The organism is Pseudomonas sp. FG98 (assembly GCF_057808595.1).
Window position 1 is genome coordinate 1 of sequence record NZ_JBMDIJ010000042.1, and the last position, 52,507, is coordinate 52,507.

The 52,507-nt window shown below is 56.5% G+C and carries 44 protein-coding genes and 2 pseudogenes; 29 read left to right on the forward strand and 17 right to left on the reverse strand.

Annotation, left to right across the window (positions count from 1 at the left end; translation table 11 throughout):
- The 3 genes from ACODSK_RS21135 to ACODSK_RS21145 all read left to right on the forward strand — a co-directional run.
- On the forward strand, positions 1-2,387 hold a 2,387-nt coding region (locus ACODSK_RS21135), incomplete at its 5' end, for a UvrD-helicase domain-containing protein (RefSeq protein WP_489018884.1).
- 139 nt (positions 2,388-2,526) lie between these two features.
- Positions 2,527-2,736: a hypothetical protein gene (locus tag ACODSK_RS21140; protein ID WP_489018885.1), complete on the forward strand. Its 210-nt coding sequence runs from the start codon at positions 2,527-2,529 to the stop codon at positions 2,734-2,736.
- A 139-nt stretch (positions 2,737-2,875) separates the two neighbouring features.
- Positions 2,876-3,568 carry an ImmA/IrrE family metallo-endopeptidase gene (locus ACODSK_RS21145; RefSeq protein ID WP_489018886.1) on the forward strand — a complete coding sequence of 231 codons (693 nt, stop codon included), beginning with the start codon at positions 2,876-2,878 and terminating at the stop codon, positions 3,566-3,568.
- A gap of 42 nt (positions 3,569-3,610) precedes the next feature.
- Here the strand turns inward: ACODSK_RS21145 and ACODSK_RS21150 are convergent, their stop codons facing one another.
- Positions 3,611-4,528, reverse strand: coding sequence for a LysR family transcriptional regulator (locus ACODSK_RS21150; protein WP_489018888.1), 918 nt, complete (start codon positions 4,526-4,528; stop codon positions 3,611-3,613).
- Positions 4,529-4,799: 271 nt separating this feature from the next.
- On the opposite strand from ACODSK_RS21150, the pseudogene ACODSK_RS21155 reads away from it, so the two are divergent.
- The 4 genes and pseudogenes from ACODSK_RS21155 to ACODSK_RS21170 all read left to right on the forward strand — a co-directional run.
- Positions 4,800-4,889: pseudogene (locus ACODSK_RS21155) on the forward strand (zinc-binding dehydrogenase); the annotation flags it as partial.
- Between the two features lie 231 nt (positions 4,890-5,120).
- Positions 5,121-5,996 (forward strand): hypothetical protein, encoded by an 876-nt coding sequence (locus tag ACODSK_RS21160; RefSeq protein ID WP_489018890.1) that lies wholly within the window; start codon positions 5,121-5,123, stop codon positions 5,994-5,996.
- A gap of 177 nt (positions 5,997-6,173) precedes the next feature.
- Positions 6,174-6,785: a toll/interleukin-1 receptor domain-containing protein gene (locus tag ACODSK_RS21165; protein WP_489018891.1), complete on the forward strand. Its 612-nt coding sequence runs from the start codon at positions 6,174-6,176 to the stop codon at positions 6,783-6,785.
- 289 nt (positions 6,786-7,074) lie between these two features.
- Entirely contained in the window at positions 7,075-7,962 is an 888-nt protein-coding gene (locus ACODSK_RS21170; RefSeq protein ID WP_489018893.1) for a LysR family transcriptional regulator, read from the forward strand.
- Positions 7,963-7,998: 36 nt separating this feature from the next.
- Here the strand turns inward: ACODSK_RS21170 and ACODSK_RS21175 are convergent, their stop codons facing one another.
- Complete coding sequence (locus ACODSK_RS21175) at positions 7,999-9,294, reverse strand: NAD(P)/FAD-dependent oxidoreductase (RefSeq protein WP_489018952.1); 1,296 nt, start codon at positions 9,292-9,294, stop codon at positions 7,999-8,001.
- Between the two features lie 476 nt (positions 9,295-9,770).
- On the opposite strand from ACODSK_RS21175, the gene ACODSK_RS21180 reads away from it, so the two are divergent.
- A complete protein-coding gene (locus ACODSK_RS21180; protein WP_489018895.1) occupies positions 9,771-10,871 on the forward strand; it encodes a hypothetical protein in 1,101 nt (366 codons plus the stop codon).
- 48 nt (positions 10,872-10,919) lie between these two features.
- Here the strand turns inward: ACODSK_RS21180 and ACODSK_RS21185 are convergent, their stop codons facing one another.
- On the reverse strand, positions 10,920-11,315 hold the full coding sequence (locus ACODSK_RS21185; RefSeq protein WP_489018897.1) for a helix-turn-helix domain-containing protein: 396 nt from the start codon (positions 11,313-11,315) through the stop codon (positions 10,920-10,922).
- A 243-nt stretch (positions 11,316-11,558) separates the two neighbouring features.
- Here ACODSK_RS21185 and ACODSK_RS21190 point away from each other — a divergent pair, with 243 nt between their 5' ends.
- Positions 11,559-11,804 carry a hypothetical protein gene (locus tag ACODSK_RS21190; RefSeq protein WP_489018898.1) on the forward strand — a complete coding sequence of 82 codons (246 nt, stop codon included), beginning with the start codon at positions 11,559-11,561 and terminating at the stop codon, positions 11,802-11,804.
- On the opposite strand, the gene ACODSK_RS21195 is transcribed toward ACODSK_RS21190, so the two are convergent.
- Positions 11,758-12,720 (reverse strand): tyrosine-type recombinase/integrase, encoded by a 963-nt coding sequence (locus ACODSK_RS21195; protein WP_489018900.1) that lies wholly within the window; start codon positions 12,718-12,720, stop codon positions 11,758-11,760. The genes ACODSK_RS21190 and ACODSK_RS21195 overlap by 47 nt on opposite strands.
- 179 nt (positions 12,721-12,899) lie before the next feature.
- Here ACODSK_RS21195 and ACODSK_RS21200 point away from each other — a divergent pair, with 179 nt between their 5' ends.
- Entirely contained in the window at positions 12,900-13,889 is a 990-nt protein-coding gene (locus ACODSK_RS21200; RefSeq protein WP_489018902.1) for a DNA-binding protein, read from the forward strand.
- Between the two features lie 54 nt (positions 13,890-13,943).
- On the opposite strand, the gene ACODSK_RS21205 is transcribed toward ACODSK_RS21200, so the two are convergent.
- From ACODSK_RS21205 to ACODSK_RS21220, 4 genes are all read right to left on the reverse strand, one after another.
- Complete coding sequence (locus ACODSK_RS21205; RefSeq protein WP_489018904.1) at positions 13,944-14,129, reverse strand: hypothetical protein; 186 nt, start codon at positions 14,127-14,129, stop codon at positions 13,944-13,946.
- A 308-nt stretch (positions 14,130-14,437) separates the two neighbouring features.
- On the reverse strand, positions 14,438-15,265 hold the full coding sequence (locus ACODSK_RS21210) for a hypothetical protein (RefSeq protein WP_489018905.1): 828 nt from the start codon (positions 15,263-15,265) through the stop codon (positions 14,438-14,440).
- A 51-nt stretch (positions 15,266-15,316) separates the two neighbouring features.
- On the reverse strand, positions 15,317-15,760 hold the full coding sequence (locus ACODSK_RS21215; RefSeq protein WP_489018907.1) for a TIR domain-containing protein: 444 nt from the start codon (positions 15,758-15,760) through the stop codon (positions 15,317-15,319).
- Between the two features lie 145 nt (positions 15,761-15,905).
- A complete protein-coding gene (locus tag ACODSK_RS21220) occupies positions 15,906-16,403 on the reverse strand; it encodes a toll/interleukin-1 receptor domain-containing protein (RefSeq protein WP_489018909.1) in 498 nt (165 codons plus the stop codon).
- A 324-nt stretch (positions 16,404-16,727) separates the two neighbouring features.
- Between ACODSK_RS21220 and ACODSK_RS21225 the strand changes: the two genes are divergently transcribed.
- From ACODSK_RS21225 to tnpC, 6 genes and pseudogenes are all read left to right on the forward strand, one after another.
- On the forward strand, positions 16,728-18,635 hold the full coding sequence (locus ACODSK_RS21225; protein ID WP_489018911.1) for an ATP-dependent nuclease: 1,908 nt from the start codon (positions 16,728-16,730) through the stop codon (positions 18,633-18,635).
- 41 nt (positions 18,636-18,676) lie between these two features.
- On the forward strand, positions 18,677-20,428 hold the full coding sequence (locus tag ACODSK_RS21230; protein WP_489018954.1) for a UvrD-helicase domain-containing protein: 1,752 nt from the start codon (positions 18,677-18,679) through the stop codon (positions 20,426-20,428).
- 144 nt (positions 20,429-20,572) lie between these two features.
- Positions 20,573-21,376, forward strand: a complete 804-nt coding sequence (locus ACODSK_RS21235; RefSeq protein WP_489018912.1) for a hypothetical protein — start codon at positions 20,573-20,575, stop codon at positions 21,374-21,376.
- 397 nt (positions 21,377-21,773) lie between these two features.
- Entirely contained in the window at positions 21,774-22,898 is a 1,125-nt protein-coding gene (locus ACODSK_RS21240) for a hypothetical protein (protein WP_489018914.1), read from the forward strand.
- A gap of 203 nt (positions 22,899-23,101) precedes the next feature.
- A complete protein-coding gene (gene tnpA, locus ACODSK_RS21245) occupies positions 23,102-23,401 on the forward strand; it encodes an IS66-like element accessory protein TnpA (protein ID WP_489018915.1) in 300 nt (99 codons plus the stop codon).
- A 63-nt stretch (positions 23,402-23,464) separates the two neighbouring features.
- Positions 23,465-25,010, forward strand: a pseudogene (tnpC, locus tag ACODSK_RS21250) (IS66 family transposase).
- Here tnpC and ACODSK_RS21255 read toward each other — a convergent pair.
- A complete protein-coding gene (locus ACODSK_RS21255) occupies positions 25,005-25,568 on the reverse strand; it encodes an isochorismatase family protein (protein ID WP_489018917.1) in 564 nt (187 codons plus the stop codon). The pseudogene tnpC and the gene ACODSK_RS21255 overlap by 6 nt on opposite strands.
- 289 nt (positions 25,569-25,857) lie before the next feature.
- Between ACODSK_RS21255 and ACODSK_RS21260 the strand changes: the two genes are divergently transcribed.
- The 5 genes from ACODSK_RS21260 (at position 25,858) to ACODSK_RS21280 (ending at position 29,368) form a co-directional block, all read left to right on the forward strand.
- On the forward strand, positions 25,858-26,664 hold the full coding sequence (locus ACODSK_RS21260; protein ID WP_489018919.1) for a metallophosphoesterase family protein: 807 nt from the start codon (positions 25,858-25,860) through the stop codon (positions 26,662-26,664).
- A gap of 218 nt (positions 26,665-26,882) precedes the next feature.
- Positions 26,883-27,155 carry a hypothetical protein gene (locus ACODSK_RS21265; RefSeq protein ID WP_489018921.1) on the forward strand — a complete coding sequence of 91 codons (273 nt, stop codon included), beginning with the start codon at positions 26,883-26,885 and terminating at the stop codon, positions 27,153-27,155.
- A 257-nt stretch (positions 27,156-27,412) separates the two neighbouring features.
- Positions 27,413-27,925 carry an HAD domain-containing protein gene (locus ACODSK_RS21270; protein ID WP_489018923.1) on the forward strand — a complete coding sequence of 171 codons (513 nt, stop codon included), beginning with the start codon at positions 27,413-27,415 and terminating at the stop codon, positions 27,923-27,925.
- Between the two features lie 295 nt (positions 27,926-28,220).
- The gene (locus ACODSK_RS21275) at positions 28,221-28,340 is read left to right on the forward strand and encodes a hypothetical protein (protein WP_489018925.1); all 120 of its coding nucleotides are present in this window, start codon (positions 28,221-28,223) and stop codon (positions 28,338-28,340) included.
- Positions 28,341-28,348: 8 nt separating this feature from the next.
- On the forward strand, positions 28,349-29,368 hold the full coding sequence (locus ACODSK_RS21280) for a hypothetical protein (RefSeq protein WP_404698209.1): 1,020 nt from the start codon (positions 28,349-28,351) through the stop codon (positions 29,366-29,368).
- A 272-nt stretch (positions 29,369-29,640) separates the two neighbouring features.
- Here ACODSK_RS21280 and ACODSK_RS21285 read toward each other — a convergent pair whose 3' ends face one another.
- Positions 29,641-30,096 carry a hypothetical protein gene (locus ACODSK_RS21285; RefSeq protein WP_489018926.1) on the reverse strand — a complete coding sequence of 152 codons (456 nt, stop codon included), beginning with the start codon at positions 30,094-30,096 and terminating at the stop codon, positions 29,641-29,643.
- Positions 30,097-30,391: 295 nt separating this feature from the next.
- Between ACODSK_RS21285 and ACODSK_RS21290 the strand changes: the two genes are divergently transcribed.
- The 4 genes from ACODSK_RS21290 (at position 30,392) to ACODSK_RS21305 (ending at position 34,865) form a co-directional block, all read left to right on the forward strand.
- Complete coding sequence (locus tag ACODSK_RS21290; RefSeq protein ID WP_489018928.1) at positions 30,392-31,423, forward strand: tetratricopeptide repeat protein; 1,032 nt, start codon at positions 30,392-30,394, stop codon at positions 31,421-31,423.
- A gap of 297 nt (positions 31,424-31,720) precedes the next feature.
- A complete protein-coding gene (locus tag ACODSK_RS21295; RefSeq protein WP_489018929.1) occupies positions 31,721-32,575 on the forward strand; it encodes a hypothetical protein in 855 nt (284 codons plus the stop codon).
- A gap of 702 nt (positions 32,576-33,277) precedes the next feature.
- A complete protein-coding gene (locus ACODSK_RS21300) occupies positions 33,278-33,514 on the forward strand; it encodes a hypothetical protein (RefSeq protein ID WP_489018931.1) in 237 nt (78 codons plus the stop codon).
- Between the two features lie 184 nt (positions 33,515-33,698).
- Entirely contained in the window at positions 33,699-34,865 is a 1,167-nt protein-coding gene (locus ACODSK_RS21305; RefSeq protein ID WP_489018933.1) for a hypothetical protein, read from the forward strand.
- Positions 34,866-34,996: 131 nt separating this feature from the next.
- Here ACODSK_RS21305 and ACODSK_RS21310 read toward each other — a convergent pair whose 3' ends face one another.
- Both ACODSK_RS21310 and ACODSK_RS21315 read right to left on the reverse strand, forming a co-directional pair.
- On the reverse strand, positions 34,997-39,322 hold the full coding sequence (locus ACODSK_RS21310) for a PIN domain-containing protein (RefSeq protein WP_489018935.1): 4,326 nt from the start codon (positions 39,320-39,322) through the stop codon (positions 34,997-34,999).
- Positions 39,323-40,351: 1,029 nt separating this feature from the next.
- The gene (locus tag ACODSK_RS21315; RefSeq protein WP_489018937.1) at positions 40,352-41,437 is read right to left on the reverse strand and encodes a hypothetical protein; all 1,086 of its coding nucleotides are present in this window, start codon (positions 41,435-41,437) and stop codon (positions 40,352-40,354) included.
- Positions 41,438-41,553: 116 nt separating this feature from the next.
- Between ACODSK_RS21315 and ACODSK_RS21320 the strand changes: the two genes are divergently transcribed.
- Both ACODSK_RS21320 and ACODSK_RS21325 read left to right on the forward strand, forming a co-directional pair.
- Complete coding sequence (locus tag ACODSK_RS21320; RefSeq protein ID WP_489018938.1) at positions 41,554-42,048, forward strand: hypothetical protein; 495 nt, start codon at positions 41,554-41,556, stop codon at positions 42,046-42,048.
- On the forward strand, positions 42,045-42,167 hold the full coding sequence (locus tag ACODSK_RS21325; RefSeq protein WP_489018939.1) for a hypothetical protein: 123 nt from the start codon (positions 42,045-42,047) through the stop codon (positions 42,165-42,167). The genes ACODSK_RS21320 and ACODSK_RS21325 overlap by 4 nt, the downstream gene beginning before the upstream one ends.
- A gap of 1,903 nt (positions 42,168-44,070) precedes the next feature.
- Here the strand turns inward: ACODSK_RS21325 and ACODSK_RS21330 are convergent.
- The gene (locus ACODSK_RS21330; RefSeq protein WP_489018940.1) at positions 44,071-44,808 is read right to left on the reverse strand and encodes a PA3715 family protein; all 738 of its coding nucleotides are present in this window, start codon (positions 44,806-44,808) and stop codon (positions 44,071-44,073) included.
- A 72-nt stretch (positions 44,809-44,880) separates the two neighbouring features.
- On the opposite strand from ACODSK_RS21330, the gene ACODSK_RS21335 reads away from it, so the two are divergent.
- Positions 44,881-45,513: a class I SAM-dependent DNA methyltransferase gene (locus ACODSK_RS21335; protein ID WP_489018942.1), complete on the forward strand. Its 633-nt coding sequence runs from the start codon at positions 44,881-44,883 to the stop codon at positions 45,511-45,513.
- A 75-nt stretch (positions 45,514-45,588) separates the two neighbouring features.
- On the opposite strand, the gene ACODSK_RS21340 is transcribed toward ACODSK_RS21335, so the two are convergent.
- Genes ACODSK_RS21340 through hflK (ACODSK_RS21355) form a run of 4 tightly spaced genes read right to left on the reverse strand, consistent with a single transcriptional unit; the run spans position 45,589 to position 51,566 of the window.
- On the reverse strand, positions 45,589-47,523 hold the full coding sequence (locus tag ACODSK_RS21340) for a heavy metal translocating P-type ATPase (RefSeq protein WP_489018943.1): 1,935 nt from the start codon (positions 47,521-47,523) through the stop codon (positions 45,589-45,591).
- 25 nt (positions 47,524-47,548) lie between these two features.
- Positions 47,549-48,595: a protease modulator HflK gene (gene hflK, locus ACODSK_RS21345; RefSeq protein ID WP_489018945.1), complete on the reverse strand. Its 1,047-nt coding sequence runs from the start codon at positions 48,593-48,595 to the stop codon at positions 47,549-47,551.
- The gene (hflC, locus tag ACODSK_RS21350) at positions 48,592-49,593 is read right to left on the reverse strand and encodes a protease modulator HflC (protein ID WP_489018946.1); all 1,002 of its coding nucleotides are present in this window, start codon (positions 49,591-49,593) and stop codon (positions 48,592-48,594) included. Before hflC ends, hflK (ACODSK_RS21345) begins: the two co-directional genes overlap by 4 nt.
- Complete coding sequence (gene hflK, locus ACODSK_RS21355) at positions 49,590-51,566, reverse strand: protease modulator HflK (protein ID WP_489018948.1); 1,977 nt, start codon at positions 51,564-51,566, stop codon at positions 49,590-49,592. Before hflK (ACODSK_RS21355) ends, hflC begins: the two co-directional genes overlap by 4 nt.
- 243 nt (positions 51,567-51,809) lie before the next feature.
- On the opposite strand from hflK (ACODSK_RS21355), the gene ACODSK_RS21360 reads away from it, so the two are divergent.
- Complete coding sequence (locus ACODSK_RS21360) at positions 51,810-52,469, forward strand: TetR/AcrR family transcriptional regulator (protein WP_489018950.1); 660 nt, start codon at positions 51,810-51,812, stop codon at positions 52,467-52,469.
- The last annotated feature ends 38 nt before the right edge of the window (positions 52,470-52,507 follow it).

Here is a 52,507-nt window from a genome sequence, read left to right on the forward strand (position 1 = left end):
GTTGTTGCCGCATAACTGGCTGCCGTTACGCAACCTGTAATGCCCGTTCGCTTACCAATGAGCTTTTTGAATCCCCGGTCATCCAAGCTGCGATGGGCGACAACAAACCACGTGTGCAAGCTCGTTTGCGTCAGTGGGGTCAAGACTGGCGCCAGCTGTGGAAGGCTCGTAACCAGGAACACATGATTCGTGAATTGGATGCTTGTTCAGATCTTCTTGCTCACGTCGAATCCCGTGAGCTGAACGATGAGCAAGCCAGGGCCGTGGTTTGCTTTGACAACAGGGTTCAACTGATTGCCTCTGCCGGTTCTGGTAAAACTTCTACGATGGTTGCCAAGGCGATTTATGCGGTTCACCGCGGCTTCGTGGCTCCGTCTGAAATCATCATGCTGGCTTTTAACAAGGATGCAGCTCAAGAGCTTGAAGAGAGGGGAGCACAATCGCTAGCACGTCTCGGCATGGTTGGCGTCACGATCAACGCCATGACGTTTCACTCGCTAGGGTTGAAAATCATCGGCGCAGCGACAGGCAAGAAACCTAGCGTACCCAAGTGGGCCACCAAAACAGAGCTTGGACTGGAAAAGCTGGGTGAAATCGTCGACGCGCTCAAAGACAGCTCGAATGAGTTTCGTACCAAGTGGGATCTGTTCCGTTTGGTCTTCGGCCGAGATCACTCGACGGCGCCTCTGAGGGATGTGGCAGAGGCTTTCGACAGAGACGGAGAGGCACGACTGGTAACACTCAATGGCGAGCACGTGGCTAGCCAAGAAGAACGACTGATTGCCAACTGGTTGTTCTACAACGGTGTCCAGTACGCTTATGAGCGGCCTTACGAGCACGATACCGCAACCGCCGATCACAGGCAGTATGTACCTGACTTCTACTACCCGCAGCTGAACCTCTACCACGAGCATTTTGCGTTCGACGCTGACGGCGAAGCACCTGCACATTTCGCCAACTATGCGGAAGGAGCTGCCTGGAAACGGAAAACCCATGCCGAGTTTGGCACTCAGTTGATCGAGTCGACTTCACATCAATTGAGAACAGGTCAGATATTCGCGCATCTTTCGCATGAGCTGACTTCGCGAGGTGTTGTGCTTGACCCTAATCCTGATCGCCCAATCCCGGATTTTGGTCTGGTACCCCTTGAGCATATTGATCTGGTGAAGGTGCTCCGATCGTTCATCTCCCACTACAAGAGCAATAGCCTCACTGCGGAAAAATTGTACGAACGTTACGACGCTCTCCCTCTGAGTGTCTTCAAATACCGATACAAAATGTTCCTGGAGCTCGCAGTCCCTGTGATTGAGGGTTGGGATGCAGCCCTGAAACAAGATCGCGGGATTGATTTCGAGGACATGATCAACCTGGCTGCAGATTGCCTTGAACGAGGTTACCAGTCGCCATACCGCTTGGTCATGGCAGATGAGTACCAGGATGCGTCTCGTGCTCGTGCGCGGCTTTGTCGGGCATTAGTGCAGAAGCCTCACAATCATCTGTTTGCGGTAGGTGATGACTGGCAGTCCATCAACCGATTCGCCGGCGCCGATGTGAGTGTCATGACAGGGTTCGTCGATTGGTATGGCCATGGGGAGGTCTTCCGACTTGAGAAAACCTACCGATGCCCTCAAGCCATCTGTGATGCCTCAAGCCAGTTTGTAGCTAAAAACCCGGCTCAATTGCAGAAAACGGTGATCTCGGTAACGGAGTCGGTCGGCCCCGTTTTTCAGGCATTTCAGCTAAGGGGTAGGGATCAGGTTCGGAATGGCATACGACAGTCTCTTGATGACCTCTACCAACGGCTTTCGACCGGAGATCTACCAGGAGCTACCGACAGATTGATCTCTGTATTCGTATTAGGACGGTACAGATCCGATGCGCAGTACGTGCCCGAGGGATGGCAGCAGCGTTACGGCAGCAGGCTGGAAATCAGGTTCAAAACCATCCATACATCCAAAGGCGACCAGGCTGATTATGTTCTGCTTCCTGGGATGATGGTTGGCGGATTCCCGAGCCTGAAGGGCGATGACCCAGTATTTGGGCTAGTCATGCCTGAAGGTGACACCTACCTCCACGGCGAAGAGAGGCGGCTTTTTTACGTTGCTATGACTCGCGCACGCAGGTCGGTCGCAATGTTCACAGTGTCAGCTAGAAACTCGCCGTTCCTGACTGAGTTGGTGAAGGATGGAGTGGTGACCGTTACGGATATCAAGGGTGAGCCGATTCAGGAGGAGCGTTGTCCGGTCTGTGACCATGGCGTAATGCTCCTGCGTACTGGCAAATTCGGCGATTTCAAATCTTGCTCAGGCTATCCTCGGTGCAAACATAAGCCGAAGATACCGAAGGCCAAGGCTTTCAAGAAAGCTGGGTTCAGTCGTAGGCCATAGTCTTTACAGCATCTGGCTGTCGAACAACGAAACGGCGTATTCGGCGAAGCTCGGATTATGGCCTAGCTTGAATCAGCGAGTCGGATCTTCCTGGTTTGCTGAGTTCGAGCCTTAAAGCGAGAAAAGTTGGAGGTTACGGATGAAGCGAGATTTCGTGAAAATCTATGAAGACAGCCTACCGCTGTCCCAACAGGCCGTTGACGCCTTACGGCGTTACCACGAGGCCATGGCTGAGGGTCTCCCCGCAGTGGAAGTTGAGGCGCTCCGAGTAGAGGCCGAACGACTTTTCCAGGCGGTCTCGGATTACCAGCTCAGGGAAATGGGGGTGCAGTCTCCCACGCTGCAGTGATGACCAGGGCAGGGGAGACCTTGATGAGATGGATCAACTGCGTCGGCTTCAATAGCGTGACACGCTGGCACCTTTTCAATTTGCAGGCACAACATATAGGGTCTAGAGTCAGAATTATACACTGCATATGGTGCCATGTATGAATCGACAGCTCATCGAACGCGAAGCAAATGATCTGCTGAGGACTATCTGGAGGGATAGGTTTCACCTCTGGCCTGATCAGGAGATTTCGGCCCTGCAGGCCAGAGATCCTCGGATGGCAGCTCTCATCTATGGCTTCGAGTATCACGAGCTGCCCAATCTTGGCGACCCCATGTTCATCCAGCGCGGGGTTGGGCCGCGGATCGCAGGCCTGATTGACCGCCAGGCAAACCGTATTGCTATCTCAAGGGAGTTTCCGGAGCACGTTCAGCTGTTCACCGGGGCTCACGAAATCGGGCATCTGATCATGCATAAGGGGGAGGTTATGCATCGCGACCGCGCTCTGGATGGCAGCCCCCTGTCCCAACCTCGAAGCGCAGAAGAGCGCGAAGCTGACCATTTTGCGGCTTGCTTTGTGATGCCGGGCAAGCTGGTAACGGAGGCCTTCAACCGGCAATTCCTCTGCTCTGGGCAATTCCAGTTTAATGACACCACTGCCTTCCATGTCGATCCAAGCCAGATGCATCACTTGATCTACGCATCTCGGGACTCACTAGATCGCGAACTTGCCCTGGCAAGATGCCAGCGGTTCAACGGCAACCGCATACTGTCTCTATCTCAGCAGTTCGGGGTTTCGGATTCAGCGATGGCGCTGCGGATCAAAGAGCTCGATCTGATCCGCTGGCCATGATGACTGGCAGCGGATAAAACTCAGCGATCATCGGCGCGGACATCAGGCTGGAGCCTGGTCTGCCTGCGCCAGGCGTTCGTAGATGTAATCCACAGCGAGCCGGGTTTTAGGGATCTGGTAGCGCGATTGCAGGTACAGCATGAAAATTCCGATTTGATCGCTGCGCGTGACGGAAATCGGCTGGTCTAGATCTACAGCGACCAACTCCTCACTCTGTAGGTAATCATGCAAGCTCCACTCAGGGAGCAGCACCATGCCCCGGTGCCGACAGGCCATGGCCAAGAGTGACGCCCCGTCATTGCTGATGAACGCCGGCGTAACCGCAGGGCTGATCCAGTCCTCACCATTGAACCCAACCCATTTGAGTAGGCTGCTCGGGCCGCGGTACAGCAGTGCGAAATGATTGGCCAAGTCTTCAAACGTGTTGGGTGTACCGTGTGCTGCCAGGTAGGCAGGGGAGGCGGCAAGGATGAAGCGATTAGGATCTAGCTGACGCGAAATCACTCGACTCTCTGGCTGAGCGCCACCGCGAATCACGATGTCAAATTGGTCGCCGCCGAGATCCTCCAGTTCGTCACTAAGATGAACGTCGAGCAAGATCCCTGGATAGCGCTCGCTGAAATCCTGGAGCACAGGCATCAGCTTCACTCGGCCATAGCCTGGCATGCAGCTGATACGAAGCGTACCGCTAGGTTTGCTCCCCTGATCCCCTATGAGCTCATCAGCGGCGGCCAGTTGCGTCAGTCCCAAACGAACCTGCGCCAGGTACGTCTTGCCTGCCTCAGTTAGGCTGACGGTGCGAGTTGTTCGGTGAAGGAGTACCGTTCCGATGGACGTTTCGAGCTCGGAGATTCGACGGGATATCGATGAGGCGGGGACGTCGTAGGCTTTGGCAGCCTCGGTGAAGCTAAGCGTATCTGCAACCTTGACGAAGTATTTCAGGGCTCTCAATTTGTCCATCGCCAGGCTCTCAGTCTCTACTGTTTTCTTTTCGACAAAACAATTTGCTGAATTATACGCATTTCACGACCTGCGATGGTTGCTTAGCCTTGAGCCTTCTATCCGCTTGAGGAGAAATGTTGATGCAAGCAAAACTGCAAGCCCAATATGCCCAGCGTGGCCCTGTCCCCGAGGACGTAATTAAAGCCGTTCCTTTTGAGCTTCCTGAGCTCATGGCAGGTGAGGTTCTTGTTGAAGTACTCGCTGCGCCGATCAACCCGAGCGATGTGCTCACGCTTACACGTTTGAGCAGGCGCGCGAAGCGTATGAGCATCTCTCGAAAGGCGCGTTTGGCAAGGTTGTCATCTCCGTAGGTCAGTAACCACGGTTGATCAAAAAAGGAAGCAGCCTCGGGCTTGCTTCCTTTTTTGGGTTGGCACCACACCCTCTGAATTTTGATCGATCAGATGGATGGCGAAGTGCCACCTAAGGGGTGAGTTTCAGTATAATCCGCAATCCCCTCCAGGGCGGGGCTAACGGCCAGAGACATAGCCATAGCGCACCATGATGCAGCGCCGCAGTTGGCGCGATGAACTCGATTAAGGACAATTCGATGTACGTAGGTTTTGAGTTAAACCAGTATTCCCACCTGTCACGACCTGATAGGGATCAGCTTAAAGCGTTCCGAGAGCAAGGGAAGGGGCGGTACAATAAGCTGTCTAACTACTTAATTGGCGTATTTGAGAACAAAGAAGTCATCGACGCACAAAAAATCGCTGAACACATTTTTCCCGATCAAGATGCCGATGTTTTCCTGTCTCACTCACATGCGGATGAGGACAAGGCGATCGAGTTGGCTGTTTCGTTAGAAGCAAGAGGGCTGCGTGTCTTTGTTGATTCTTGTGTCTGGGGGTACTTTCATGATCTCCTTCATGACCTGAGCGAAATCTACGCTGACCCCACGCGTGAGCGCGATCGCACAATTTATAACTATCGTAACGCTATAGATTTGGCCGCTGGGGTTCACATGATGTTGACTGGTGCTCTCCATAAAATGATTCACCGGTCTGAGCTGTTCGTCTTCCTTAATACGACCAAGTCAATTCCTCTTGAAGACTATCAGGAGTTTGATCGCACGTTTTCACCGTGGATTTATTCGGAACTTCAGTTTAGCTCGCACGTGGGAAACGAAACACCGAAGAGGCGTTTGACCCCCGCCTTTGAATCTTACGATAGTACTCGAAGCCTCATCAAATCAACCGCTTCAGTAAAGTCAGATGCACTGCTTGCATTTAAAGCGTTTAATCGCCATCTGCCGAAGGTCAGTGGTGAGGACATGCAAGAGTGGTACGGTATTTGGCAGAAGCGGAGTGAAACGCTTACCCGCGCCGAAGTGGCGTTGGATTCTTTGTATGAGAGCCTATCACTCGAAGACCGGTTCACAGACCTGAAACGCAGGACAGGGCGGAGCGAGGTTAGCACGTACTAACATAGCGCACCTGATTCAGGGCCTTGGGCTCAACCCTGGACTCAAACACCCAATCCATCGTCGTTTGTGATAACTGTTGAGCTCTCAGCTTCCCGAAAATGTACAATTCCAGCCTCACGCCAGCGATTGAGCATGAGGCTCTAAGAGTGCTTAGCAGGATACCGTACGGAGATCGAAATGTCGTATTTCACCCAAGCAGAAGCGCGCAAGATAGGTCGGCAAGCCATAGGGGTTAGCCGTAATGCTATTGATGCCATTAAAGGTGCAAAGAAGAATTACAAGGTCAAAGAACAATTCGACATCTTCCTCTCTCACGCCATGGTAGATGCGGAGCTTGTCCTGGGGATCAAGGTTTTGTTGGAGAAGGAAGGCAAAAAGGTCTACGTGGACTGGATCGATGACCAGGATATGGAGCGCAATCACGTTACGGCCGAAACCGCGCAAGTCCTGCGCGCTCGCATGCGGCAGTCAGAAAACCTTCTCTACCTAGCCACTGAGAACGCTCCCAAATCCAAGTGGATGCCATGGGAGCTGGGATACTTTGATGGGTACAAGAATGGCGGTGTGGCTGTTCTGCCAGTGATGGACGAGTCGGATTCCCCCTTTGAAGGCCAGGAATACCTGGGACTCTATCCGGTTGTGACAAAAGAAATGGTCATTCAGAGCAACACCAGTCCCGCCCAGGGTCGCGCATTTCGCAGGCCTTACGGTTCACCTGTAAACGTCGGATCCCCATACACCGTTGACTTGCCTGATTTCCCCATTGGAGGGCCAAGGATTTTCTTCTGACTCGTCGGTACTTATGGGCTTGCCACGCTTCTTCAGCCTGGTACCTGTGTAATCAACCTACGAGCATCCGGGGCATGCCTGACGCTATCCGTAGCCTTAGCACAACACTCCGTGGACTACTTGACTGCAGAGCTGAAAGGTGATTTTGACCACGGCGACGTTGGGGCGCTGGAGATCGTAGTTGCAGGTGCCGAAGCGGCCATGCACCATCGCTCAGCACTATTCGAGATGATCGGTACTGTGCGTTACACAGGCCCTCTGATGCATGAAGGGCGGAGTAAAGCGTTAAATGCGGCGCACTGACTTCTACAGCTTGCGACTCTTTGTAGCAGTGGCAGAAGAATCGAGCCTCACTCGGGCGGCAGAGCGAACGCATCTTTCGCTGGCCGCCGTCAGCAAGCGGATCAGTGACATGGAAAACGGATTCGGTACCGCTTTGCTGTACCGACAGCCCAAGGGCGTCACACTGACGCCCGCGGGTCAGTCTCTGCTGCATCACGCCCGCATATTGATTTCTAACGTTGAGCAGATGCACGCTGACTTGAGCGAATTCAGCAGTGGCATCAAAGGACATGTCCGCATCCAGGCGAATGCCTCTGCCACCATTGAGTATTTACCGGAAAGTCTCACACGCTTCAAAGAAGCGTTCCCTGAGGTAAAGATAGACTTGGAGGAGCGCCCCAGTGCTGAGATCGTGCGGAGCGTACGAGAAGGGGCCGCAGACATAGGTGTATACGCCGGCCATGTCGTTGCCGAGGAGCTTCAGGTGTTCAGCTACCGGCAGGATCGTTTGGTCTTGGTTACTCGCTCAGACCATCCGCTGGCTAGTCGAGCCCGTGTCAGGTTTGAGGACACGCTTGACTTTGAGCACATCTGCTTTCAGCAAGACACTGCTCTGCACGCACGCTTGCAAAACTCTGCGATCGATCTGGATCGATCCTTGCGCATCCGGGTGCAACTACGCAGCTTTGAAGCCATCTGTAGAATGATTCACGCCGGAATGGGCATCGGAATTCTTCCGCACCACGCAATCCAGCACCAGTTACCGCAGATGCAATTGAGCAAAGTCGTATTTGATGAGTCCTGGGCACGGCGCGAACTCAGGCTTTGCGTCCGTAGTCGAGATGCTTTATCAGTCATCGCGAGGCAAATGGTCGATCATCTCCTGCAGCACTGAAAAGCCCCCGATCAGGGGGCTGTGGCGTAGTCGCATTCAGTGCAAACGCAGTCGTGGCCTTGAGCGCCCTGACAGCAGATCACCCAGCATCCGGAACATCACTCGTCGCTTCCCAAGAAGAGCAGCTTGGTGCATGCGATACAGGGACATGTAGAACATACGCGCCAGCAAGCCTTCTACGAACGTTGCTCCCGAGAGGTTACCCATCAATGTGCCGACTGCACTGAATGAGGCCAGAGAAACGAGTGTGCCGTAGTCTCTGTACCTGAAGGATTCCAGAGGCTTCCCGGTAAGCTGTCGTTCCAGGTTCTGGGCCAGAAGCTTGGCTTGTTGATGTGCGGCTTGTGCTCGGGGTGGCACTCGCTTGCCTTCACTACCTTCGATAGGGCACGCCGCACAATCGCCGATGGCAAAGACACTCACATCTGAAACGGATTGTAGGGTAGGGTGCACTTCCAGTTGGTTTATGCGATTGGTAGCCAAGCCATCCAGTTGTGCCAGGAAGGCGGGCGCCTTGATGCCAGCCGCCCAGATTGTCAGGTTGACCTGCACACGCTCATTGTCGGAGAGGACGACTTCGCTCTCCGTCACTTCCTGAACAGCTGTTCTCACCAACACTTCGATGCCCAGCTTAACCAGTTCTCTGTGAACCGCCTGACTAATACGCTCAGGTAGGGTCGGCAGAATGCGCTCACTGGCTTCAACGAGGTAAATCTTCAAGGTGCCGCAAGAATTTTTTCGGACACCATAGCCTTGCAGGAGGCGTGCTGCATGCTGAAGCTCAGCGCATAACTCAACACCTGTCGCACCTGCTCCTACCACTGCGAGGCTCAACGGCGTATCGCTGTTGGTGGCGTGGGCATTTAGGTGATGGTTCAGCAGTGTCTGATGCAGTTTCTCAGCTTGGCCGCGACTGTCTAGGAACGCACAGTGCTCATAGACCCCAGGGGTGCCGAAGTCATTGCTTTGGCTACCGACGGAAAGTACCAGCGTGTCGTAAGTGATCGTACGCTCAGGGCTGATCTCCTTGCCACTGGCATCAAGCGTCCTTTCGAGAGTAATCATTTTGGCGTTGCGGTCGATGGCTGACATACGGCCATACTGGAAACTGAAATGGTTCCAACGTGCCTGCGCCACGTAGTTGAGCTCATCGAGCCCTGTATTTAGTGAGCCTGCCGCAACCTCGTGGAACAGCGGCTTCCAGATGTGGGTGAGGTTGGCATCTACGAGCGTGATTTGTGCCCGTCCTGTACGCCCCAGCTGCTTGCCGAGTCGTGTTGCCAATTCCAAGCCGCCGGCGCCGCCCCCTACGATAACAATGTGATGATTTATTTCCGCTGCCACTTAATGTTTGTGGTTAAGCATGCCCGTATAAGAAGCAGTGAGAAATTGAGCATTTAAAAAGGGAGGCTTCGCTAAATGCGAAGCTAATTTCAGCAACGCGCCAAGACCAGGGTCTACCAAGGCCGTGAGCGCGTTGGCGCTCGCATGACCTGGCTGGCTTGCCCTAGCTCGAATCCGTTGGGGAGGTGAGTGATAACATGTAGCGCGAAGTCAATGGAGGACTGAAATGCCAGAGGTTGATGACAGGCTTTTTCAAGCCATGTGTGATCTGTGGAGCATGCGCAGCTCTCAGAATGGAGTTTTTGCAGAACCTGAATTCAAGCGGCTTGAGCAGGTTTGCGCTGATCTGTACGAGGGAGGAGATCGTAATCTTGGGCGTACTTTCGCACTCAATCATGCATTGAGATCTCTTGGCGCCCCGTGCTTACAGACTCAAGGGGGGCCAGGGAACCATTGGCGATGTAGTGGTAGCTGCAAAAGCAATCGATAAAGCCTTCAGGCAGACGCACGCGGGCTACACGCACATCTGTCCGCTTGATTACGCAGAGGACTTGCCATCCCTTGAATTCGGCCCGATCAAGCTTGAGCGATTCAGTGAAGCGGATCTCGAAGCGCTTTTCGATCTGCCCAGGCTCGCCAGGCACTATCCAGACCGCTCGCTCGATGCTGCGCGGCTGTCGCAATTTCACTGGCTTGTGGTCAAGGAAAGTCGGGCTGTCGCGGAAAGCGCCGGGAGGCGAGCATTACCAGATTTTTTCGGGCTCATGGATAGGGACAAGGGCGCTATTGACCCCCACGAAGGCCGCTTTCCCCAAGCGGTTGAGACAGCTTTGTTTTTCCTACTGCTAGCTCCCTGGGAGCGATGGTCAACTATGAACGAGGTAGATTGGCGTGGCTTCCGAGTACCTTGGATTTACACCCGGAACGATGACTTGTTCGTCCCTCCAGCGCCGCCTCCTGGCGCACATACCCTTGCATGGCAGCCGCATATCTACACTAATGAATATGGTGAGTGTGTGGAAACAGAGCGCCCTATCGAGTTCCCACTGACAGCTGCTGCGGAGCGCGAGGTGTCTCAGTTTTGTCAGGCGCGATGGAACAGCTTCCAAACCGCCCTCAGATCCGATCTATTGAAACCACCGATCATGCATTTTTTGGTGAGAGCATTCCTATCCGACGGCATTGATGAGTTCATGGCTCATATGGCGACGATTGAAGCTGCTCTGGGGCTTCATGCTGATCACGATCGTAAAGCCCGGAGTCTTCACCATCCAGGATGGTGGGCGACCAGGCGAGTGGGTGCACGAGTGGCATCGATTCTGGATGATGCTTCAGCTGCCGGCCTGTATACCGAGCTGTTCGATTTGCGGAGCGCCTTCATCCATGGACGCGAGAGTATGGAAAAAATCTCAACGCTCAAGCGTGTTGAAGCACGACGCTTGGCGGCTGCAGTAGCGGCGGCGGTCATTCACTTCGCGAGCCAGGCTAAACAACACAGAGAAAGCTATCTACGGGAGCTGTTGGATAACGGGGTAGACCTGATCACTCAGAATCAGCCAAGCTGATCTGTGTGAGCGTCAACAAAAGTGGCCTGGTATCTTCAAGGTATTAGCCTAGAAGGGAAGCTCTGTTTGCCAGGCAGTCGGCCTGGAAAGTCGGTGCTGCATCCTGGTTGGCGATTTGGTTACCTCGGCAGCGGGTATCAATGCCTTAAGGCCAGGCACGCCTCCATCACGGGCCAGCTCGCGCAGCTCGACCCCTAATTTGTCGAGTAAAGCTGCCGCTGGCTCACCGGTCTCCTCACTAATCGTCAAAGCGAGCAAAGCCAGTGGGGAGAGATCAAGCCGTTCGCTCAGTTGCTCAAGCTTGTCCAGGGTGATGCTGGATTTTCCGCTCTCTAGCTTCGACAGATATGTCCTGCTCGTTGTATCTGCGAATTCACGTTGGGTGATATTCCGCTTGCTGCGCAGCGCACGCAGCACGACAGCAAATGACGACTTCAGCGCCATGAGACGTTCCTCGCATCGAGATGATCATCACGCATGATTCTGGATCTTCCTTGTTGCCCGGATTCCAGCATTTGATGCCTGCGCCCCCTTAACAGCCACTCCAGCGGAGTCGATTTTCACCAATACCAGCACGGTCGATCAAACACGCTCAGTGGTGTGCGAGCACTGTTGAAATATACAGTGCTCGCCTTTATTCTTCCAGGAGAACATTTGTACTCCTATCACATTTAGGAGTCATAGCGCATGCACAACCAAGGCAGCGACACACCGATCGAACCATTTTTCAGCCGCGAAGAGCTTCTTGAGCAACGTTGCGACCTGGTCGAAAGCGAGCTTGCGGAACTAGGGGATGAGCTGCAGGCAAGCCGTGAAAAGATATCGACCCTAGTGGTGATGTGGTCTGGCGTCACAGCTGAGCTACGAGCAGCGGAGGCAAAGCTCATTAAGATGAGCTCTCCGAATCATCATGATCGATCCGGCCTGGGCTAAACGCAGCTAAGCCACCGAAGGAGTTGCTAGCATCGACATACCTCAGCGCAGATTTCATATCTTTCCAGCCGACATAGCTCATGAGGCCCTTGATATCCCAGCCGTTCGCGGACGCCCATGTCGCAAATCCTCGCCGCATCGAATGACTACTGTAGGACTGAGCAGGTATGCCAGCCTCTTCTAAAATACGCCTTAGCAACGGAATGAGACTGGTTGATTTAAACCCTGTCTCGGAAAGGTTGCCCCACCGATCTAGCTTTCGAAAGACGGGGCCTCTGGTCATTCCGGCTACGGTTATCCAGTTGATATACGCCTCCACTGGACACAGCTTTTTCAGAGCAGGGGTATGAAAAGTACTGCCTTGATGATCGCGATCAGCCTTGGTGTAGGGCAGATAGAAGGTGATGCCTATGCCGGCCTCTGCTTGAGTATCTTCGACCTGAAGGCGAGCCAGTTCATCGCTTCGAAAGCCGCGCCAAAAACCGATGAGTAGCAAGGCTGCGTCGCGCCGGTATCTCATAAGTGCACGATAATCCCCCGACTCTATTGCGTCTGCTGCTTTGCTATTCAGCCAGTTGACCGCCTTCTCAAGATGGCGAAGCTGAAGAGGGGCAGCCTGCTTCTGCCTGGTGGGGTGCACAACGCGGATGCCCTTGAGCATCTGGCGAACGTGGGGTGCTTTTGTTGGATCTGGAAAACCTTGGCTTACATGCCACTGAGCTAGCGCAGCCAAACGCTGACGCAGCGTACTGAGCGACAGCGTCTCAGCATACTCCGCAAGGTAGCGGACGATTCCCTCGGCAGTCGCCGGAAGGTATCCACCCCAAGTCACTTCGAAATGCTCAACCGCAGCCCGGTAGCTCTTGCGCGTGTTTTCGCGCGTGCCTGCCGTGAGATACCGCTCGGCCTTGTCCATCACCGTTTTCCTGCCGTCTGTAGGTGCTTTGAGCACAATTCTGAAACATTTTCAGCCATAAGAACACATAACTCTCCATTATTTACTCTTGCTTCTTGTATTTTTTTTGATCATAAAATGAGCTAAGATGTCATGTATGAACGTGTTATGTAACACATTACGAAATAGTGGGAGAGAACATGGCTCGCGGGGGCATTAACAAGGCTTTGGTGCAGAAGGCACGCGCTGCGCTGCTTGCCCGCGGCGTCAATCCCAGCATCGATGCGGTGCGCGTCGAGCTCGGAAATACGGGGTCAAAAACCACCATTTCGCGGTACATGCAGGAGCTGGAGTCCGCAGATGTGCGCCCCCAGGCTCATCCAGATCGCCTAAGTGACGAGCTAACCGCGATGGTCGGTCAGCTACTTAAACGTGTGCTGGAGGAGGGCAACGTAGCCCTGATGCAGGAGAGACTGGCGCATCAGCAAAGCATCGCTGCCAAAGATCAGCGCGTAAGCGAATTGGAAGCTGAGCTCAAGAAAAGCAAGCAGGTCGTAGCTAGTCGAGACGTTGCATTGACGGCCCAGGCTGAAGAGTTGAGAACGTCCCAGTCTTCAGTCCAGGCGGAGATCACACGAAACGCTCGCATCAGCCAAAGCTGCGCCGACCTGGAGCTGCGGATACAAGAGAAAGATGAGCAGGTACAGTCACTGGAGGAAAAGCACGCACATGCCCGTGATGCCATGGAGCATTACCGGTCTGCGATCAAGGAGCAGCGTGAACAGGATCAGCGCCGTCATGAAACACAGCTGCAGCAGATGCAGCAGGAGACCCTGCAACTCCAGCAGGCCCTGATGGTTCGCCAAGACGAGCTCACTCGGCTCAATCGTGACAATGAGCGTCTTCTTGGCGAGGCGCGCCAGCAGAGCAAGCTGGCGCTGCAAAGCCAGGATGCGATCAAGCAGCTAGAAGGGGATCTGGGGCTGGCGAATATGGCTACAGCCAGGGCTGAGGGTGCAAAGGAAATGCTCCAAGAGCAGTTCACGGTCGTGAGAAGCAGCAACGAAATGCTGTCGACCGAGCTCACCGAGCTACGAGCCAAAGCCGCGGCACTTGGCGAGGAATTGTCTGCTGCAAATAAGGCCCTGGAGATTTGCCGCAGTCAGCGACCAGACACGCCTAGCGAATAACGATCACGGGAATGGTGCCGAAGAATTTGTCGTAGCCACCCGCCGCGATCAACCTCAAGATGATTCAGGCGCGGAGGGTGAAGCCTTGACTTGATCCTGCTGGCGCTTCAATTGCTCGGCGACCACGAACACCTTGTCTGCTGGATCCGGACGCTCGCTTTCATAGCCGTTGCGCGCCAAGACCGCGAATGCGTCCTCCACGGCTTTTTCCTTAGGGTTTCGATCTATGAATGACTTCATGGTTGGCAGATCCATCGGGGCAGGTGCGGATAGCTGAATACATTTCGGCCAGCTACGAAAGACAGATTCCCCCTTGGTTAATCACCAAAACCGCCGGGGAGGTGAACCAGGATAGACTTCATGAGGAGCAGAGGCTTGCGATCTGATCCGCTAACCGCCTTCGCAGTCAAGCGACAGCAATTCTCTAGTTCAGGCAGGCATTATGGCTGCGCTTTGGAGTAGCGGGGCAATGAAGCTCGACCCACCAGCACAGGCATCAGCCCCACGTGCGAGTAGGTCGATCAGTGGACAACGACTCCCCCCAGTTGCTACATCTGCAGTGATTCACGCTTACGGTAATAGTGTCGAGGCACATTGAAGCGACTGTAGAGGTTGTCCAGTGTCACGCTTCCTGGGGTACCTGTCGGTTGGTTGACAAGCCAATCACGTAGCAGATCGCCGGCAATTTGAGGGAGGTGATCGTTGAACGCTCTGAAAGCAGTGATATGCTGCACGCTCTCTAGCCCGTAGCTTTCGAAGCCTTTCGTACTGTCCAGTAATACGCCGCTATCCCGCTCCAAAATCCGCTTGGGTGTGACATGCTCTACCTGGAAGCTGAACTGCAGCTCTGAGTAAAGCCAAGGTGAAAATGTTCTCGCTTTGTCATTGAAGACCAAGGGGATGGACTTTTCCGACCGCACAAATATAAAGGTTTCTGCTCGTGCGATCGTACGATGAAGGGCGCCTGCCAGCATCATGTGGACATCGGCATGAATCCGGTGAATGTGGCCATCTCTCGATTCGCCTACCATTGGCCGGGTCTGGGCGATGATCTTGGAGACCAGGTCGCCAAAGAACCCCCACACCGTGGAGTCGACAAAGACCTTCAAGCCGCGTTTACCTAACGCCAATGCCAAATCAATAGCGTTGCGCTGATCAGCATGAGAGTGGGAGAGGAATACGTCGTAATCCCCCACCGGAAAGATCTTCTCCGACAACGCTTCAGCATCAAGGACGACGCGTTCGTTGTATGAGCCGATCATGAACTGCGCGAGATTGTCGATGCGATTTTTGGCTTCATCTATGTAGCTGTCGATACGGTACTCAAAGAAATGATTGGTGGGCTGGTAACGTTCTATTTCGAAACCTAGGTACATCAGAGAATCCCTATTCTGAAAACAGAGGCGCCATTCGGCGCCTCGCCGGTGTTACACCTTGCCAGCCGCTTTCGCAGCTTCCTCAACCCACTTGCCTAGATTTGTCCGGCCATCATGGTTGTTCCACTGGTAGTGCGGAGCTCCCGGAACGCGAAGCCCACAGCATGCTGTCGTGTTGCCCTTGAGGTCGGCGATCTTGCTGATGTCGATGGTCAGGATGCCATTGCCACGCGCAATGCTCTGATCGATCTCGTACTTCACATACTTGCTCTCGTTTGTGGTTGCCCCAACGAGAACGACAGTAACGCTCGTGCCGTGAAGCTGATCGTCAATCCATTTCTTGACGGCGGCCTCGCCCTTTTGTTCGACCTCCTCGAAATCAGCCTTGTCGATGAAGCCAGCCTTCTGATCTGAGGCAATGACGTTGCTGTTACGCACATTCATCGCACGGTGCACATCCTCGTACTGGAAGCTGAAAAATACCTTTCTTGCCATGGTTTATCGTCCTTAGATGAGAGGCAGCAGGCTCGGGGTGACATCGCGCCCAGCTCCTGCAGCAGGGGTGATTTTCTTACCGTGTTCGTACTTCGTCTCGGAATTGACCACTTTCACCTTTCCTCTTGCGCCTTCGAACATTGAGCTAGAGGTTCCGTACCCACGTGCCATTACCCTTGGTGTCAAAGAGGGCGAGGCCAGAGCCGTATTTGTCGAAGTCAATTTTGTTGTAAAGGCTCAGATATTCGTTGCCATGAAAGTGGCCCTGGTTGTCCGAGGTAGGAATGATGGCGATGCGTTCATGAGCTTTTTTCCCGTCAGCGAAACCGATTTCCCAAGGGCACCATCTCGACGCCATGGAGTTCTGAGTCGCGAGGAAGAGAAACCAGTCAGCCTGAACGATTGCAACCTTGATGTTGAACGCAGTTTCACCGTCCGGGATCGCAGGCATCGTGTTGTCCTGCCAATCGATGTAAACGTCCCATCCCGCCTTCTTGAGCATTTCCTGTAGTCCCAAGGCAAGCTGTGCGTCCTGATGGCTGTGACTCAGGAAGGCAGTAGGTTGCCCAGGACGACGGATGGAGTAGGCCTGGGCAGAGCGACTAAAGCTTGTGTTGCGCAAATCTGACTGGCGAATCGGCATAAGGCTTTCCTTGCAGTTGATGGGCAAAATGCCATCTTTCTGAGGTTGCCTCAAGCATGTGCAGTGGGTGGGTCAACCCTTGGGTAGGTTGTGATTTGTAAATGCGCGTAAAGGAAAGCCACGCGCTTAGCGGCCTGGCGCCCAGACAATCATTAGCGGTGATAATCGGCCTGCGACCAAAGTATTAGAGCCTTGCTAGCGGTTGGCATGGCGGGTCTCTGATGCATTCCCCGAAGAGGCGAACTTAGGCTAGATTGCCTCCCGTATATCTGTGTCAATTCAGCAATCTACCACCATACGACCTCCCACTTTGAAAGGACTCACATGTACCTCCGTAGGCTAGACGTCAGCGGTTTTAAATGTTTCGGTGAGGCGTTCACCATCGAGTTCAACGACGGGTTGAACGTCCTCGTCGGTGAAAACGGCGCAGGGAAGACAGGTGTGATCAGCGCTGTGCGGCAGCTGTTCAACGACTCCGAGTCTGGCAAGCGAATGATCAGCGAGCGTGACTTTCATCGCGGCTTTGACGCCGGCGCCGTTGGAGCGGAGCAGATCCACATCCAGGCCACTTTTGGCGATCTGGACGCGAATGATGCGGTAGCGTTCGAGGATTGGTGTGGACACCACGATGAGGCAAAGCTGACGTTCGAGGCTCGGAATCAGGAGTCCAGGGGGCGATTTAAGCATTACTCGTACGGTGGCCACGAGTACACCAACCCATTGCAGGCCGAGACGCTCGACCTCATACACTGCATCTACCTGCCGCCGCTGCGTGACGCCGAAACCAAACTGAGAGAGGGGCGACAGTCCCGGCTAGCTCGCCTGCTCAAAGCCCTGTGTCGCAGGGATTTGGAGGCAGCCCGCAAATCACATGAACCTCACCCCTTGGAAAAAAGAGTAGGGGAGTTCAACCGCGAGCTCGCGGAGAGCGACGAATTTGCCATCAAACTTGCTAACCAGCGCATCGGGGAAAGCCTGAAGGCTGCCCTTGGCCTGCACCTCTCCCAAGGCACGGTAATACAGTTCTCGGAGGTGAGCTTCTCGCGGATCGTGGAAGGCTTGCGGCTGCTCTACTTTCCGGATCTCAATCAGGTGGATCCTGCACAGTTCCGCTCGCTTGAGGAAAACAGCCTCGGCTACAACAACCTCCTGTACATCGCGTCGATTCTGGCAGAGCTGATCCTCGAAGAGGACGAGGGGCAGGGCGAAAAAACCTTCCTGCGGCTGCTATTGATCGAGGAGCCAGAGGCACATTTGCATCCGCAGCTCCAACTTCGTCTGCTTCGACATCTCAAAACAGTCGCAGAGAGACGGGGTATCCAGGTCATCATCACCACCCATTCGACCGTGCTTTCGGCTGCCGTCTCCGTCAATCACATACTCCACATTTCCAACGAAGGCAGACCTCGGGCAGTGTCGCTGCAGGGCTGTGGCCTGCCCGATCCCAGTCGGCGCTTTGTCGATCGGTGGCTGGATGCAACCAAGTCGAATCTGCTGTTCTCCAAAGGCGCGATTCTGGTTGAGGGCATTGCCGAGGCGATTGTCGTGCCAGAGCTCGCACGCTTCGTTCTGCGCCAATATGGCGAGGGCAGGGACTCGCTGGATGATTACGGTGTCTCCGTGATCAACCTCGGCGGCATCTATTTCAAGCATTTCATGCAGCTCTTCTGTGACGTCACCGGTGAGCAGCCTGGCGAAAACGTGCCCATCAGATGCGCCGGTCTGACAGACAATGATCCGCCCAAATCCATTCTGTCCATTGATGATGGCAAAGGCGGGAAGAAGGATGTGCCCTACCAGCCTCATGCCGATGACTACCAGCTCGGTGAGAATCCTGCGCTAGGGCTCCAAACCGTCATCAACGAGTCCGAATTCGCTCGTCTGTTTGCCGGCAAATACAAAACGTTTGAGTACGACATTGCCCTGGAGGGTAACAACCTCCAATCGATGCTGCCCGTTGCAGCCAACCTATGGCCGGCAGAGCACGGCCCATTGGTCAAGAAGCTCAACAGGGACGCCGAGCTTGATTTCGAATCGATGAAGCCAGAAGCGAAGGCGTCGTATGCGCACGCTCTACTGGAGCGGATTGACACTGATCAAATCGGCAAGGGTGTTTACGCGCAAGCTTTTGCCGACAAGCTTGAAACCCTCGAAGGCGAGTTCGTAGTGCCGGATTACATTCGCCAGGCTGTCCTCTGGGCTTGCGGCCTGCAGGAAAGGGCAGAGCAATGACTGTGATCGATGATGGGGGAAAGTCCGCGGCTGCTGATGAGTTGGATTTTACGCGCGAGCAACTGAATTACCTTGACGCCCCTCTAGATCGACACGTGTACCTGAAAGCGTGCCCTGGTAGCGGCAAGACAGAGGTGGTTGCTGCCATGGTGTCAAAAGTCGTGGGCGAATGGTCTCTCTTCCCCGCAGGCATCGCAGTGCTGACCTTTTCGAACAGTGCAACGGATGAACTCAAGGGCAGGGTACACAAGCACCTACGCGAGCCCATTGGCTACCCGCATAGCATTTCTACTTTTGACAGCTTTGTGTTCACTCGGCTCGTGGGGAAGATCGCACACGACCTGACGGGCTACAAAGGGAAGGATGGGGATTACCGGATCCGTATTCTTGAAAAGTCAGCGAAGATTATCCCTACGCGCAACCCCATATGCGGTCGACGAATCCCAGCGTGTCGGTATAACTACGACCTGGATTCAGCTCAGTTTGTCTTCTCAACCGGTGAGCGGTCGCTGGATCAGCAGCTCAACGGCTCCATCATCGACAAGGCCACCCGGCAAGACCTCATTGATACCAAGAGAAAGCTTTGGGAGGCAGGCTTCGCAACCTACGGTGATATCGACATGCTCGCCCTCATGGCACTGAGGGAGGCGAAGTACGACGCCTACTTCACCCGGCTGGCCCGCCGATTCCCGTTGGTGATAGTGGATGAATGCCAGGATCTCTCAGAAGAGCAGCTCAGGATCGTCGAAAAGCTCCACGATCGAGGGGTCAAATTTCATTTTGTCGGGGATCTCAACCAGTCGATTTATGGCTTTCGAAGGTCAAACCCGGAAAGGGTCGAGAAGCTGATGGACAGGCTCGATTTCAAATCGTACGAATTGACGGCGAATTGGCGAAGCGGGCAGGCGATCGTTGACTTGTGCAGCAACCTACTTGGGATCGGTCAAATCAAAGGCAACCCCAAGATAGCCTCAGTAGTCCCGCAAATTCTCGAATACCAGCAATGCCCGTCGGAGCTGCTGCCCATCATTCGCGATCTGACCCGGCAGTACCAGAGGGTCGTGCTGGTTGCCCGGGGACATACCACCCTCCAGCGTTTACGCAGTGGTGATGCATTCGAAGGTATAGAGGTACTCGCAGTCGCGTTCATTAGCGCCAGCACCGGCTCACTCAAGGACATTAAGGAGAGCCTTCGGTCGTTCGCCAAATGGCTTACTGGCAAACTGGAGATGCAGGTAAGCCGTGCAGGGCCTTATTGCCCGGTCGCAATGGAGTCCAAGCTGGCGTGGCGGCAGTTCATCTACGAAAGCCTCAAGTTCATGGCCGCCAATGGAGCTGCAGACCCGAACATGACGTGGTCTGCCTGGGCACGGAATGCCAAGCTTGCGCTGCGCCAGCTACCTGATCAGGCATTCGTACCCGCAGAGATTCGTGAGGATCTGGAAGGCCTACGTGAGCTGAATATAAGTGCCCGGGCCGGAGAGGGACAAAACCAGGTCTCAGTTCGCCTTCTGAGTCACGACCGCCAGGAGTACCGGCCGGATAGCCTACGTTACGAGACCATCCACCAGGTGAAAGGCGAAACTCACGATGTCACGGTTCTCGTTTCATCGCAGCAGCCAGGCGTTCATCTCTCGCATTGGCGTGACTGGTTGCGCGATCGCAGTACGGAGGCCGCGCGGTTCGCCTACGTTGCCAGTTCACGGCCACAGCACAGATTGTTCTGGGCTGTGAAAAAACTAAAACCCAAGGAGCGAGCAGTACTGACACAGCTAGGATTTGATCTCACGTAGCCTAATCTGCTGCCGCTCATGAGGAAGACAATTCGCTGGGGCGGCCATATTTCGAAAGGAGTACAAATGTACTCTAGTGCAACGCAGCAAAGGGCTCACGCCGATGGGCAAGACCCTTTCAGAAACTAACACGGAGAGAAGACCATGGCGGACGGTGAGCAGCAGCGCGAGGTCGTTTGGGACGAGGAGAAAGAGCTTGGGGAAGCCCAAGGCGCCTTATCAGCCGCCATCGAGAAAAATACCTCCAGTGCGCTGGCGATCAAGGCAGCCATTGGAGTGCTGGAGAAGCAGATCGCCGCAGAGCTTGAGGAGTCAGTGCAGGCAGTCAGCGACCTCAAAGAGCTCTCATCGAGTATCAGGTTCGACCTATCCACCATGGATCAACGAGTCGCTGATAAAGCCAAGCTCAGCGACGAACTGAAACGGCTAGGGACTTTACTGCTCGAAGAGCAATCAGGATACACGGCAGAAAGCTTTGAAGAGGCTGTGACACCGTTGGTGGCAGAAATTCAGTCTATCTTGGAGCGCTGGGGTTTCCCTGGCTACCTCCCGGTCGATTTCGATTTCAAGGCTAGAGACATCACTATCGGTGGCAGCGCTCGTGGTAATTTCGGGAAGGGCTATCGTGCCGTCGCCTTCTCCGCATTCGTGCTGGGTTTGATGAACCTGCTAAAGCTTTCAGGACGCCATCCTGGTTTCGTCGTGGTGGACTCGCCGCTGACTACCTACAAGGAAGGGGACGACCAGCCTGAGGATGAGGCCGATGCCATCACCGGCGACTTGATTTATGGATTCTATCGAGACATTGCAGATAGCTTTAGGGACTCTCAGATCATCATCTTCGAGAATAAAGAGCCGGATCCGTCTGTGATCCCGATGCTCAATTACCAGCATTTCACGAAAAATCGGAACAACGGTCGATATGGTTTCTTCCCATTGAGGGATTAAGCACCTTACTCCCGTAGTGATTGATCACCACGATGCGACGTGGTGGTTGTTCCAGGGGCCGAGCAGGCAGACGTGAAGCGGCCCCACCTCTCCCATCTTCGTGAAAAGCACAGTCATGTAGGGGGAATGCCTGGACGCTCAGTCAACAGCGTCCTTCCCCAACCTACTGCTGCGCGAATCCTTGAACTGCGCAGGTGACGTCATAGCGTGCGTGGTAGCCGTGAGAGCGCACTTTACTGAAGGTTTCGGAGAAGGGCGTGAAGTAGTACACCAGCTCCTGATGATGTGCTTGGTGATTACCGATCCGATAGCCGACATAGGAGCCAGGTACGAATGTACCTTGGTGCGAGTCAAGCTTAGAAATTCTCCTTCTCGTCAGGTCGCTCAAGGAGACCGCATGTATAAGAACGTGAGTTTTACGGCTTGCGAGCTATTCGATCGAGCCTGGTCTACACCGGTTCTGAGGTTGGCGCGGGAGATTGGTGTTTCAGATGTCGCGCTGAGTAAGGCATGCAGGAAGGCTGGCATTTCACTGCCGGCTCGTGGACATTGGGCCAAGCCCGCCGAGAACCGCCCCAGCAAGCCCGCTCCGCCGAACTCTACCGAGCTGATTACGTTTCGCGTATTGGACAGGACGATGCTACCTCCAGCGCCCAAACCGCCCAAACCGCCCAGCACTCCCAAGCTAGAGAAACTCAGTGTGCCGGACAAGTTAATAGACCCCCACCCGCTGGTGCGTAAATGGCTCCAGGCTGTCAGGGCTGCGAAGGATGTTGAAGGACGGGTGGAGCTACGGCGCGAGCGGGTGTTGTATACCCGTATTTCGCGTGACATGGTCGATCGCGCTGCATTGCTTCTGGACGCCTTGATAAAAGACAGCTCAATACGCGGATGCAGTTGGGCGGTGGATGATCACAACCGAACCACGGTAACGTTCGACGGGGAGATGGTTTACGTGACCCTGCGAGAGCGTATTGCAAAAGCAGTGAGACCTCCGCCACCCCCAGAGCCCCGGCCCAGGCGGCGCCGGATGCGTGAGCCGGTGATGTGGTTGGGGCAACGGGAAATCTACGCCTATAGCTCGACTGGCGAATTGACGCTGATTGCTCAAGAAAAGCCAGACGTAGGATCACAGAGGAGCTGGGCAGACAGTAAGACGGGCCACCTGGAAGACAAACTTCATCAGTTCTGCACAGGTCTCGCCAAAGTAATAGAGCGGATGAGAGCGTATCGGGCGAGCATGGAGGAGTGGCGCCGTCAGCGTGAGAGTGAAGAAGCCATTCGACGCCAAGCAATCATGAAAGCAGAGCACCAGCGAGCGCTGCAGCTGCGTTTAGTGGAGAACATGGAGAAGTGGGAGCAAGCGGTACGCCTGAGAAGGTTCATTGATGCCGTAGCAGCTGGCATTGGCGAGGTCAGCGAGGAGGAGGGGCGTCATGTGAAGGCGTGGGTAGAGTGGGCGAGGGAGCACGTCGATGTACTCGACCCATTAGGCAAAAACGCCACCACCTCACTTGACTGAGCGAAACCCAGGGCGCCGCTGTACTCTTCTAAAAAGAGCGCCCATATGGGATGCCCTCAGGCGACCGACCATGCCCCGCGCTTGGTTAGGATAGTTGCCGGAGGTAAGCGTCCGGCGAACTCACCTTCCTAACTCCAGCTTTAAGGGCGATGGTGTCCGCGTATTTTTAAGCGGACGCGATCACCCTTATCGCCAGGATTTTCATGCGCCAACGAAGCTCTTATCCCAAACCGTTCAAGGCCCAGGTCGTTCAGGAATGCCTGCAACCTGGCGCAACCGTGTCCAGTGTCGCCATCAGCCACGGCATCAATGCCAACGTCATTCGCAAATGGCTGCCGCTCTACCGAGACCAGTCCGCAGCAACCTCACTACCGGCGTTTGTTCCTCTAAAAGCCGCACCTAAATGGCCAGTCGAAGCGTCAGTGATCATCGAGCTGCCCATGGCCGGGCAAGTGATCACGGTGAAATGGCCAACCTCGGATCCTGAGGGCTGCATGCTGTAAACGCCGGCCATTTGGCCGGTCTACTTGTCGTCGCGTTGTGCCTGCTCTGTCACAATCGGCGGTATGACTTCCTCGCCCAACCTCGACCAGATGACCCCGGAACAGCTTCGTGCCTTGGCGGCTCAGGTGTTGCAGTTGCAGTCCCAGGTCGAGGCGATGAGCAGGAAGATCCAGAACGATGAAACCATCATCGAACAGCTCACTTATGAAATCGCCCTGCTCAAACGCCACAAGTTTGCCAAGCGCAGCGAGCAAATCACCCCGGCGCAAAGCAGCTTGCTGGATGACCTGCTCGACACAGACCTTGAGTCTATCGAGGACGAGCTAAAACAGCTCCTCCCAGCTGCGCCACAGGCCGAACCACGGCAATCCCCGAAACGTGCGCCCTTTCCGCCGCAGTTTCCACGCACGGTGATTCGTCACGAACCCGAAAACACCCAGTGCGCCTGTGGCTGCCAACTTCAACGCATCGGCGAAGACGTCAGCGAGAAGCTGGATTACACGCCGGGAGTGTTTACCGTTGAACAACATGTACGTGGCAAATGGGCCTGCCGTCAGTGCGAAATACTGATCCAGGCGCCGGTGCCAGCGCAGGTTATCGACAAAGGTATCCCGACCGCTGGCCTGCTGGCTCACGTGATGGTGGCGAAGTTTGCCGACCACTTGCCGCTGTACCGACAGGAGAAGATCTTTGGCCGCGCCGGGCTGGCAATCGCCCGTTCGACCTTGGCCCAGTGGGTTGGGCAAACCGGCGTGCGGCTCCAGCCTCTGGTCGATGCACTGCGTGAAGCGGTGCATCGACCAGGGAGTGATTCACGCTGATGAAACGCCTGTGCAAATGCTTGCGCCTGGCGATAAGAAAACCCACCGAGCCTACGTCTGGGCCTACAGCACTACGCCGTTTTCGGCGCTCAACGCGGTGGTTTATGACTTCAGCCCAAGCCGTGCTGGCGAACATGCACGCAACTTCCTGGGCGACTGGAACGGCAAGCTGGTTTGCGATGACTTCGCTGGCTACAAAACTGGTTTTGAGCAAGGCGTCACTGAAATCGGCTGCATGGCCCACGCCCGTCGCAAGTTTTTCGATCTGCACGTGGCGAACAAAAGTCAGCTGGCTGAACAGGCCCTGCACTCGATCAGCGGTTTGTACGAGGTCGAACGCCAAGCGCGGGACATGAGTGATGAAGATCGCTGGCGAATACGTCAGGAAATGGCGTTGCCAATCCTCAAAACACTGCATGACTGGATGTTGGCCCAGCGCGACTTGGTGCCCAACGGGTCAGCTACGGCCAAAGCCCTCGATTACAGCCTGAAACGCTGGGTAGCGCTGACGCGCTACCTGGACGATGGGGCTGTGCCCATCGACAACAACCAGGTGGAGAACCAGATCCGGCCTTGGGCGCTGGGCCGCTCGAACTGGTTGTTTGCCGGATCGCTGCGCAGCGGTAAGCGGGCGGCTGCAATCATGAGCCTGATCCAGTCAGCGCGCATGAATGGGCACGATCCGTACGCCTATCTCAAGGACGTTCTGATGCGACTGCCGGCCCAGCGGGCCAGTGAAATCGGACTCTTGCTACCGCATCAGTGGAGGACTGCCGCTGCTTCATAGGCAGAGCTGTGCGACCACATCATCTGATGACATGACTTGAGCATATTCGGAGCCCAGTATGGCCAAGGTCAGCTCATAAACGGTTGATGCGTCCCAACACGTTCCTTGCGGCCCGATTACGGGTACAGCAGTCGTGGCATCCGCAGGAAGAATAATTTCGTACCCAAGCGCTTTCCCGGCTCGAATAGTGGCATCCATGCTGTTATGAACCACAACGCCGGTCAAAACAATGCGTTTTACTTGCATGCTTTTGAGAATGGCATCCAATCGGGTTCCTATGAATGCGCAGTTCTCATGCTTGATGATGACAATCTCGCCCTCTACCGGAGTCACTTCTTTCTTGATCCCATTCCAGGGGCCATGAACGTGATAGCTGGAGGTGGGATTCTCTTCATCATGCTTCACATGAAGAACAGGCCAGCCATTCGATCGCCAGTGCCGCAGAAGGCGTTGGATTGCCGACAAATAGCCAGGGTGGCTTTTACCGTTCCAAACAGGCTGATCGATAGCATCCTGAACATCGAGGATAATCAGGGGGATGCTAGGCGTATCCTTCATGTGGGATCGTCTCCTTACGATGGACGCTTAGTGTGCTGTAACGTCTTCCAGTCAACAAGCAGCGCAGTCTCGCTAGGGTGCCGGTGCTGACAAAGAGGCTACTAAAGACGGGCTGCTACCCCGTCATTGGATTCCGGCCCGGCTCACGCAAGGTGAATTGGGCGGACGCTTACTGCCGGAGTGCCAAATCAGATTGACTGTAAACCACTTGGGAGACTATCCCGTGTACCCTGAGCAAGAGTCAGACAGAAACGGTGAAGCATCAGGGAGGCCGGACAAGTTATGAGTCATGCAGACGAAATCACTCGGGATGAGCCTCAGCCTACATCTGAGCGCCAGGAAGGGGCAGCTAGTGCGGCTTCACTGTGCCATTGCGGCATCATCATTGGCTACCATGGCATGGGGGAAACGGGTGATTTGGTTTTTGGGTGATGTTCATGGGCGCTTTGATCATGTGATCAGGCTGGTGAAGCTTCACCGTCCCGAAGCAGTGGTCTTCCTGGGTGACCTAGAATGCAGTTTGCCCTTGAACATGATCCTGCGCCCGATCCTAGAGCAGACAGAGATCTGGTTCATTCACGGCAACCATGACAGCGATCGTCCGGCCTACTGGCATAACCTCCATGGCTGCGGCCTTGCTGATCGCAGCCTGCATGGCAGGGTAGTTGAGATTGCTGGCCATCGTATAGCGGGACTGGGTGGCACATTTGAGTTGCAGGTTTGGCTACCAGGCAGCCGTGATACCGGCATCCAAAATTACGGGGACTTCCTCAAGCACCTGGCGCTGAGGCCACAGCACGCAGACATTCTCGCGACGAAAAGACAGCATGCGCAGTCAGCAATCTACCCGGATGACTACTTCGCACTCGCCATGGAGAAGGCGGATATTCTGGTCTGTCACGAAGCTCCCAGCTGCCACCCATACGGGTACCCAGAGATTGATGAATTAGCTCTGGCAATCGGGGCCAGGACGGTCGTGCACGGTCACCATCATGACTCGCTTGATTACCGACAGGCATGGCCGAAACTGGGATTTGAGGCACACGGGGTAGCATTTAGATCCATCATGGCCATCGATGGCTCGATCATCACCTGATAGGTTGATAACGGCGCTGGCGCCATATAACCAGATTTCATGTGCTCCGACCCACGTACTCCATGAGCGTTTAATGCCCCAGCCTGAGTTTCCTCCCCGCCCGGCAAACCCGAGCCACGTCGAGTGAGCACTGTAGATCTCGGACGCAAACCTGAGTTAGCGGAAGGGCCATTTGCTGATCTCTTACGATTGCTGGCGCTATCATCAGAGCATTGACAGTGCACGGATATCCATCACCTGACCGACCTGCAAAGGTAAAGCCGCGGCTGCCGCAGCAAGCCGTACTGCATCATGAAACCTATACGATCGCCGGCGAGGAGCGCGTCCTCTCGGAATACGATGCGCGCCTGGGTGCGTTCTATCAGCGTGAAGGCATGAAGGCATCGGGTTGGTCGGAGCAAGTGGTGAGCAGACTGCGGAATGTTTCGAGTCTGCATGGACGTGAGGAGCTTCTGGGTGAGCTGGCGCGGATGGGCTTTGGGCTTCGCTGATGCGCTAGTCTGCCCGCGCATGCTCAGCCTTGCTTCAACTGACCGTGAAGGGGAATGCCTAAAATGGCCATGCTCCGCTTGCGACGAAGGTGTTATACATGAGCGGAGCCGCTCAAGTAGTGCGCTCAACTAATGCCTGACATAGCCAACAGGAGCGTGGATGCGCACCGCTAGACGAAGACTTGAATGCATTGATAGACAACAGCCCAGTAAACACAGCCAGGGTAGCTGAGACGATGGTGGATCCCAGGCCTCGCATGCTGAGACCTAACGACTTGGCGCTCTTTTTGGATTACGACGGCGTGCTGCACCAAGACGCTGTGTACCGCACAAAGCACGGCCTGGAGCTGCGCGCACCGGGCGAGCTGATGATGCACGCCCACATCCTCACTAGCCTGCTGCAGGACTTTCCAGAGGTTCGGATAGTGCTGTCCACGAGCTGGGCCAGGCTCCTGGGCTACAGCCGAGCGAAGGCAGCGCTGCCGGCCGAGCTGCAAGCACGCGTGGTGTCGGCTACTTGGCACTCTCGAATGACTCGATCCCCTATAGAGGGATACGACAGTTTGTCGAGGCATGAGCAAATACGTGCCGCTGTTACACGCGCCGGCATCACCCGTTGGCTGGCAATTGATGACGATCCTGATCGCAGTTGGCCAGCTCGCGACCACCGCCTAATACGTTGCGAACCCACGATGGGACTAGGCAGCGAGGCTACTCAAGTGGAACTGCGTACCAAGTTGCAGGCGCTGGTAGACACCGCTGCTGGCTAGTACTGATGACCACCAGTGCGCAGGAGGAGATAACCCGATTGATCCGGGATAACAAGCGGTTTCCGAAAATCGCCAACAGGCCAAAAAGGCCTCGCACCATCGCGAGGCCCTCGAACGTCTGCAGGGTGATCAGGGCATTGAGTGTGCGTACATTGGTGGCATTCGTAACGACATCGAAGTCGTTGCCAAAGCGCTGGCGCTGCCGCCCCAGGTATATCCTGTATTCGGTCTGTGCGTCGGCTACCAATCTCCTGACCGACCAGCGAAGGTAAAGCCGCGGCTGCCCCAGCAGACAGTGCTGCACCACGAAACCTACTCGGCCGCCGCCGTTGAGCGGGTTCTCGCGGACTACGATGAGCGCCTGGGTGCGTTCTATCAGCGCGAAGGGATGCACTTCCAGTTCACATTTCAATAGAGGCCGACATGTCCTTCACTCATGCGCACCAGACAGCAATGGCCGAGCAGCGCAACAGGGGGCGGTGCCTCCACTACGAAAATGGGGCCCGCTGCGACGCCATCATCTCCGCGCACTCAATTCAGAAGGGTGGCCAGCTCAACCTGATCGTAGAACAAGGTCATGTCTACCAGCTGTCCGCCGATCTCACCACGTTGAAATCCACCGGGGGTAAGCCTCAACTGAAGAAAGTGGGCATCAACAAGGTGTCCACCTTCCGTGGCATGTGCAAGCACCACGACAATAGGTTGTTCGCACCAATCGATGACAGACCACTGGCATTCGATAACGAACAGATAGCTCTCTATGCCTACCGCAGCATTTGTCGTGAGTACTTCGTCAAAGAAAACGCCGCACGCTCTCTAGCAGCGATGATCGATCACCCTGACGTACCTCAGGCAAACCGCCAATTGCTGGTGGACTCAGCCCAAGGGCAGGCGTTTGGTTTTCAACACCTCCATCGACACAAGCTCATCTACGATGCGTCGATCTCACAAGGTAATTTCGCGGAGTTTCGATTCATCATTTTTGGGTCGAGCTCCCCTTGCTCGGTACAGGCCTCAGGGCTGCTTTTTCCTGATTATGACTTTCTTGGTCGCAAGCTTCAGGATCTCGGGCCGGAGGCCGTGGCGCTCGACTTACTGACATTCTTTACCGCCCCCACGAAGGACGGTTGGGCGTATGTGCTCGCCTGGCATGAGTCGAGCGACCAATCCTGTCAGTGGGTGCGCGAGTCCATGCAGGAAGGTTTTAACAGGGGGGCAAAGCTAGAGGATATGCTGATGCGGCTTTCGCTGGCCTGTGAGAATCATGCTGTTCGAATCTCCTGGTGGGACGGGTTACACCCATCGGCCCAGAGTGCGGGACTTGCCGCACTCTCAGTGGGGACTGACCCACGAGTGGCAACACCACCAGACTATCTAGCGCATGGCTGTGAAGGACTTGCTGACTGGACGTTTGAGTATGTCCAGGACGGAGCGGAGATCTAGATCACCAAAGTGTCTAGGTAGGTTCAGGCAGGGGATGCAATGCCGGACTGAAAATCAGACACCTGATCCCATCCTGTCCTCTTCTCACGGGGGCACCTCGCAGCCAGATACTCCCAGCTCACTGGCTGACAGAGATTTCATGGACATGATGCGTGGCAGGGCAATGGATCTAAGAGCAGCTGGCGCTGAGTCGTGCAGCTCTGAACGCTGTCAACCCGAAGCAGGCCAGCATTAATAGTCAATTAGCACTCCCAGGTAGGGCCCGGATGGCTTTAGGACTGACGGGGTGGATGTGAATCTGACACCGACACCCTGCGGTGACGACCGCGGGCGAAGAGTGCAAGTGCCAAAATCAATACTGGCATTGCAATCACCCACTGATGAATAGTGTGTACTCCGAAACCTGCTGTTGTAGCGGCAAGGCAGCCGATGATCGAGAATATCGCTGCCAAAGCTACGCCACCCAACGCAAATGCGGTTCCGCCAGTGGCAATACCGAGTGTTCCTGTTAGCAAAAACGTCAGCCAGCCTAGCAAAGCACCTGTAGAACCACCCAGCACGATCCCTCCGATCCCAGGCAATACAACTACGGTCGCCGTGCCTAGAGCAACGGCTAAAGCCAGGGCGCCGAAAAGCAGTATCGTCGCGAGCAACCACTGTGTAGTACGTCTGATCGGCTGCCAATGCCTGTAGACGCAGAAGCACAGAAGGCCAACAGCGAAAGTCATTACGAGGACGCGTACCATTAGAGCACCGGTAGGACAGGATAGGTTTTCAGTTTAGACGGCTGCTGGCCGTCAGGACTACCTTGTGGACAGTTGAAAATGTCCGCCGGACGCAGTCTGCGACCTCCGCTAAGTAGTCGAGCCCAAGCTTTGCCGAGGGGGCCGACGCGCCTATACTGGCTTTTTGCTTTCGAAAGGTAGGAAATTCTCACTTTTTGTCAGCTACTACAGACGCGGATGCATTGCTTGGAATGGAAGCCCGCATTCCAGCACGCTCAAATTTCCAAAGGAGTAGGAGATGAGCATTTTCAGCTGGCTGTTCAACCGGCCGAAAGCCGTTAAATCCAATACTGCAGTAACGCACCAGCCTGCTCAGGCTCAATCACAGGACGCTCATCCGGATCCACGTCCAGATCCTCAGATTGAACGAGATGAGTTTTTCCTCACTGTCGAATCCCTTGATTTCTCCGGCATCTATCAGCTGTCCAAGTCCAAGAAGTGGGCGATCGCCTGGAGAGACTCCGATCCGTCAGCGGGTCGGGGAGGTCACAGAGAATCTGGCTTAGGGGCCTACGTGCTTGCAGATACGAGCAGCGGTACCTTTGCCTGCCATGGAAGTATGCCTAGGCCAAACAATGGCCACGTGTGTGACACCGGCGTGTTTTGCCTGGAAGATTGGCATTTTGGGAGCACCCTGTCTGGGACGTTCAGCGTTTTCGATCCCAGTGGTTCTGTGATCCTCGCTAAAGAGCTAACGGCCAATATTCTCACCAGCGGTATTTCTAGGCACGGGAAATACGCTTTCTGCGCCACCGCCAACAGCCCAACCGATCATGGCAACAAGGTCTTCCTGTTCGACCTGGTCAATCGGATCGAAATGTACAGCGTCACGCCTAGGGCCGGATGGCCTGACAGCTACGAAGTGGACGAGGGTGCCGGGGAACTCATGGCGCAGTTCAAAGACATGGGGAGCTTCCGGTACAACGTTCACGGCGAATTCATGGATGCTGATCAGCTTGGCGATGCCAACCTCAACTCCTCCCATTACGACCGCATCATCCTCGCCGCGGAAAAGATCTTGGGGGAGGTCGACCTGACAGACGAGCGCATCCAGGAAGTCCTAATCGCGGTGCAGCGTGCCCGTACACTCGGCGCCGATGAAAACCCTGCCTGGAGGCCCACAGCGCTCAAAGTTCAGGGGCTTGCACACGACCAACTGGGCCAGTACCCCGAAGCAGTCAAGGTCTATGAGGAAGCGCTGGCCTTGAATCCAAAAATTGGCGTTAAGCGCAGGCTGGCTTCAGTGAGTAAACGCATCAACGCTGAGTAGTAGGGGCCGCAGCCCATTGTTACAGCCATTTTCACACCGGGATTGACGATCGCTTGGCGCAGCGCACTTGCCCCTGCGAAATCAGGATGTACCGCGACGCTGCCTTAACGTACTGATGGTTCATGGCTGTGTGGTCAGGAATGACACTATTCTGAAAACAATTCTTCTAAATGCAACCGGTTAAGTTAACCCAATCTCACCTTGGAAACCGGGCCAGGCTGGATTGGCTTCTTCCGGGAGTGGCCGAGCCTACTGCCGTAACTATCATCCCCACGCTTTAAGTAAGGTTAAAGAAAATTGAGTAGCTCCCACACTAAGATACTTGATGAAAAACAAGCTAAAGACTCCACCATTCAGGCTCTATTTGGCGTGACTCTGGTGGTCTTCATCATGTTTTGCATCGCAATTTCATGTAATAGCGGCGATGATCCTGAGCCCGAAAAATTTGCCCTTTTTATGTGTGGCGTTTTGCTAGGCTCAATTTATGTGTTCTTGGGTTTGGTAGAAGTCACTTTAATGCATCGCATCATGAATCTGAAATCAAGCTTGTTGTTGTGGGCCTTCTTTGTGGCATGCCTAGGCTACATCGCTAGGACAAAGGCATCAGTGGACATCAACACCATATTTCACATGGAAGCCAACGCTTTTCCGATGACCTTGATAGCAGCCACCTTGTTGCATATGATCAACTCCCTGTTTTGGTTTTTCTTTATCTCAGGAATTGTGTGCTTCCTTCTAGCCGGTTGCTCGTCCATGGAGGGGCTTCATCGTGGTAAAGGGGCCATGCTCATAACCTGCCAAGTCGTGACAGGGCTGGCATTCATGATCATCGCTTGGTTTTCGCATTTCAAGATTGACAAAGAGGGTGTGAGACATCAAATAATTTACAGAGTCGCCCACTCCGTAGATTTCAATGCACAATCTCCCTGTGCAAATATAGACAGTTCCACGACGGCTATGGTGTTTTTGGATGCCAACAAGCGCTTGGCTCTGATCGCCCCGACAATAGACGAGTTTGCAGGTTTCGAGTGGAGAATAGTGCCTTATCTGCGCTCGGTTCCTATTCCAGAAAAATTCCAGACAGTCGTATGTGAATATTCCGTCTCAAGCGAAACTCCGACTGCGCCTTGGGACATCGAACGGCATCAGTAGAGTATTTTTGGGTTGAGCCTGGTCGGTCACTGCATTCGCGGCCGGCCAAATCCTGGGGTTTCAGCTCACTGCAAGCCGATGGGGTAGCCTAGCCCCATTCGTGCTTCGCTCACTTTTCATCAGACGTTCTCGTTGTACCGCTATTGAGGAAAGATTGGAGTAGGGCGCACCTGCCCGGCAGGCAGCGTTAACCGACCTCGTAAGCTACTAAGCTAAGCATCTGCCTCGCTCAATCCATAGTTATCCTGCTTGGATTAAAAACAGGTAAAGAACTGAGCCGCCATCAAAGATGGCAACCTCAGCCGGCACCACAAGAAGCGGAGAACCTTGGCCGTGCTGATTGTTTTTCTCAATCCATGCTTCAACTGTAAAAATTCAAATCTATCGTGCCAGTCAGCCCCCTCAGAGACATAAGCGCTCAAAGCAGATGAAGTGCGCCTAGTTTACTGATCCCTGTGATCGCTGCCGCTCGTTCAGCAATGCATTGATTCTGCAAGAGGATTGAGCCTCATCTATTAAGTACACTTAGTATACTATTAGGATGATAAATGGCGCATTGCCACTCCCCCTTACCTTGCAAATTCCAATGCTGATTTTTTAGTTGAGGTAACTATCCAGTTAAGAACCGATGAAGAACCACCTTGACAAGCTTGGCTGACGGCCTACTCTCAAGCCCACAACGCCGATGAGCAGGCTTGCTACATGGCTTCAGTAATGCGGGGAAAAGATCAGATGAAAAATGACCCCACAGTTGTGCAGGTAGACTTCACAGTCATTGATGTTCTTTTCGCCGACGAAGACTACTCCGCGGTAGAGCAGAACTACAAGCTAGTTGCTTATCAAGACTCCAAAACACGCATCATCCTTGATTATAGCCTGGTACCCATGAGTCCAGACGGCCTGAACGAAACAGATGAGGATGGGGAACTCCCAAAATAGCTGCTTCATGAGGCACAGAACCAAAACATGAGTAGATGAGGGGTGCCTCTAATTTCCCCTAGAATTTCTAAGCGTGAAGTGCGGATATACGGGCAAACAATATCAAGTTAGGTTTAATTAAAGGCACCTTTCGAACCATCCACACCGGCAGACATCCGATTCCGCTTTACAGGCAGAGGTAGCTATGACGACCCTTATTGATCATGCAGCTGATCACGCCGCAACCATTCTCGCCCGATGCGATGCACAAGTGGACTACTCCGCGCTAAACGAAGTGGTGGCGGGCTGTCTGGGGTATGAGACCTTTGCTTTCGTAACTGAAGAGGAGGGTGCGGCTGAGCTCTCTCATCATCTCGGGGAAGCCGAAGCATTGGTGCTCAACGTAAAGCTGGGTTCCGAACGAGCAGTGACCATCTGCGGCGCATCGGAGCCCTGCCTGACTGCATGCCTGGAGGGTCTTGAGCAGGCAGCCAAGATGATCACCCGGGAGGGCAAGGGGTCTTGTATGTCTGTCTATCGTGGCTTCAAGGACTTTTACTTGCGGCATGCGCATGACGATATTCACCGCCGTTTAATCGAGGAAGGGCGTGAAGACACCACCTTCAGCACCCTGCACCCTACTGATGACGACGAGCCCTCAACGTTGTGGACTGCGTCTGATCGCTGGGTGTTGACGTGCCATGGCACATGCAAACACGGAGATGGGAAGACACACGCCACCACATGCAGCGTTACGTACGCAAAAGCCGGTCGGGCAGGCCTGGTTTTCGAGACCTTCGAGTCTAATTTCAGCCAGCTCGAAAGCTTGCATGTCTCGATTGAAGTGGTAGTGCCGGATATTCAAGTCGTGGCTGAGGATGGGACGATTTGCCGCCCCCGGGTGACGTTGATTTTGGATAACACAAGCATGAGGATTTTGAAAAGCGCGGTTGGTGATAATGAAGACGCCACCGAATTGGCATTAAAGACTTTGGAACAATCACACGGTCGACCAGTGCAAGTGCATACCACTTCTTACGTACACCAGGGTCAACCGAAACGGCTCGTCGTTGACGTGGGCGAAGCAGACTGGAACGAATCATTCAAGAAATGTTGCGAGCGACATGGGATTGAGGTAGAACCGCGATCCCGCAGACCTCAAAACGGAGGTTTGATAGAGCGCTTATTAGGATCTCTCAGCACCACTGAAATCCACCGTCGGTTCCATGATTGCGTTTACACGATGGAGGATTTTTTGCGATTGCTGACGGCTGAAATTCGACGCTATAACGATTCCGTTAGCGAGCGAAGCTGCCTTACGCCAGGTCAGCGATGGGCTCAGTTTTACGGCTCCCTTAGTGGCAAAAACTGACCCACCAAGTCTTCCGTGACCCACCACATGACCTTATCCAACCCTCCAGAGCCGTTCCCGGTTGAAGAACGGCTTTGTCTGGATGAAAATCAGCAACCATTGAGGTCAACGGCCATTACCCCGAGAGCAGGTCATGCACCACACTCTCCAGTTTGCTGCCCATCCGAGCCTAATGCAGGCACCTCACTTGCTGTCTCTACCTGGGTGGCAGTCAACATGGACGGGGCTGCTACTGACCAGAATGGGACTACGAAAGCGTAGGTGATCTCCGCATTCAGCTTCACCAGCTTGCAGGGACGCTCCGCTCGCTGTTCAGCCGCTTGCAGGCTTTGCTCAATGGCTCGACGAGCCGCGGTACTGATTCTGTATCTGTGGAATTTGAGGAAGACCTGCTCAATGGCCAGCTGGCGGAAGCCTTCTGGACAGTGAGGGTGTCTGAACAACGGCTCGAAGCAGAACTCAAACAATTGGAGCATCACACCTAGGTTGCAGCGGTTCTGCATGAACATTCCGCACACAAAATCTACGAGCACGGGTACTGCAGTGGCGAATGCAAGGTGCTCTTCAGCCAGATAGCTACGAAGGCGATTGATGCCGAAATTTGCAAACGCCTCACCCTGATTCATCATGACGATGAGATCCACCGCCCGAACCGAAACAAAGCTACGCCTGGCCATGATGAGTCGCATTACGGCTCGGGAATACTCCTCCTGCGTTAGCCCGTCTGCCCGTAGAGATTCCCTCAGCAACATTTGAGTGGACGCGCCAACGATACCCAGCATGCTGGCAAGATCGCGTAACCGCGCATCAATCGACAAAAGACCTGCACCATACTCTTGGCAAGCGAGCAGGACTGCATGGTCTTCATCGCCCAGGATGTCCTCAAGCATCTGCATCTGCTCGGACGCCTCAGGCGGCCCGTATGCCGGCACCACCTGACAGAACGCTTCGATTGCCGTCTCAATCGATTCGAGATACTCACGATCTTTGCGCCAAACGTCCTCAGTAATCTCCTGCATGCCAAGTTGGCCATCGTGGGAAAAGAGCGTACCGCTCTTTCGATAGTGGGCCGATTTCTCTAACTTTACGTCCAACAGCTGCTTGGTGGCAGCTGTCACGTACAAACGAGGAAAAAGCTCCAGGACATCGAGCAACCCCAGGGTTGCAAGCTCCACCAGCATAGACAGGTCAATGAGCCATGCCTGATCGTGGGATGTGTCCGTCGGGAAGACATCATGGGGGCCTAACCCCGTCGATACTTGGAGAAGCGCCCCTTCATCAGGCCAACCCCTCACCAGCTCAATGACGTCCGTACCCAGCAGGCGTGCGAGCAGGCCTAGGGTGGCGTGATGCTGACCGTACAGGCTGATGGTATTGAGGCTCTGAGATTTCTTTTGCTCTAGCTGATCGACGAAGAAAGCCGTATCGATCTCGCCGTCATCCCGGGTTGGAATACTCATCGCCACGACTGTCTTGCTCGGGACGACCGAATTGGACACGCGCTCGTAGGAAAGGTCGATCAGGCGTCGATGGAGGGTGATGATCCGTTTCACCGTGAGCGTCTGCTCACCGACCACACTGCTGACGGTTGTGGTATCACCAACTTTCAAACCGAGCAGTTGGGCGGCCCGCGACGAGTCCGCGGCAATGAATTCACCTGCAGGTGCCAGTGGCGGCTCAGAGGCGAAATCGATTGAGACATATCCAGTCCTGCCGGTGCTGTCTTCAAGCTCGACAGCGGTGCCTTCCTCAACCGCAGAGGGAAGGGCATGAACGACCTCAATCTCCTTCGTTGCTAGGAACATGAGAGAGATGTGGCCAGCTGCTGCTTCAACATCCTCCCCATTCAACCGCATCGCACGGTAGATGCGGTCAAGGCCACGTTCCTGCAGACCTCTACTGAGCTCTGCGTTGGCCAGCTTCAACTGTTCTTGAGCGGAGCCGCTCAGTTGTGCAGGTAACCGGGCAAGAGCCTCATCCATCCGACCATGGCTTTCGTTCGCCAGAACTTGAATGAGCAGTAACCAGCCTGCGGCCTCACCAGGACTTTCAGCGACGAGCAACTCAGCCATCTCGCGCATTCTTGGCCAGTCACAGGCCTCGCCGTAAACACTCAATGCCACTTGGCGGGCGTCTGCTGAGTGTCGCCATTCTCCCGGAAGTGATTCCAATAGGTCTCGAACTTTGGATCTTTGACCACTGAGCGCGTAGCAGTGCAGTAAATCAACATGCAGGGGACTGAACGAGTCTCTTGGTAGGAGGCGTTCAAGCATCGCAATGGCGTCATCGTAACGCCGCACATGAAGCATCCATTGCGATGCCATGGATAGATCCAATAGGTCAGTGCTCTGCGGTGCGAGCTCAGCAACGCGATCCCCGAAGGCCTGACGCATCTCCTCGTTGCCCGCATACGCCCGAGCAGCAAACACAGCATCACAGATACTGCTGTTTTGCGGCGTGATACCTAGATGGACGAGCTCATTCCGCACGGCCTCGTGCTGATCTTCGCGTAACAGCAACTCCCAGTGCATATGCCTCAGCATTCGGGCCGCTTTACGAGAGTCATCCGTATCAGGCTGACTGACCTGAGCACGGTAAGCCTCGGCAAGCAGCTCCGGATTGTTGGCGATCAGGCACGCTTGCCCAAAAATCACACGCGCTTCATCTGAGAGCTGTTCGACACGTTCAGCGCAGCAAGCAACGGCTTCGCTGTGACGCTGGAGATCGCAGAGCGCCTCCAACTCCACCCTAACCGTTAATTCGTCCTCGGGAACATGACGCTGCCTGCCAGCTTCGATCATGCTCAACGCTTGAGCTGGCTCACCCAGCAAAAGATGCGCGTAAGCCAAGTGGAAGACAATTTCGGTTTTTGTCCTGGGACTCTGCTCAGCCCATAACACACCCTCGCGGTCATCAAACTTCGACATGGCGTCGAGAATCAGCGCACGCCGATCTTGGGGCTGCGATCGCGTGTTCACGTGGAAGGGGTTTGCAGTGGCCAATCGAAGGACAAACCGGAGATAATTTTCGAGTATGAAAATTGAGCTGTCAGGCTGCTCCATAGCCGTTCGGATGGCACCCACCGCGCCTTCATCATCCCCGGCCCCGGCCATTGAGCTGGCTAGCATCTGCCAAGCTCCCGACTTGTCACGGAACGCCTCAGGTATTTCTTCGGCCGTCAGCTGCTCTCTGTTTAAGAGCCTCGCATTAGTCAGTGCCACCCAGACTGAGTACGAATCCGGGAAGCGCGCGATGGCCTCCTGTCCAACCTGGATCGCAGTCTGCACGTCATTCTTGAGCATCCACGCCCGGACGAAGCCTGCCGCAATACGCTCATCGTCCTGGTAAAGGCTGGCAGCCATTTCTAGGTCTGCCGCGGCCTTAACGTCATCAGCCAAATGCCAGAAACACATTCCACGGAGGAAATACCATCGGGCCTGTTGGTGCGCATCGTATGTGTCAAGACCGTCTTCGACCACCTCCAGCTGAGCAAGCGCATCGCGGTAACGGTGGTCGTTGTGCAGTTTACTGATGCGATCGAGCTGGCGAGAGGCGAGGGCGTTATCTGATGCCGGGTTCGCTGGCGGAAGCTCATCCGCGAGGAAGCTACTCGTGGCAGGACGGCTATTTGAAAGAAGGGGTGCTAGGTATTCCGCTAGAGGGGCAAGCTGGGTGTGCCGCTCTTGGCTAACAACTACAGTGCCCAAGCTCAGGTCTTTGATGGCTTCACGCATGAGCCGCGCCCTGTAAAAATCTTGAGCAAGTCCTTCCAAGTGCAAGTGAAGTGAGGTCAGGTCGATTTCTGCGCCACTGCCATTCAGCTCAGCACAAACGCCGACTAGCTTCGCCCACACAGCGCCACTGTCTTTATGGGGCAACGTGTGCTGGATCAGTTGCTTCTGCAACCCAACGTCATGGCCACGATCCGAATCCAGATCATGAGGGAAAAACTTGAGGTGGAGCGCAAACTGCCGCAAATCTTCGTCCGCGACAGGCGCTTCGTTGTAGTGCTCAGCAGCAGCTCTAATAGCTGCGTACGCAGCCCTGTTCCGTTCATTGCTCCCTTCAGCATGAACGCGGGTGTACCAGTTGTCGTGTGACAGCGAGCCAAGCGCAAGCCGCACAACCTCCACAGCACTCTCCATGTGCGATGAGCTGGCAACGTGATAAACGATCAGATTGTCGTCGACACCTCGTTGGAATGTCGGCGCTTTGAAGTCGAGCCAGGCGAGGCCCACGGACTCTTTGAACGCTTCGTTGCTGGCAATCGCCCGAGGCGACCGCTTCATCTGCATTCTAATGGTAGCTTTCTGGCCGGAGCCAGGAGATACAGCCTGGATCACAAGGTCGTCGGTGTTATGGCCGAACGTCCTGCCTTGGAACAGCAGGGTCTCGATGACAAAGCCCTCACGCAACCCTGCACAGTGGTCGCCAAGGCACATAGCGAGTAGGCGCACTGCCTGGACACGATGTTCGAACGCAACACCTCGTCCACCCGTAGAAATAGGGCTTGCGACCTGTTTCTGCGGGCTTTTCGATTTAGAAGCGGGAGCTTTTGCTGCCTTAGTCCGTGGAGGCCGTGCCATACCTGGTTCGCGCAAATGAGATGCTGGCCATCTTATCACCGGAGACATGGGCGGAGTGGCATTAGAGATCCGATCTACTTCCAGGCCGACAGCGGCGCCGACGAGGTGAGCTGAGGTGACGTGAGGTGAGGGCTTGCAACCATGGGCGGCGGGCGGTTCGAGAGTTCACAGGCTTACCATTTATCTAAGGCACGTTGAAACCCAAAAACTGTACATGCATACAGTTATTCTATTCTCCCCGGGTTTTGGTAACCATCCCAGCATTCAAGGGCAGGGCACCAGTGACCGTCAGCGCCTAACTCCCGCCCATTGAAAAGAGCTGAAAACCCCGTGTTTTGGGCCATGGGGGCTTATCTGCTTGTCCCTGCAGAATGCTAGACGGAGGCGCGGTGTAGTATAAGTAGGACATGGCGCGTTACTGGATATGCATACAGTAAACTTTGGGCCGCAAGTCTATCCTCACATCGATGGCAAAACTCTGGTAGGTAGTCGTGGCTCTTCACGTCGTGTACGGTAACCACTCGTTCGATCACGCTACGCCATGAGCAGGTCATTTTTGGAGTTCCGTGGATGAAAAGGAATGGACGCCGACGCCGGGCACGACTTGGCATCGCACGAATGATTACAAGGCTCCAGCGACTTGAAAAACGGGGCCAAGCAGCAAAGCACAGTTTGCGGCAGCGCCTTTGGGAGAGCATGGCCGTACTTCTGCGGGGTTAGCTGGAGCTAGGATCGAGAGCAGCAACTTATCAATCAACAGAGATCCCTGAAGGGAAGGGCGCTGTAGCAACAAGAACGCTTGCACATCTGAAAGTACAACGTGATCGTCAGGCTTTCATCTGGACTTCTAGTGCGGATTGGAATTACACCAGTCGCTTCATGGGTCGACAACTGCCCACTTCACGGTTTAACCAGTGTCAGCTCGCTTTCATCTGCCAGCGGATTCACATAGAGCTGAGGGATATGAGCCTCACCGGGGTACTTCATCTCTAGCTGCGTGACAGCCCTGTCAAATGCCTGGTGAACGTCCTGTCCAAAGCCGATCGATGCATAGAATCGCGCCGCGAAGTCCTTGGCTGCCACATCGGCGATAGCGCCATCCATGCCAATAGCGGCGAGAAGGTGCTCGGAACATTGTTCAGCCAGTTCATGGGAGTGACAGCAGTTGAACACAGCGACCTTTAAGTATCGCTTGCTGCCCGCTACCGCGCGAAGCATCCCCTGCAACGGCACCACGTGTGGCTCACCAGTCGGCGTTTCTACCACTAAGTGTCCACCAGGGGTGCCATGTCCGCTGAAGTGAATGACAGCAGGCTCGCTCTCGTCCAGTGCTTGAAGGATGTCTTCAGCCTGCACTGCCCAGTGCGAATCTACCTTCAGCGCGTCTCGATGTTTCGAGGCGCGAATATGGGCGTTTACCTCACGGATCTCATTTTGCAGATCCAGCGCTTTCTCAGATTTGCGACCAGGGTCGGCACCGAAGAACAGAATCTGAATTTGCTCAGGTGGTTCCTGAAGCTTTGCCAGTTCCCGTTCAAGCCCATCTGCACGAGCCACTTGATAGGCGAGGCCGACTTGGAGAGAACCGAGCTGGCGACTCTTCGCTTGAGCATCCTGAAGTGCTTTTCTTTGTAACCGCTCCTGCTCTGCCTTGAGCTTACGCGCCTCGTTAAGCTGCTCACGCTCCAGGGCCTTGTCTAGCCGCTGCTGATCGGCAGTGAGGCGTACCATCTCGCGATTAATCTCAGCGACGATTTTCGCAGCATCCGTCTCGGCCTTGGCTCTCTGGCCGTCGTACCGTTGAGCCTGCTGTTGCTTTGTTTTGGCGGTCGCAGCAGACTGTGCCCGGGTTGCCTCCACCGCAGCCTTTCGTGCGGCTTCCCCATGCTTTGCCGCTTCATGGATTTTTCGCGAATGCGCCTCTCTCAGGCGAGCGATTCGCTGCTGGTGGCCACGCACCAAACTGCGATAGTGATTAGAGCTCATGACTTTCCCTCAGCCCCTGGCGTTGTAGCGGCAGCTTGGCTCATCAGCGCTTCGCTTGACCAGTACTTTTGTGACTCGCCGACCTTCAAATTGAAGGCGGCCAGACGGACACCTTCATGGACGACACCCTTGCTTACCTGAAAGATCGCTACAAGGACGAGCAGGCCCGGTTCGATCACTTCGAGAACAAATGCGCTAAATTTCTGACGGCTGTTTCGGTAGTGATCGCCGCATTGACGGCGCTCGCCAGCGCCAAGGGGAGGGTGCTGTTCACCCTCAACAACCCGTGGGACTGCATTGCTCTTGGGTGCTTTTTTGCTGCAGCTTTCTGTGTAGTGTGCTCCTGGGGCCATGCCCTGAGCGCTCTGAGGATTCGGGAATGTCCAACGCTGCCATACAGTCGTCAGACTGTAGAATGGATGAAAGCTGCTGAGGCATCAGATCACCAGCAGCATGTCTACAACTGCTACATAGATACGTTGGAAAAGCTGAAGTCGGCCATCGACGAGAAATCCAAACCTCTAGATTTTGCCTACAGTGAGATGGTCTACGCCGCTTGGGCGTTGTCGCTGTTGGCAGTAATCAACATCGGCAAGGAGCTATTTGTATGAGTAACGACCAGAAACCCAAGAATCAGGAAAACAAGACACCACCGCCGCCGACCACTGAATATCACCGACGCTCCGAGGAGCGCCCGGTGAACCGAAAAGATCAGTCAGACAGGCGTTGATCAACGCTTAGCGGTGCATGAGAGGCTGTGGGCAGGGAGCGACTACGTAACCCATGATGCCGCCAGCCTCGGCAGCCCCTCAATCACCCAAATCGCCGGCACGTTGTTGGCCATCTGACCGAGGCAAAACCTCCCTGGACTGCGATAGCAAGCGGAGCGCGCAGGCGTGAGGAGGGAACCCGCCAGGGTCAAGACGCGCGCTCTGCGGGCGGCTTGATTCACGACAGCCGTGCTCGAAGAGCCACGCCCACCCCCATGCAGCTCCTTTCGTGCAGGGAAAAACGAAGAGGAGGGCAAATGGCACTACTAACTAGCGTGGGAAATTGGTAAGGCACGTATCGACCGACGCACCTGGCTAAACGTTAACTGCTCGATCTTCGATGCTGTTTCTGGGGCGTTCGGGAGCGCTGAATCGTCTCTCGCTGCATCAGCAATGCCGCCACGTAGCCGCCGAATCATTGCCTGTGCGCATCCTGTTGGCATTCCTTTCGATCTTCGATTTTCCGGAAGCGTGTAGGCGTCAGGAAGTACGTCCCTGATCGAAACCCCGCGTGATTGAACGTAGTCTTTCAGGATCAAAATGAACTGAAGGCACAGAGGCCTCTGAGTTTCCAGAGGAGCTCCAGGGTTATCGATGAATACCCACGGACTACAGCGAGGCGGATCACCACGTTCTGGTGGACGCGGATAAGTCATGAATTGGCTCAACAAACCGACATGCTGGTCATTTGCGGACAAATCGGCCAACGGAATCGTCGTGTATCTCGCCACTGCCAATACAAACCTGCACACCTGAAGCTCATCATCAGACTGACATTTGCTCTGCAGGTGTTCGAATAACCAATTTATCTCGTGAGGCAACAGGTTGGAGCTCTCCAAACCCTTGCTATCAGGGGCTTCCGGAGGCTTAGCCATAGCGGGGGCTGGCTCCTCGCGGGCGCCGATTCGATTCAAGTACGTGAGGAAGCTATAGGTAATGCCACGTACTTGTCGCATGACCGTGCTCACGATCGGAGCGTCAGGATCGCGTCGATAACATGGGCGCCATGCTGGATTGATTGGCTGAGCTACAAGCGATGGCTGCCCAGCAGAGCTAAATCGGCTACCGGCAGGGCTCAGACTGATCCAGTTGGGATCTGGTTGAGAAATGAAGCACAGGAATTCCGTGAAGGCCGCGCCATCCCATGCAGTCATCGGGCGCCTGTCAACAAGAAAGCTCCAGTTAAGGGCCATCTGGAGGACGGCGGAATAATCCCGGTATCGACCAGCCCAAGGCGTACGTTTGATTTGCATCGATTCCAGGATGAAGTCTGCGGCGTGACGGCACATAGCAACAGGTAGGCAGGACTGATCAACCTGAGATAGGCGCTCCAAAACGTGAACGTTCGCCGGAAAATCTAGGCCGTCGTTAACGCAGCGTACAAATGCCGACATGGTGGGAAATATCGGAAACGGGGTCAGCGTCCGGGTCATGAGCACCCAAGGGGTTGGCTGGTCAAACTCAGTTTAGCCAATAATTCAAAAGCCCAAGTGCTGGCTGATGATTCACGTCAGAGGCCAATTGTCGGCAGAAAGGACTTTGCCGATGGGAGGCGCTCGGTGGGTTGTGCAGAGGAGTATGCTGACTTGTCAGCAGGTTTTGAGACCTGAGATTTTTCGCCTTGAGCGTCCAGTTTCTAAAAACGATGGTGACAGGTGATGGATCAAGCTCGAATGGATAAGGCTTTGATTTTTCGTTGGGCGGGGCGTCCAGGTTTAGGGAATTTTCGTCCAGAAATAGCGAAACGCTGACACATGAGCGTCCCTAGCACAATATATGATTTAACATAATATACATTATACGAACCTAGATACTTATCCTTGAGGGCCGATGGAGGCTGGATTTCAGCCTTCATCATTTTCTTCACCAGCCTGCCAGGCCTTCCGGCACCCGATATTGAACACCATCGTATTCCAGCGTGAACGTCACCGTCTTCGGCGTACCTTCTACTTCCTCGCAGTCGTCATCCGGCTTGGAAATGCTTTTCCGGTCGATCGACTTCTCGGTGACTCGCAAACTGGCGAATCCTTGCTTGCCAGGATTGCCAACGGCCAGTGTGCGTTGTGTGTCGTTGAATTCGCCGGCACATCGGGTGTCCCATTCGCCATAACTCTTGTCGACCACCAGGTTGCTCATGACCCGGCGTAGCTGCGACCCATCCTGCACGTAGAGATTCAGAATCTCCCGGCCATATGGATTGGGTCGGGACGAACCCTCATGGGTGATGCGTACGCCAAATGCACGTAGCTTTGGCGTGAGCTGATAGCGCGCCGTGTCCAGTTGCAGGCTCGAGAAACGGATCGCGTCGGAGCTGATGGCGGCCTCCTGATAAAAGTGCGCGATGATCTTTCCCGTTTCGCCGTCAGCCACCAGGACATCAAGGCCATACTCGCCGTCGCCGTTTTCATCGAGATCGGACGCAAACGGCAACGCCGCCAGCACCTGGGTGGCGTTACCGGGATTGATTTTGCACACCGCATGATTGCTGTCGAACGTCAGTGTCGGGTGCAGGTCCTGGGCCCAGGTTTGCAGATGCTCCGTACAATCCCCCCAGGCAATCACAGGCAAAAACAACAGCGGCAATACAGCAAGCGTACGCATGGCGCGGCCTCATTCCTTCGAAAGTGCGCCATGATAGGCCAGCCCGCTGCAAACTCCACAAGGTCAACCCTCATGCCCTACCACCCCTCTGCCCACCAGATCATCGACCTCTACGAGCGCCATGCCCAAACCTGGGACCGCCTGCGTGGCAACCACTTTGTCGACCGCAAGTGGATCGAGCGTTTTCGCTCGCTACTGGCACCAAGGTCGAGCGTTCTCGATCTCGGCTGCGGCTCCGGTCAGCCCGTGGCGAGCTATCTGATCGAGGCTGGCCATGAAGTGACCGGTGTGGATTCATCGAGTCGGATGATTGCGCTTTGCAGTGAACGCTTTCCTGATCATCAGTGGCTCAACGCCGATATGCGCAGCCTGGAATTGAACCAGCAGTTCGCCGGCATCCTGGCCTGGAACAGCTTTTTCCATCTGACGCCCGAGGATCAGCGGCGGATGTTTCCGGTGTTCCAGCGGCATGCCGCACCTGGCGCCTTGTTGATGTTCACCAGCGGTCCATCCCATGGCGAGGCGATCGGTCAATTCGAGGGAGATACCCTGTACCACGCCAGTCTGGATCGGCAGGAATACTACGAGATGCTCGCAAGGCATGGGTTCGAAACTCTTGACCATGTAGTCGAAGACCCTGAAAGCGGCGGTCTGACGATTTGGCTGGCCCGTGCCCTGTCGCAGCTAAATAAACAAAACACATAACTACACTAAATGACTATTTAGTGTAGTTATAAATATCTGCGTCAGGAGCGGCACCACCACCCTGCTCTTTTCCGCTCACTGCGCCGTTTCGTCATACCGCAACAACCGCCCCGCATTACCCAGCACCAGCAAGGTACTCAGGTTGTGCAGCAACGCCGCGATCATCGCCCCCGCCGCTCCGAGCAAGCCGAACGCCGCCGCCACCACGATCGCCAGGGTCCAGCCAAGGCCGATCACTACGTTCCACTGCAAGGTACGCCGGCACTCCCGGCTCAGCCGCACGCAGGTCGCCAGGCGCCGCAGGTCGCTGTGGATCAGCACGATATCGGCTGCGGCCAGGGCGATATCCGCGCCGCCTGCGCCCATCGCCACCCCCACTGCCCCGGCCTTCAGGGCCAGGGAGTCATTGATGCCGTCACCGACCACCATTGGCCGGAAGCCCGCCTGCAATTCCTGATGCACATGCCGCAGCTTGTCCTCCGGCAAGGCCTGGGCGACCACGTTGGTGATGCCGGTCTGCTCCGCTACCGTCTCGGCCACGCCAAGACGATCGCCAGTCAGCAGCAGTTGCCGATGCAGGCCCAGTTCACGCAGTTGCGCCAGTGCCTGTGCGGCTTCCTGGCGAATGTTGTCGGCCAGTAGCAGCCAGGCAATAAAACGTCCGTCCAGGGCCAGGCCGGCAATCGGGCCGTCATGCTCGGGAATCGGTGCAGTGGCGATGCCCAGTTGGGCGAACAGTTCTGGCCGTCCCAATGCGGCCTGTCCCTGCTCGGTACTGGCTATCACGCCGAAGCCCTGACGCTCATGCAGATCGTTCAGCGCCATCAACTGGTCGTGAGGCACCAGGCGCGCCAGGGCACGGCTGACCGGATGGCTGCTGGCCGCGCCGAGAGCGGCCGCCAGTCGGGTGACCTCGACCGCCGACAGTTGCGTCGTGCCCGCCCGTATCTCATGCAGATGCAGCGCGCCATGGGTCAGGGTGCCGGTCTTGTCGATCACCAGCGACGACAGGTCGGCCAGTTCTTCGAGAAATGCCGAACCGCGGATCAGGATGCCGTGCCGCGCCGCCACGGCAATCCCGGCGATGGCCGTGGCCGGGGCCGACAGCACCAGGGCGCAGGGACAGGCCGCTACCAGTACCGCGAGCATGGCCTGGGCGTCGCTGGTGATGAACCAGGTGGCAGCGGCGATCAGCAGCACCAGCAGCAGGTAGCGTCCGGCATAGCGTTCCAGCAGCCGGGTGATCGGCGGTTTGGCTTGCTCGGCGCGCTGCATCAGGGCGATGACCTTGCCCAGGGTCGAATCGTCGCCAACCCGGCTGATGCGTACGCGCAGCAAACCATCGAGGTTGATCGCGCCGCCATGGATATCCACTCCCGGCCCGACTTCCTGGGGCAGCGACTCGCCGGTGATCGGCGCGGTATCGAGGCTGGCCTGGCCCTCCTCCACCTGCCCGTCGGCCGGCACCCGATCGCCGGCGCGCACTTCCACCAGGTCACCGGGCACCAGGCTGGCGTTGTCGACCTCGCGCACCTGGCCGTCGGCCGCGATCAGCCGCGCCTGGCTGCGGGTCAGCCGGCCCAGCGCTTCGATGGCTTCCTGGGAACCCAGCACGCTGCGCTCTTCGAGCACATGGCCGAGGATCATGATGATCGGCAACAGCGCCGCGGTTGCCAGGTCGCCGGTGGCCCAGGCACCGAGCATGGCCAGAGCGATCAATTGGTCGGTGATACCGTGCAGGCTCGGGTGCAGCAGGCTGTGCCAGGCCGAACGCAGCACCGGCACCGCCACCAGCAGCGAAGCCACGCCAAGCAGCACCTGGGCCACGCTGTCCTGACCCGGTGCCAGCCAGCGCCACAACAGCCCGAGGCCGAGCAGGCCCAGGGCGATCATTGCCAGGCTCAATTGCCGCGCGGCCTGGCGGCGCTCCTCGGCGGACAGCAGGCCGCTGCCCAGGTGCAGATGGCCGTGGTGATGATGGTCGTGACCGTGATGGTGATGGGCGCTCATGCCGGGAGATGTCCGCAAGAAAAAGTCATGGATAGCCTCGTGTTTGCGGCTTGGGACCTTCGAGGATCAAGCGACCGCTGTCGCGCGGATCCACCGTGGTCACCGAGCCGGCCCGGGACAGGATCGCCGGTACCCGCTCGCGGTACAGGCGCAGCATCAGGCCCGGGTCGTCCTGCTGGCCGAGCCCGGCGATGGTCGCGGTGTCGGTCTCGGCCCGGGACAGCCGCTCGCGGGCTTCGGCCTCGGCCACCTGCACAAGGCGATCGGCGTTCTGTGTCGCCTGCTGCAACTGGCGGGCGGCATCGGTGCGCGCGCCGGCCACTTCCTGTTCAGCCAACTGGCTGGCGGTCAGCACCGAGTTGAAGGCATTGACCGCCGGCTGCGGCAGCGCCGATTGCACATCGACCCGCACCACTTCGATGCCCAGGTCGCTGCCCGCCGCCCTCATCGCGGCCAGGCTGCGGTTGATGCCTTGTTGCAGGTCGCCGCGCAGGCGCTCGCGGCGTTCGGCCAACTGGCTGTCGGCGCCGACCAGCTCGGGGCGGGCGACCAGGATGGTGTCCATGTCCCGGGACGCGCAGATCTGCACGGCATTGCGCTCCACCAGGCGATCCAGCGCCGCCTCGACATGGCTGCCCTGGCGGGTGAAGGCATACGGCTCGTTGACCTGGTAAAACACCCGCACATCCAGTTGCACGATGCCCGCATCGCCGGTCAGCAGATAGCCGGAGCCCGCAGTAGCGTCCCCGGCCAGCCTGGCATCGTGATCGGCCTTGATCGCGGCCTCCGAACGCAGCAGCAGTTCGACCCGACGCTCGCTCACCCGCCCGGCCGAGGGCAACATCAGCACCTGTTCGAACGGACGTGGCCAGGCCAGCAGCAAACCCGCGTTCTGGATGCGTTGCTCGGCCCCGAAACGCAGTACCACCGCACGGTTTTGCGGGCCGACTTCACGGACATTGCCGAACAGCCAGCCCAGCGCCGCCAGCAAGGTGACCGCGTACAGCGCGATAAAACCGATGCGCCCGGCCTGCAGCCAGGGCGCAGCCGCGCCCTCCCCGCGCTGGCTCATGGCCGCGCCCCCGCTGCCGCCGGGCCGTCCACCAGCACCCGGAACGGCGCGGCATCGCTGCGCAGGACCAGGCGCATCCCGGGATTGACCAGGTTGTCGAGGGTGTCCAGCGAGCGCAGCAGGTTGTACAGCGCCGGCGCACCGGCATAGGCCTTGCCGTAGATCCGGGCCGCCTCGACCTGGGACTCGGCCTGGATCTGCGCGGCCTTGACCCGGGCATCCGCCTCGACGATGCGGGCGTCGCGCTCGGCGGCGGAACGGATCTCGGCGGCCTTGCGCTTGCCTTCGGCGGTGCGCTCGGTGGCGATGGTTTCGCGCTCGGCACGCATGCGGTCGACCGTGGCCTCAAGGGTGACCTTGGGCAGGGTCAGGCGCTCGATGCCGACCTGGACCACCTTGACCCCATAGGTGTCACGCAACTGCCGGGTAATCTGCTCGGCCAGGCGCTGCTCGAAGGCCTCGATGCGCACCTTGCTGGCATCGACATTGACCAGATCGGCCAGCTCGAAGCCGCTGGCGCTGGTTTCCAGGGCCGAGCCCACCAGGGTACGGATCTGCCGCGCAGCCTCGTCGGGCTGGTTCTGCACCGCGCGCATGAAGCGCTGGATGCTGTCCGGAGTCGCCTCCACCTGCCAGGCGATATAGGCCTGGACGATGATGCGCAGGCCATCCTTGGTGCCAACATCCTGCAGGCCGCTGGAGGTGGTGCGCAGACGCAGGTCCACTGGCACCGTGGCCTCGAACGGCAACGGCCAGCGCCAGGCCAGGCCGGGCTCCAGCAGCACCCGCGCCGGATTGCCGAAGCGGGTCACCACCGTGGCTTCGCCGGTCCGTACCTGGACCAGGCAGGCCGTTGCCAGCATGGCCAGGGCCAGCAACCCGGCCAGCAGCAGGCGGCGCCAGACCGGCCCTGTCGCGGGCTGGCCGTGGGAGTGTTCATGGGCGTGATCGTGGCCACAGTCATGGGTGTGGGAGTGATCGGCGTGATCGTGACTCAATGGGCACGCTCCTGGTCAGGTCGGAACGCGGGTTTGCCCGCGGTCGGGTCCAAGGGGATTGAATAGCTGCGCAGGTCGAGGGTCGGCGCCTCGGCGGCACTCAGGCGATGGTCGATGACCAGGCTGCTGGCCTGGCCCAGTCCCTTGACCAGGTGGTCCAGGTACTGTTCGAGGACGAAGGCCTGCCCGGCCTGCTGCCAGGCGCTGCGCTCGGCGCTGAACCGCAGTTCGGCGATACGCGCGGTAGTTTCGGTTTCATGGGCGCTGGCGGTGGCCTGGTGATCGAGCCGGGTGGCGTTCATCCGCGCCTGGCTGTCCTGCACGGCGGCCTGGCCGCGATCACGGGCAATCAACGCTTCGGCGGTGATCTGCGCCGCCTGCACACCGTGATAGGCATTGGCCGCACCCGCCGGTGGATGGATGGCCTCCACCGACGTGACGAGGATCTCCACGCCGCTGTCCAGGCGATCCAGGTCGGCCTGCACCGCCGCGCCGATATCCCTGCCGATCGCTTGGCGCCGGGCGCCGAGCACGTCGTCGAGGCTGCGGCTGGCGAAGTCGCGCAGCAGCACGCGGTTGGCGATATTGCGCAACAGCACGGCGACTTCGGTGCTGTGATAGGTAGCCGCCAGGGCCGCCTGGTCGCTCAGGCCGATGCGATAGATGAAGCGCACGTCCATATTGACGATCTGGAAGTTCTGCCGGCCGCCGTCGCCGCCGGCGATGACCTGGGCGTTCTCGCTGATATGACTGGCGTCCCACAGCCTGTTCGCGGCACTCGGTGCCGGGCCCTCCGCGTCGACCAGAGGATCGGCCAGGGCCGCGTCGCCGCTGGTGGCCAGCTCATGGACCTGGCCGTTGTCGACCGCGAGAAGCTTGCCGAACGGCCAGGGCCAACCGACATGCAGCCCGGGCTGGTAGACCTCGACCGGCTTGCCGAAGCGCTCGTAGATGGCGCGCTGGTCCATTGCCACTTCGCTCACCCCGGTCAGCAGCCAGCCCACCAGGGCGATCAGGCCCAGTACCGGCAAGGCGGCACGGCGCATGAAATCGAAGGCCCAGACCTGACGCAGATCGATACCGAAGCGCTGATGCAGTTCGTGGCGCAGGAAGGCCAGTGGTCGCGGTGGCCATTGCAGCAGGCCGCAGACCAGGCTGCGGGCCAGCAGCTGCGGCTCTTGGCCGGGACGCCGGGGGCTGAACACCGAAAGCACGGCGCGCAGCAGCAGCTCCACCGCCAGCACCGCCGGCAACAGACCGGTCAGTACCGCCAGGCGTGCCGGCCACAACCGCTCGCCATCGGCGAACACCAGGCAAGCGATGGACAGTATCTGCACTGCCACCAGCAGCCGAAGCTGCGTCGCCAGGCTCGCGGCTTCCGGCCATACCGCCGGGTTTTCGTTGACCAGGTGGCGCTCCACCACCAGCAGGCCGAACGCCGACAGGGCCAGCAGTCCGGCCGCCAGCCAGTGCATCTGCCCCGCCGCTGCGGGGGCGGGAAGATCGAGCCGCCAGGCGCTGACGACAATCAGCAATGCCACCAGGGCCAGGCCCGCCAGCCACAAGGCGTCGCTGCCCAGGCGCAGCAACTGGCGCTGACCGGCACGTCCCAGGCGCACCAGGGCACGTTCAAGGGCGCTCAATGGCGGGTCGTCGGGGTTGGGGGTAAGCGACCACAAGGCCAACCGCTGCGCCGTTTGGCCGATGGCCTCGGCACGCCATCGGGCCACGGCCCAGGCTGCCCGTGCCGTCGCCGCCAACAGCAGCAGCGCCGCCGCATTCATGCCCAGCTGCACCACCCAAAGGCTGCCAGGATTGAACACGCCAATGAACAATCCGCCCAGCCACAACAGCAACGCAGCCAGGGCCAGGGACTGGACCAGCCGGGCCAGACGCCGGGTATGCAGGGAGGCTTGTTGAAAACGCGGTGTTTCGTGGAAATCCGGATCCGTGCTGCCTGGATTGACGCTCATAGAAATGCGGGAACTCCGGAAGGCGTTGTTGGCAGGGCTGAAGCCCCTGCGCGAATTTGGTTATGTTATAGCGAAGCTCGTGAAAAAGTCCTGTGAATGTAACTAAAAATTGCAGTATTCATCCAACCTGCCCTCCGCGCCCGGTCATTCGTCGTCACGGGCAAATCTAAATTTAATTTAAATTGAATTTAGATTTAGCCTGCGCCAGCATCAGCCATTCCTTCCACTTCCAGGATGTGCTGCATGGCCACTTCCCGCGAACCCCGCAAGGACGGCGAAGCCACCCGCTGCCGCATACTCGACGCCGCTGGCGAGCTGTTCGCCGAGCTCGGTCACGGCGAGACCAGCAACAAGGCCGTCGCCGCCAGGGCCGGAGTTGACCTCGCCTCGATCAACTACCACTTCGGCAGCCGCAACGGCCTGTACCTCGCGGTGCTCGACGAGGCGCGCCGACGCTTTCTCGATATCAGCGACCTGCAACGCATTTCCCTCAGCCAGCAGCCAGCACCGGACAAACTGCGCGAACTGATCGCGCTGGTGGTACGCAAGGCCGGGCATGGCCCGGAAAGCTGGCACCTGCGGGTACTGGCCGCAGAAATCTTCACCCCCAGCCCGCAAGCCCAGGCGCACCTGCGGGAAAAGGCACCGTTGCGCCTGTCGCTGCTCAAGGCACTGTTCAGCGAGATCAGCGCCATTCCTGTGGAGTCCCCTGCCCTCACCCGCTGCATCCTTTGCGTCACCGCGCCCTGGGCGATGTTGCTGATCGGCCCTCGCGGCGGCTCCGGAGTGCTGCGGGAAATCCTCGAAATGCCCGGCGAGGCGGTGATCGATCAGCTCTACCGCTTCGCCCTGGCCGGACTGCAAGAGGCAGGCCGGCAATACGCCATGGAACACGGCAACTGAGCCTGATGGCTGTTTTGGGGGGGGGGGGGGGGGGGGGG

Excerpts from the sequence above, each read along its gene's own strand:
- ACODSK_RS21290 (WP_489018928.1), top strand. The coding sequence starts at position 30,392 with ATGAGCATTTTCAGCTGGCTGTTCAACCGGCCGAAAGCCGTTAAATCC.
- ACODSK_RS21150 (WP_489018888.1), bottom strand. The coding sequence starts at position 4,528 with ATGGACAAATTGAGAGCCCTGAAATACTTCGTCAAGGTTGCAGATACG.
- ACODSK_RS21320 (WP_489018938.1), top strand. The coding sequence starts at position 41,554 with ATGGACGACACCCTTGCTTACCTGAAAGATCGCTACAAGGACGAGCAG.
- ACODSK_RS21360 (WP_489018950.1), top strand. The coding sequence starts at position 51,810 with ATGGCCACTTCCCGCGAACCCCGCAAGGACGGCGAAGCCACCCGCTGC.
- ACODSK_RS21240 (WP_489018914.1), top strand. The coding sequence starts at position 21,774 with ATGTATAAGAACGTGAGTTTTACGGCTTGCGAGCTATTCGATCGAGCC.
- tnpA (WP_489018915.1), top strand. The coding sequence starts at position 23,102 with ATGCGCCAACGAAGCTCTTATCCCAAACCGTTCAAGGCCCAGGTCGTT.
- ACODSK_RS21280 (WP_404698209.1), top strand. The coding sequence starts at position 28,349 with ATGTCCTTCACTCATGCGCACCAGACAGCAATGGCCGAGCAGCGCAAC.
- ACODSK_RS21205 (WP_489018904.1), bottom strand. The coding sequence starts at position 14,129 with ATGAAGTCATTCATAGATCGAAACCCTAAGGAAAAAGCCGTGGAGGAC.
- ACODSK_RS21255 (WP_489018917.1), bottom strand. The coding sequence starts at position 25,568 with ATGAAGGATACGCCTAGCATCCCCCTGATTATCCTCGATGTTCAGGAT.
- ACODSK_RS21305 (WP_489018933.1), top strand. The coding sequence starts at position 33,699 with ATGACGACCCTTATTGATCATGCAGCTGATCACGCCGCAACCATTCTC.
- hflK (WP_489018945.1), bottom strand. The coding sequence starts at position 48,595 with ATGAGCCAGCGCGGGGAGGGCGCGGCTGCGCCCTGGCTGCAGGCCGGG.
- ACODSK_RS21315 (WP_489018937.1), bottom strand. The coding sequence starts at position 41,437 with ATGAGCTCTAATCACTATCGCAGTTTGGTGCGTGGCCACCAGCAGCGA.
- ACODSK_RS21335 (WP_489018942.1), top strand. The coding sequence starts at position 44,881 with ATGCCCTACCACCCCTCTGCCCACCAGATCATCGACCTCTACGAGCGC.
- ACODSK_RS21325 (WP_489018939.1), top strand. The coding sequence starts at position 42,045 with ATGAGTAACGACCAGAAACCCAAGAATCAGGAAAACAAGACACCACCG.
- hflK (WP_489018948.1), bottom strand. The coding sequence starts at position 51,566 with ATGAGCGTCAATCCAGGCAGCACGGATCCGGATTTCCACGAAACACCG.
- ACODSK_RS21330 (WP_489018940.1), bottom strand. The coding sequence starts at position 44,808 with ATGCGTACGCTTGCTGTATTGCCGCTGTTGTTTTTGCCTGTGATTGCC.
- ACODSK_RS21285 (WP_489018926.1), bottom strand. The coding sequence starts at position 30,096 with ATGACTTTCGCTGTTGGCCTTCTGTGCTTCTGCGTCTACAGGCATTGG.
- ACODSK_RS21140 (WP_489018885.1), top strand. The coding sequence starts at position 2,527 with ATGAAGCGAGATTTCGTGAAAATCTATGAAGACAGCCTACCGCTGTCC.
- ACODSK_RS21195 (WP_489018900.1), bottom strand. The coding sequence starts at position 12,720 with ATGGACAAGGCCGAGCGGTATCTCACGGCAGGCACGCGCGAAAACACG.
- ACODSK_RS21170 (WP_489018893.1), top strand. The coding sequence starts at position 7,075 with ATGCGGCGCACTGACTTCTACAGCTTGCGACTCTTTGTAGCAGTGGCA.
- ACODSK_RS21165 (WP_489018891.1), top strand. The coding sequence starts at position 6,174 with ATGTCGTATTTCACCCAAGCAGAAGCGCGCAAGATAGGTCGGCAAGCC.
- ACODSK_RS21260 (WP_489018919.1), top strand. The coding sequence starts at position 25,858 with ATGCAGACGAAATCACTCGGGATGAGCCTCAGCCTACATCTGAGCGCC.
- ACODSK_RS21210 (WP_489018905.1), bottom strand. The coding sequence starts at position 15,265 with ATGTACCTAGGTTTCGAAATAGAACGTTACCAGCCCACCAATCATTTC.
- ACODSK_RS21270 (WP_489018923.1), top strand. The coding sequence starts at position 27,413 with ATGCTGAGACCTAACGACTTGGCGCTCTTTTTGGATTACGACGGCGTG.
- ACODSK_RS21215 (WP_489018907.1), bottom strand. The coding sequence starts at position 15,760 with ATGGCAAGAAAGGTATTTTTCAGCTTCCAGTACGAGGATGTGCACCGT.
- ACODSK_RS21220 (WP_489018909.1), bottom strand. The coding sequence starts at position 16,403 with ATGCCGATTCGCCAGTCAGATTTGCGCAACACAAGCTTTAGTCGCTCT.
- ACODSK_RS21225 (WP_489018911.1), top strand. The coding sequence starts at position 16,728 with ATGTACCTCCGTAGGCTAGACGTCAGCGGTTTTAAATGTTTCGGTGAG.
- ACODSK_RS21200 (WP_489018902.1), top strand. The coding sequence starts at position 12,900 with ATGGCTCGCGGGGGCATTAACAAGGCTTTGGTGCAGAAGGCACGCGCT.
- ACODSK_RS21340 (WP_489018943.1), bottom strand. The coding sequence starts at position 47,523 with ATGAGCGCCCATCACCATCACGGTCACGACCATCATCACCACGGCCAT.
- ACODSK_RS21145 (WP_489018886.1), top strand. The coding sequence starts at position 2,876 with ATGAATCGACAGCTCATCGAACGCGAAGCAAATGATCTGCTGAGGACT.
- ACODSK_RS21235 (WP_489018912.1), top strand. The coding sequence starts at position 20,573 with ATGGCGGACGGTGAGCAGCAGCGCGAGGTCGTTTGGGACGAGGAGAAA.
- ACODSK_RS21190 (WP_489018898.1), top strand. The coding sequence starts at position 11,559 with ATGCACAACCAAGGCAGCGACACACCGATCGAACCATTTTTCAGCCGC.
- ACODSK_RS21185 (WP_489018897.1), bottom strand. The coding sequence starts at position 11,315 with ATGGCGCTGAAGTCGTCATTTGCTGTCGTGCTGCGTGCGCTGCGCAGC.
- ACODSK_RS21300 (WP_489018931.1), top strand. The coding sequence starts at position 33,278 with ATGGCTTCAGTAATGCGGGGAAAAGATCAGATGAAAAATGACCCCACA.
- ACODSK_RS21160 (WP_489018890.1), top strand. The coding sequence starts at position 5,121 with ATGTACGTAGGTTTTGAGTTAAACCAGTATTCCCACCTGTCACGACCT.